47 protein-coding genes and 9 pseudogenes (1 of these 56 running past the window's edge) are annotated in these 57671 nt (G+C 71.9%); 29 read left to right on the forward strand and 27 right to left on the reverse strand.

The genetic code is table 11. The annotated features are described in order from the left end of the window. The 6 genes and pseudogenes from ABT114_RS38245 to ABT114_RS38270 form a co-directional block, all read right to left on the reverse strand. Window positions 1–675: amidohydrolase family protein (locus ABT114_RS38245; protein WP_351148228.1), on the reverse strand; the 675-nt coding region annotated here is incomplete at its 3' end. Beyond that, window positions 672–1559 (reverse strand): NAD(P)-dependent oxidoreductase, encoded by an 888-nt coding sequence (locus ABT114_RS38250; protein WP_351148231.1) that lies wholly within the window; start codon window positions 1557–1559, stop codon window positions 672–674. The genes ABT114_RS38245 and ABT114_RS38250, both read right to left, overlap by 4 nt. Beyond that, window positions 1556–1894: an antibiotic biosynthesis monooxygenase family protein gene (locus ABT114_RS38255; RefSeq protein WP_351148233.1), complete on the reverse strand. Its 339-nt coding sequence runs from the start codon at window positions 1892–1894 to the stop codon at window positions 1556–1558. Before ABT114_RS38255 ends, ABT114_RS38250 begins: the two co-directional genes overlap by 4 nt. 309 nt (window positions 1895–2203) lie before the next feature. Further along, window positions 2204–3076, reverse strand: a pseudogene (locus ABT114_RS38260) (RNA repair domain-containing protein); the annotation flags it as partial. Window positions 3077–3286: 210 nt separating this feature from the next. Continuing rightward, entirely contained in the window at window positions 3287–4759 is a 1473-nt protein-coding gene (locus ABT114_RS38265; RefSeq protein ID WP_351148239.1) for an HEXXH motif domain-containing protein, read from the reverse strand. Next, complete coding sequence (locus tag ABT114_RS38270) at window positions 4756–6312, reverse strand: FxsB family cyclophane-forming radical SAM/SPASM peptide maturase (RefSeq protein WP_351148241.1); 1557 nt, start codon at window positions 6310–6312, stop codon at window positions 4756–4758. The genes ABT114_RS38265 and ABT114_RS38270 overlap by 4 nt, the downstream gene beginning before the upstream one ends. Window positions 6313–6603: 291 nt before the next feature. On the opposite strand from ABT114_RS38270, the gene fxsA reads away from it, so the two are divergent. From fxsA to ABT114_RS38285, 3 genes are all read left to right on the forward strand, one after another. Next, on the forward strand, window positions 6604–6822 hold the full coding sequence (gene fxsA, locus ABT114_RS38275; RefSeq protein WP_351148244.1) for an FxSxx-COOH cyclophane-containing RiPP peptide: 219 nt from the start codon (window positions 6604–6606) through the stop codon (window positions 6820–6822). 109 nt (window positions 6823–6931) lie between these two features. Beyond that, complete coding sequence (fxsT, locus tag ABT114_RS38280) at window positions 6932–10621, forward strand: FxSxx-COOH system tetratricopeptide repeat protein (protein ID WP_351148247.1); 3690 nt, start codon at window positions 6932–6934, stop codon at window positions 10619–10621. A 63-nt stretch (window positions 10622–10684) separates the two neighbouring features. Continuing rightward, window positions 10685–11698, forward strand: coding sequence for a hypothetical protein (locus ABT114_RS38285; RefSeq protein ID WP_351148249.1), 1014 nt, complete (start codon window positions 10685–10687; stop codon window positions 11696–11698). Window positions 11699–11719: 21 nt separating this feature from the next. Here ABT114_RS38285 and ABT114_RS38290 read toward each other — a convergent pair whose 3' ends face one another. The 8 genes and pseudogenes from ABT114_RS38290 to ABT114_RS38325 form a co-directional block, all read right to left on the reverse strand. Further along, window positions 11720–14107 (reverse strand): hypothetical protein, encoded by a 2388-nt coding sequence (locus ABT114_RS38290; protein WP_351148252.1) that lies wholly within the window; start codon window positions 14105–14107, stop codon window positions 11720–11722. A 112-nt stretch (window positions 14108–14219) separates the two neighbouring features. Further along, window positions 14220–15305 carry a P-loop NTPase family protein gene (locus ABT114_RS38295; RefSeq protein ID WP_351148255.1) on the reverse strand — a complete coding sequence of 362 codons (1086 nt, stop codon included), beginning with the start codon at window positions 15303–15305 and terminating at the stop codon, window positions 14220–14222. Further along, complete coding sequence (locus tag ABT114_RS38300; protein ID WP_351148258.1) at window positions 15302–16141, reverse strand: hypothetical protein; 840 nt, start codon at window positions 16139–16141, stop codon at window positions 15302–15304. The genes ABT114_RS38295 and ABT114_RS38300 overlap by 4 nt, the downstream gene beginning before the upstream one ends. A 288-nt stretch (window positions 16142–16429) precedes the next feature. Next, entirely contained in the window at window positions 16430–17641 is a 1212-nt protein-coding gene (locus ABT114_RS38305) for a cation:proton antiporter family protein (protein WP_351148260.1), read from the reverse strand. 355 nt (window positions 17642–17996) lie between these two features. Beyond that, window positions 17997–18134, reverse strand: a pseudogene (locus tag ABT114_RS38310) (GntR family transcriptional regulator); the annotation flags it as partial. After that, window positions 18128–18376, reverse strand: a pseudogene (locus tag ABT114_RS38315) (FAD/NAD(P)-binding oxidoreductase); the annotation flags it as partial. The pseudogenes ABT114_RS38310 and ABT114_RS38315, both read right to left, overlap by 7 nt. Window positions 18377–18457: 81 nt before the next feature. Further along, window positions 18458–19309 carry a hypothetical protein gene (locus ABT114_RS38320; protein WP_351148263.1) on the reverse strand — a complete coding sequence of 284 codons (852 nt, stop codon included), beginning with the start codon at window positions 19307–19309 and terminating at the stop codon, window positions 18458–18460. 270 nt (window positions 19310–19579) lie between these two features. Beyond that, window positions 19580–19858, reverse strand: coding sequence for a hypothetical protein (locus tag ABT114_RS38325; RefSeq protein WP_351148266.1), 279 nt, complete (start codon window positions 19856–19858; stop codon window positions 19580–19582). Window positions 19859–20127: 269 nt separating this feature from the next. On the opposite strand from ABT114_RS38325, the gene ABT114_RS38330 reads away from it, so the two are divergent. Together ABT114_RS38330 and ABT114_RS38335 are read left to right on the forward strand one after the other, a co-directional pair. After that, window positions 20128–20613 carry a potassium channel family protein gene (locus ABT114_RS38330; protein ID WP_351148269.1) on the forward strand — a complete coding sequence of 162 codons (486 nt, stop codon included), beginning with the start codon at window positions 20128–20130 and terminating at the stop codon, window positions 20611–20613. 156 nt (window positions 20614–20769) lie between these two features. Further along, window positions 20770–21462 carry a nucleotidyltransferase domain-containing protein gene (locus tag ABT114_RS38335; RefSeq protein ID WP_351148271.1) on the forward strand — a complete coding sequence of 231 codons (693 nt, stop codon included), beginning with the start codon at window positions 20770–20772 and terminating at the stop codon, window positions 21460–21462. A 4-nt stretch (window positions 21463–21466) separates the two neighbouring features. Here the strand turns inward: ABT114_RS38335 and ABT114_RS38340 are convergent. Then, a pseudogene (locus tag ABT114_RS38340) lies at window positions 21467–21682 on the reverse strand (ATP-binding protein); the annotation flags it as partial. Window positions 21683–22080: 398 nt separating this feature from the next. Here ABT114_RS38340 and ABT114_RS38345 point away from each other — a divergent pair. The 6 genes and pseudogenes from ABT114_RS38345 to ABT114_RS38370 form a co-directional block, all read left to right on the forward strand. Continuing rightward, entirely contained in the window at window positions 22081–23397 is a 1317-nt protein-coding gene (locus tag ABT114_RS38345) for an ABC transporter substrate-binding protein (protein WP_351148274.1), read from the forward strand. A 5-nt stretch (window positions 23398–23402) separates the two neighbouring features. Further along, window positions 23403–24404, forward strand: a complete 1002-nt coding sequence (locus ABT114_RS38350; RefSeq protein WP_351148277.1) for a carbohydrate ABC transporter permease — start codon at window positions 23403–23405, stop codon at window positions 24402–24404. Then, entirely contained in the window at window positions 24397–25251 is an 855-nt protein-coding gene (locus tag ABT114_RS38355; protein WP_351148280.1) for a carbohydrate ABC transporter permease, read from the forward strand. Before ABT114_RS38350 ends, ABT114_RS38355 begins: the two co-directional genes overlap by 8 nt. 38 nt (window positions 25252–25289) lie before the next feature. Continuing rightward, window positions 25290–26654, forward strand: coding sequence for a GH1 family beta-glucosidase (locus tag ABT114_RS38360; protein ID WP_351148283.1), 1365 nt, complete (start codon window positions 25290–25292; stop codon window positions 26652–26654). Window positions 26655–26813: 159 nt separating this feature from the next. After that, window positions 26814–28694 carry a discoidin domain-containing protein gene (locus tag ABT114_RS38365; protein WP_351148286.1) on the forward strand — a complete coding sequence of 627 codons (1881 nt, stop codon included), beginning with the start codon at window positions 26814–26816 and terminating at the stop codon, window positions 28692–28694. Window positions 28695–28779: 85 nt separating this feature from the next. Beyond that, window positions 28780–28944, forward strand: a pseudogene (locus ABT114_RS38370) (transposase); the annotation flags it as partial. Between the two features lie 62 nt (window positions 28945–29006). Here ABT114_RS38370 and ABT114_RS38375 read toward each other — a convergent pair. Next, window positions 29007–29217 (reverse strand): annotated as a pseudogene (locus ABT114_RS38375) (helix-turn-helix domain-containing protein); the annotation flags it as partial. A gap of 139 nt (window positions 29218–29356) precedes the next feature. On the opposite strand from ABT114_RS38375, the gene ABT114_RS38380 reads away from it, so the two are divergent. Beyond that, window positions 29357–29755, forward strand: coding sequence for a hypothetical protein (locus tag ABT114_RS38380; protein ID WP_351148289.1), 399 nt, complete (start codon window positions 29357–29359; stop codon window positions 29753–29755). Between the two features lie 182 nt (window positions 29756–29937). Further along, window positions 29938–31053 (forward strand): ADP-ribosylglycohydrolase family protein, encoded by a 1116-nt coding sequence (locus ABT114_RS38385; RefSeq protein ID WP_351148292.1) that lies wholly within the window; start codon window positions 29938–29940, stop codon window positions 31051–31053. A 303-nt stretch (window positions 31054–31356) separates the two neighbouring features. Here the strand turns inward: ABT114_RS38385 and ABT114_RS38390 are convergent, their stop codons facing one another. Then, complete coding sequence (locus tag ABT114_RS38390) at window positions 31357–31683, reverse strand: SCO5389 family protein (protein ID WP_502988465.1); 327 nt, start codon at window positions 31681–31683, stop codon at window positions 31357–31359. Window positions 31684–31796: 113 nt separating this feature from the next. Here ABT114_RS38390 and ABT114_RS38395 point away from each other — a divergent pair, with 113 nt between their 5' ends. Then, window positions 31797–33689 carry a GmrSD restriction endonuclease domain-containing protein gene (locus tag ABT114_RS38395; protein WP_351148295.1) on the forward strand — a complete coding sequence of 631 codons (1893 nt, stop codon included), beginning with the start codon at window positions 31797–31799 and terminating at the stop codon, window positions 33687–33689. Window positions 33690–33718: 29 nt separating this feature from the next. Here ABT114_RS38395 and ABT114_RS38400 read toward each other — a convergent pair whose 3' ends face one another. Both ABT114_RS38400 and ABT114_RS38405 read right to left on the reverse strand, forming a co-directional pair. Beyond that, the gene (locus ABT114_RS38400; RefSeq protein WP_351148297.1) at window positions 33719–34702 is read right to left on the reverse strand and encodes a hypothetical protein; all 984 of its coding nucleotides are present in this window, start codon (window positions 34700–34702) and stop codon (window positions 33719–33721) included. Between the two features lie 58 nt (window positions 34703–34760). Further along, window positions 34761–34940 (reverse strand): annotated as a pseudogene (locus tag ABT114_RS38405) (hypothetical protein); the annotation flags it as partial. Window positions 34941–34944: 4 nt separating this feature from the next. On the opposite strand from ABT114_RS38405, the pseudogene ABT114_RS38410 reads away from it, so the two are divergent. From ABT114_RS38410 to ABT114_RS38420, 3 genes and pseudogenes are all read left to right on the forward strand, one after another. Continuing rightward, window positions 34945–35226, forward strand: a pseudogene (locus ABT114_RS38410) (MFS transporter); the annotation flags it as partial. A gap of 70 nt (window positions 35227–35296) precedes the next feature. Beyond that, window positions 35297–35878 (forward strand): hypothetical protein, encoded by a 582-nt coding sequence (locus ABT114_RS38415; protein WP_351148299.1) that lies wholly within the window; start codon window positions 35297–35299, stop codon window positions 35876–35878. 38 nt (window positions 35879–35916) lie between these two features. Then, window positions 35917–36633 (forward strand): YcnI family protein, encoded by a 717-nt coding sequence (locus tag ABT114_RS38420; RefSeq protein ID WP_351148301.1) that lies wholly within the window; start codon window positions 35917–35919, stop codon window positions 36631–36633. A 135-nt stretch (window positions 36634–36768) separates the two neighbouring features. Here the strand turns inward: ABT114_RS38420 and ABT114_RS38425 are convergent, their stop codons facing one another. Continuing rightward, on the reverse strand, window positions 36769–37533 hold the full coding sequence (locus ABT114_RS38425; RefSeq protein ID WP_351148303.1) for a CDP-alcohol phosphatidyltransferase family protein: 765 nt from the start codon (window positions 37531–37533) through the stop codon (window positions 36769–36771). Window positions 37534–37640: 107 nt separating this feature from the next. Here ABT114_RS38425 and ABT114_RS38430 point away from each other — a divergent pair, with 107 nt between their 5' ends. The 5 genes and pseudogenes from ABT114_RS38430 to ABT114_RS38450 form a co-directional block, all read left to right on the forward strand. Continuing rightward, entirely contained in the window at window positions 37641–38621 is a 981-nt protein-coding gene (locus tag ABT114_RS38430) for a zinc-dependent alcohol dehydrogenase (RefSeq protein ID WP_351148306.1), read from the forward strand. A gap of 114 nt (window positions 38622–38735) precedes the next feature. Next, a complete protein-coding gene (locus ABT114_RS38435) occupies window positions 38736–39134 on the forward strand; it encodes a 6-pyruvoyl trahydropterin synthase family protein (protein ID WP_351148309.1) in 399 nt (132 codons plus the stop codon). After that, window positions 39131–40312, forward strand: a complete 1182-nt coding sequence (locus ABT114_RS38440; protein ID WP_351148312.1) for a glycosyltransferase family 4 protein — start codon at window positions 39131–39133, stop codon at window positions 40310–40312. Before ABT114_RS38435 ends, ABT114_RS38440 begins: the two co-directional genes overlap by 4 nt. 185 nt (window positions 40313–40497) lie before the next feature. Then, window positions 40498–41418, forward strand: a complete 921-nt coding sequence (locus ABT114_RS38445) for a class I SAM-dependent methyltransferase (RefSeq protein WP_502988461.1) — start codon at window positions 40498–40500, stop codon at window positions 41416–41418. A gap of 173 nt (window positions 41419–41591) precedes the next feature. Beyond that, window positions 41592–42593, forward strand: a pseudogene (locus ABT114_RS38450) (lysylphosphatidylglycerol synthase transmembrane domain-containing protein); the annotation flags it as partial. A 155-nt stretch (window positions 42594–42748) separates the two neighbouring features. Here ABT114_RS38450 and ABT114_RS38455 read toward each other — a convergent pair. Beyond that, window positions 42749–43519 (reverse strand): creatininase family protein, encoded by a 771-nt coding sequence (locus ABT114_RS38455; RefSeq protein WP_351148317.1) that lies wholly within the window; start codon window positions 43517–43519, stop codon window positions 42749–42751. 38 nt (window positions 43520–43557) lie between these two features. Here ABT114_RS38455 and ribA point away from each other — a divergent pair, with 38 nt between their 5' ends. The 4 genes from ribA to ABT114_RS38475 all read left to right on the forward strand — a co-directional run bounded on the left by ribA (window position 43558) and on the right by ABT114_RS38475 (window position 47723). Beyond that, window positions 43558–44217: a GTP cyclohydrolase II gene (gene ribA / locus ABT114_RS38460; protein ID WP_351148320.1), complete on the forward strand. Its 660-nt coding sequence runs from the start codon at window positions 43558–43560 to the stop codon at window positions 44215–44217. A gap of 107 nt (window positions 44218–44324) precedes the next feature. Beyond that, window positions 44325–45470, forward strand: a complete 1146-nt coding sequence (locus tag ABT114_RS38465; RefSeq protein ID WP_351148323.1) for an NAD(P)/FAD-dependent oxidoreductase — start codon at window positions 44325–44327, stop codon at window positions 45468–45470. Further along, a complete protein-coding gene (locus ABT114_RS38470) occupies window positions 45467–46579 on the forward strand; it encodes a saccharopine dehydrogenase (protein WP_351148326.1) in 1113 nt (370 codons plus the stop codon). Before ABT114_RS38465 ends, ABT114_RS38470 begins: the two co-directional genes overlap by 4 nt. After that, complete coding sequence (locus ABT114_RS38475; RefSeq protein WP_351148329.1) at window positions 46572–47723, forward strand: saccharopine dehydrogenase family protein; 1152 nt, start codon at window positions 46572–46574, stop codon at window positions 47721–47723. The genes ABT114_RS38470 and ABT114_RS38475 overlap by 8 nt, the downstream gene beginning before the upstream one ends. Before the next feature lie 21 nt (window positions 47724–47744). On the opposite strand, the gene ABT114_RS38480 is transcribed toward ABT114_RS38475, so the two are convergent. The 3 genes from ABT114_RS38480 to ABT114_RS38490 form a co-directional block, all read right to left on the reverse strand. Next, window positions 47745–48974: a serine hydrolase domain-containing protein gene (locus ABT114_RS38480; protein WP_351148332.1), complete on the reverse strand. Its 1230-nt coding sequence runs from the start codon at window positions 48972–48974 to the stop codon at window positions 47745–47747. Window positions 48975–49041: 67 nt separating this feature from the next. Continuing rightward, window positions 49042–50496 carry an MFS transporter gene (locus ABT114_RS38485; RefSeq protein WP_351148335.1) on the reverse strand — a complete coding sequence of 485 codons (1455 nt, stop codon included), beginning with the start codon at window positions 50494–50496 and terminating at the stop codon, window positions 49042–49044. Window positions 50497–50510: 14 nt separating this feature from the next. Continuing rightward, on the reverse strand, window positions 50511–51101 hold the full coding sequence (locus tag ABT114_RS38490; protein ID WP_351148338.1) for a TetR/AcrR family transcriptional regulator: 591 nt from the start codon (window positions 51099–51101) through the stop codon (window positions 50511–50513). 110 nt (window positions 51102–51211) lie between these two features. On the opposite strand from ABT114_RS38490, the gene ABT114_RS38495 reads away from it, so the two are divergent. Continuing rightward, window positions 51212–51649: a PPOX class F420-dependent oxidoreductase gene (locus ABT114_RS38495; RefSeq protein WP_351148341.1), complete on the forward strand. Its 438-nt coding sequence runs from the start codon at window positions 51212–51214 to the stop codon at window positions 51647–51649. Window positions 51650–51801: 152 nt separating this feature from the next. Here ABT114_RS38495 and ABT114_RS38500 read toward each other — a convergent pair whose 3' ends face one another. The 3 genes from ABT114_RS38500 to ABT114_RS38510 form a co-directional block, all read right to left on the reverse strand. Further along, window positions 51802–53016: an MFS transporter gene (locus ABT114_RS38500; protein WP_351148344.1), complete on the reverse strand. Its 1215-nt coding sequence runs from the start codon at window positions 53014–53016 to the stop codon at window positions 51802–51804. Between the two features lie 256 nt (window positions 53017–53272). After that, window positions 53273–54631 carry an MFS transporter gene (locus tag ABT114_RS38505; protein WP_351148347.1) on the reverse strand — a complete coding sequence of 453 codons (1359 nt, stop codon included), beginning with the start codon at window positions 54629–54631 and terminating at the stop codon, window positions 53273–53275. Between the two features lie 241 nt (window positions 54632–54872). Beyond that, on the reverse strand, window positions 54873–55538 hold the full coding sequence (locus ABT114_RS38510; RefSeq protein WP_351148350.1) for a TetR/AcrR family transcriptional regulator: 666 nt from the start codon (window positions 55536–55538) through the stop codon (window positions 54873–54875). A gap of 175 nt (window positions 55539–55713) precedes the next feature. Between ABT114_RS38510 and ABT114_RS38515 the strand changes: the two genes are divergently transcribed. Next, window positions 55714–56598 carry a shikimate dehydrogenase gene (locus ABT114_RS38515; RefSeq protein WP_351148353.1) on the forward strand — a complete coding sequence of 295 codons (885 nt, stop codon included), beginning with the start codon at window positions 55714–55716 and terminating at the stop codon, window positions 56596–56598. Window positions 56599–56612: 14 nt separating this feature from the next. Continuing rightward, window positions 56613–57671, forward strand: the 5' portion of a protein-coding gene (locus ABT114_RS38520) for a bifunctional sugar phosphate isomerase/epimerase/4-hydroxyphenylpyruvate dioxygenase family protein (RefSeq protein WP_351148356.1). It continues 732 nt past the right edge of the window; 1059 of the gene's 1791 nt are visible here — the first part of the coding sequence; the start codon lies at window positions 56613–56615; its stop codon lies beyond the right edge, outside the window.

The following is a 57671-nucleotide window of genomic DNA, read 5'->3' on the forward strand; positions in this document are numbered from 1 at the left end:
GCCCCCGGCCCAGTGCCGGGGGCGCGCCGCCGTCTGCAGGCGCTCCGGCAGCAGCGCCATGGCGCCGCCGCCGGTCGCGCCGATCAGCCGTAGATCCGGGTACTTGTCCAGCCACCCCGCGAAGGCGATCATGGCCATGCTCATGGTGACGTCGCCGAACCGGCCGATCTGCTCGACGAAGCCGATCTCGTCGACCCGTTCCGTGCCGACCGGTTCGGCCGGGGCGTGTACCAGGACCGGTACCCCCGCCTCCGCGGCCAGTGCGAAGAAGGAGTCGGCGCGCGGGGAGCCGAGCAACTCCCCGTGGACGCTGGACGTGGTGATCAGGCCGACGAAGGCCGGGTCCTCCAGGGTCTCCCGCACCCCTTCGAGGTGATCGTCGTCCCCGAACGGGTTGGCGTACACATAGCCGCGCAACCGGTCGGGGAACCTGGCGATCAGCCCCGACATCCAGGCGTGGAAACTGCGCAGTCGGTCTCGGGGTTGCGCGTAGTTGTCCACGCCCGGTACCCGCGCCATCGCTCCGGCGCCGACGGGGCTGCCGATGATGGTGAGGTCGATGCCGGCCTCGGCGCGAGCGGCGAGCATGCCGTCGACGTCGGTCAGGCTCGGGGGCATGGGGAAGCGTTTGGCCGCCTCCGGCGGGGAGAGATGCCCGTGGATGTCGATGATCACGTGTCGCTACCCGGTTTCGGTGTGAGTGCGCGGGTGACCGCGGCACAGTCCTGGTCGCCCAGTCCCTGCTCGATGGCATGGACGTGGGTCTCTGCCGCGGCGGTCGCCAGCGGCAGACTCAGGCCGACCGCCGCCGCCTGTTTGGTAGCGAGCATGAGGTCTTTCGCCATCAGCCGCAGCCGGAAGTCCGGCTCTTCGAAGCGGCCGGAACCCAGGCGCCTCGACTTGAACGCCATGACCGGAGAGGCGAAACCGCTGCCCGCGATGGTCTTGAGGACCGACTGCCGGTTGAGGCCACAGGCGGTCGCCAGTTCGGTGACCTCGGCCAGGGCCTGCACCTCAATGCCCATCAGGAGGTTGAGGCACAGTTTCATCCGCATGCCGGAACCGAGTGCGCCCAGATGGACGACCTCCTTGCCCAGCGCCTCCAGCAGCGGGCGGCAGGCGTTGAACGCCTGCTTCTCGCCGCCGACGAAGAGCCGAAGCTCGCCGTCACGGGCATGATCGCGGTTGCCGAGCATGCCGACGTCCACGACCGAGGGGATGTCCCCGGCGATCTGGAGGACCTCTTCGGGGGAGACGGTGCTGGCGCAGATGAGGACCCCGGGGTAGGGGCCCTTGGACAGGACGCCGTCGGGTCCGCGCAGCACGGAGCCGAGGGCTTCGCCGTCGGCGACGACGCAGATGGCGGCGCTCGTCCCCTCGACGGCGTCGGCGGGGTGCGGGGCGACGAAGGAGCCTGCCTCGGCAAGCGGTTCGGCCCGCTCCGGGGTGCGGTTCCAGACCCGGACCTGTATTCCCCGGTCGAGGAGGCGGGTGGCCAGGCCGGTGCCCATCGTGCCGAGCCCGAGTACGGCGACGGGGCCGTTGGTGGTGCGCGTCATGACGTCACTCCCTTGGTCTCCTTGACGACTCGGAACCGCAGCGACTGCGTCGAGTCGACCCACTGGCGCAGCGGAGCCACCAGTGCGCGGTGCTCCGCGCTCTGCTGCCAGGCGAAGAAGTGCTCGGCCGTCTGCCACTCGCTGCTGATGACCCACTGCCGGGAGTCGTCCACGGGTGCTCCCAGCCTCTCGACGATGTGGCCGGGGGTCTGGGCGACGGACTTGCGGAGCTGGTCGTACAGATCCAGGAATCCCTGCTCGCCGCCCTCGATCACTCGGACGGTGAAGACGACGCTCAGCTTGTCGGCCGGCTGGCCGTTGTTCCTCGTGCCCATGTCTCCTCCTGAGGGTGAGATCCAGCAGGACACGACTCCCACCGCCTCATGTCCCCCGTGCGGACGCAACTCCGAATGGGGCACGGGCCAATGGGGACAAGGGGATGACGGTCCGTGATTGCTCTCTTCGGGTGAGTGACAAGACGGTGCGTTGTCAGTGGACAGGAAGCGTCCGGCGGTGGGGTTGTAGGGGTGGGCGCCTGAAGAGCACTCCGCCCATGCCGACCTGAATCCCGGGCGGCGCTTTGCCTCACCTGGCTATGTGCCTCACCTGTCGGTGATCACGGAGAGCCAGGCCGTGTCCTCCGAGCCCGGCGCTTCGGGGCCGGGTGCGGGCAGCCTGCGGACCTCGCCCGTGCGCAGGGCGACCGTGGCCCGCGGCCGCATCGGCCCGTTGCCCCTGCGTGAGAGCAGGACGAGTTCCCAGACTGTCGCCGTCATGGCGTCGAGCCGGGTGGCGCAGTCGGCGGTGACTCGCCGCGGATCCCGGGTCCGGCCCAGGGACAGATGTGGGGTGAAGTCCTTGGCGGCCCCACGACAGCGTGGGAACCGTTGCTGCAGTACGCGGTGCAGGTCCGCCCATGGCGCTTCGCCGGCCGCCGTCGGGTCGAGCCACACGGTGAAGTACGCCCTGTGCCGGAAGGTCCGCACCCCGTCCAGCCGGGCGGTGAAGATCGGCGTCTCGGCCGTCGCCGCCGCGAGCAGCGGGGCAGCCCGCTCGAAGTCGGGCTCCGGCACGAAGCCGAAGAGCACGTTGACGTGCGGCGGCCAGCGGTGGATCTGCGGATCGTAGTCCCGGCGGATGTCCTGGATCGGCGGCCACAGCTCCGCAGGCGGGATCCAGGCCACTGCCGTGCGGGCCGTCGGGGACACGTCGAGGACGCCGACGGGCTCGCCCCTGCGGGAGCTCGTTTCGAAGCTCAGGTCCGTTTGCGGTTCCCGTACCCGGCCGGCGCCCGACGCGTCGATGCGGTCCACACCCGTGGCTCGGTCCCAGACCACCTCGCCGTCCGCCTCGATGAACACCACCCGGTGCCACGGGATGTCGCCCCCGGGCACGAAGGAAGGCAGCGGGATGCGTTTGAGGGCATTCCCGCGCTGGCTGATCCCCAGCACGAACCGCGCAGGGTCGAACCGCGGGTCCCAGCGGACCCGGTGATAGATCTCGTCGCTGGTCCGCATCACGCCTCCTCTCCCGCCTTCACACCTTCTCTTCCTCCAGGGTGCCGCCCACCTGATCCTCCACGGTTGGAGGATCAGACATCTGCCTGACTCCGCGGCCCTCTTTCCGGCTCCGCGAGGTGTCCGACGCGGCCGTGTTCCGCGATCAGCGTTGTCGGCGGTGCTCCTGAAGCTACCCGTGCGAGTGTCTGAGGTGGGCGTTCGGCCTGGTCATGGAGGAGGTCTCGCACCTCGATCCCATTCCGTGGTCAGCGGCGTAATCCGTGGGCTCCCGGTGCGACTCCCCCCTCGGACACACAGCTGAGACCCCTGTTCACCAGGGGTCTTTTGCATTTCCACCCGCTCCGCGCTCCCGTTCCGCTCCTGCCACGCGGCGCGATGCGCGCGGGCCGCGGATTCGGCGCGGTGCCGGGCACTCGTGGGGACCGGCAGGCGACACAGGGCGTCGAGTGTATGCAGCATACGGTCGGCGAAGCGGTGGCCCAGTGGGGTGAGCCGGCCTGAGGCCAGCGTCACGAGCGTCGCCTCCCGGGCCGCCAGGCGCCAGCGCGCGAACTGGACGTGCGCCTCCGCCCGCAGCCCGGGGTCCGGCTCCGTCTCGCGGCGGCGAGCCCAGAAGCGAGCCACGCCGAGATGGGCGTACGCCCCGTGGAAGAGACCGAGCAGGGGCCGCGGGTCGGGGCGCCAGGGTGCGTAGAAGCGCTCCGGGCTGCCGGGCTCCAGCAGGTCGAAGAGGTGCAGCACCGCCGCGAACTTGTTGTGCTGCATCTCGTGCGTCACCGTGACCGCGAACCCCGTCGCAGTCGTCGGCCGGGACATCGCCACACATCCGAACGTCTCCGCGCTGCTCCCGCTCACGGTTCCGTGGCCCGGGTTCGTCAGCGGCACCAGGAGCCGGCCTCCCGCCGCCAGTTCCGCGTACAGCTCCGGATGGTCCGCGCGCAGCAGCCCACAGGCCTCCCGCGCCACCGCCGACCAGCGGCGCACCTCGTCGGCGCCCAGGTCGTCGGGGCAGCGCACCGCGTTCGGGAAGCCCGGCTGGTCCAAGACGTCCAGCAGCAGCGGGACGCCGGAGTCGAGGGTGGTGAGCAGGTGCGAGCCGTGCCAGCGGCCCTCGCTGCGGTACGGAGAGGCGGGCACCGGCACGGGAGCGTCGGCGGGGGACTGCCCGTGCAGCGTGATCCGGGCCCGGCCGGCCGCGTCGACACGCACCTCGGCCCGGCCCCCGGAGCCGGCCCCGGGAAAACGGGCCCGGCCGAGCGACGGCAGCGCCACCCAGGGACCGTCCACCGGCCACTCCACCCGTCCCGGCAGCCCCGCGCGTACCGCCGCGGCCGCGGCCAGCGCCGTGTACCAGCCCACGGGCGACCGCTCCGGATCCTCCCGCCGCGTCAGGTGCGCGAGCAGCCCGAAGAGGGCGGGCCCCGCCGCCGGGTGGGTCAGCACGGCTGCCGTCGCCCCGGGAGCCGCGCGCGTGGCGGCGGTGAACAGTTCCCAGGCGCGCCCGGCCTCCTCGGCCACGGAGCCCCCGGCTTCACGGGCGGCGGCCGTCACCGCGTACGCGCAGGCCAGGCGACGGCTGTGCTCGGCGCGGGCCAGCAACCGCAGGGCCCCGGCCCCGCCACCGCCCGCGGCGACCGCGTCGAACAGCGCGCCCGGCATGCGATGAGGCGACGGTGTCATGCCACCTCCGCGCCTGGCGCGCCCGGTCCCTGCCGTCGGCCGGGAGCCGGGCTCCGCCGCTGATCGGGCGACGGAGCGTGTTCCTGTGCGGGATGCGACCCTTGCCGCCGGTCGGCTGACGGCCCCTGCCGCCGCCCCGGAGTCGGGCCCCGCTCCTCGCGGGGAGCCGAAGCCCGCCCCTCCCCGGAAGCCACCCGCCACCCCTCCCGTGGCCCCCCGGCCCCGGGCGCCAGGCCCGTACCCGGCAGATCCGTACCGCCCAGGCCCGTACTCGCCAGATCCGTACCACCCAGGCCCGTACTCGCCAGGCCCGTACCTGCCAGGCCTGTACTCGCCAGGCCCGTACCCGCCAGGTCCGACCTCAGCCGGTGCCGTACCCGGCCGATCAGTTCCGTCAGTTCGGTGCAGTAGACGCTCGGGTTGGCGAACCCTGTGTCGTGGCGGTAGCGGGTCGCGTAGTGGCCGCCGCCGCACACCTGGTGCAGCGGGCAGGCCCGGCACTGGGCGCACAGGCCGTCGGCACCCCACTGGCGGGCCGCGACGCCGGGGTGGTGCAGGAGTTCGTCGAAGGAGTTGCGCCGGATGTCGAGTCCGGTACGGGCGGCGCCGTCGTACGCGGTGCGCAGGGTGTCGTCCTGGGTGAGGGAGCCGTCCGTCTCCACGACCGCGTACCGCACGGGGGCCAGGCCGAGCGACTCCGTCTGCGGGGTGCCGCCGAGCAGCAGCGCGAGCAGGTCGTCGAGGAGCCGTACCCGGGTCTCCCGGACCGGGGCGCCGTACCAGCGCTCGAAGACGGCCCACAGCCAGTCCGCGTACGGGGTGTGCCGCCCGGCGGGGTCCAGTCCCGGCGGCGGGGTGTGCCAGTTGCCCAGGGGGAGGAGGAAGTCGACCGCGGGCGGGCGGTGGACGAGAAGGTCCTCGTAGGTGCGTACCGGGTCGTTGCGCAGGTCGATCGTGCACAGCAGCGCGCCGAACAGGGGGCGGTAGGCGTCCTCGGCGAGGAGGCGCAGCGCCGTCTGTACCCGGGTGTGGCTGCCGCGGCCGTCCGCGCCGCGCCGGTGCCGGTCGTGCGCGGCACGTCCCCCGTCGGTGCTCACGCCGATGCGCAGGCCCAACTCGCCGCACAGGTCGAGGCGTTGTCGGGTCAGTCGTAGACCGTTGGTCTGCAACGAAAGGTGCAGTCGCACGCCGTCGCCGACCGTCGTGCGCAACTCCCGTACCATGCGTGTGAGTTCGGCGTCGCCGACGAGCAGGGGCTCGCCGCCGTGCAGTACCACTCCCGCCTCTGTCGACCCGTGCGCGGACAGGTGCGCGGCGATGCGTTCGGCGGTGCGGGACACGGTCGCCGGGGCCATCGTGCGCGGCTGGGTGCGCCAACTCCGGTCGTGCGAGCGGTACATGTAGCAGTAGTCGCAGGCCAGGTCGCAGCGGCTGTGCACTTTCAGGACGAAGGAGTGGAACGGGTGCGGCACCCAGCCCGCTGCCTGTGATGCCGCCACGTGGGCGGCCCTCGGCCAGGGCGGCTCGGCATGGCGCAGTGGCGGTCGACTCATCCGCTTCCCCCCGAAGGCGTACGCAGCGGACCCGGCCCGGCACGGTCGGCGGCGCACTCTGTCCGACCAGTATTCGTTCGTGGTGCGTGCAGCGTCAACATCACGAATGAGTCAACGGCCGAGCCAACGGACATCGTTCGAGCGGGAGTTGGCGCCACCCGGAGAGCTCCCGCCGCTGCCGCGTGGGCGGGCCGCGGCGCTACGCTGAAGTGACATCCCTGTAGCCTGCCGCACACGCAGGCGCCCGGAGGGCCGCCACGGCGGTCCACGAGACCTCATGGAGTGGACACCATGGCAGCAGCCGAAGGCGTCGCCCCTGGTGAGGCCCGCACGGGCGGGGGCGGCGAGCCGGCGCCCGACGTCGAGTCCGCCGTCCTGGACCTCACCGCACTCGCGCCCGACGACGTCGCCGCCCTGCCGGAGTCCGTCCTCGGCGAGGTACTGCGCCGGGTGTACGCCGGCTGCGCGGAGGGCGATCCGTTCGTCACCGGGCACAAAGAGAGCGCATGAGCGCCCGGTGCGCGGCGCGCCCCTATACTGACACCCCCGTACGTCCGTTTTGTCGGTATTTATCCTTGGTTCCGTCCTTCCCTGTCGCGCCGCGCCGAGCGGAGAGGTCATGCCAGACGTCAACCCCTTTGACCGGCCAGGTCCGTTCGCCGTCTTCCTCGCCACCTCCGAGAACCTCGGCCTGAGCACCACCCTGCGCAACGCCGCCGACGTCCTCGCCGAGGCGAACCGCAGCGTCCTCCTCGTCAACGGCCGCTCCGGCGCCGTCGGCGCGCCCGCACCGCTGCTCCCACCCGAACCCGGCCGGGTCCACACGCTCACCACCGGTGGCCTGTCGCTGACCGCTCTCGCGGAGAACCCCGTCGCCGCCTCCTACGACCATGTCCTGATCGAGGCGCCGGTCCCCGACACACCCGAAGCGGCGGAGGCGACCCGGCCGGCCGCGGACGCCGACGCGCTCGTCGTCTGTTTCGCCATGACGGCCTGGTCCATCGACGGAGCCGCCACCCTCGCCGAGGACCTGACGGAGCGCCGCGCCGGCCGCCCCGTCCGGCTGCTCGCCCTCGGCCTCAAGAGCGACGTCGGCCGCCACGACCGGCTGCGCAACGCTCGCGAGCGGGTGCGCCGGAAGTTCGGCCCGATCGCCCGCACCCTCGGCGAGGGCGACGTCCCCTTCCTGGAAATCCCGTACAACCCGATGTACCAGGACAGCCGCAGCCTCGCAGTCGAGGCCGAGGACGCCGGAACCGTCGTCGGCCTGCGCCCCTATTACGAGCGGCTCGCCGACTGGCTGCGCGACCGCCGCACCACGCGGCTGACCGACGTCACCGTCGTCCACTCCACCCGCGATGCGCCCTGGGCCGCCTGGGTGCGCGACCGGCTCGCCGTTCAGGGAGTGCGTACCGAACTGCGCCGCGCCGACACCTACACGGGCGAACGCCCCGATCCCGGCGGCGCCCTGCTGTTCCTGTCGCCCGACGACGCCGACGAGACGCTCCTCGCCCAGATCGGCGCGCTCTCCCACACCGACGTACGCATCGTGCTGGTCGACGAGCCGTTCCCGCACACCGAGGCCGCGCACCACGAGCGGATCGACCTGCGCGGCACCACCGAGCAGGAGGCGCTGCGACTGCTGTACACGGGCCTCGGCCTCGGCACCGCCGAGCACGCCGCCCCCCGAGCCGCGGCGCGCTTCCCGCGCCTGCCCGAGACCACCAACGTCGCCGCGCGCGGCGGCGGTTTCGTCGACCGGGGCGGCCTGCTCGCCCGGCTCGACGACGAACTGCGCACCGCCGGCCGCGATGGCACCTGCCTGGTGTTGCACGGGCCCAGCGGCTGGGGCAAGAGCGAGGCCGCGCACGAGCTGTGCCACCGCTACGGCGCCGGCTACGACATCGTGTGGTGGGTGCGCTCCTGGGAGCCGCAGCGGGTCGAGCGCGGCCTCGCGCGGCTCGCGGGCCGCCTCGGCAGCCCCGAGGAACGCCTCGGCACCGGCGACGACGCCGGCGTCTCCCGGCTGTTGACCCGCCTGTCCCGCCCCGACGACGACCTGGGCAGCTGGCTTCTCGTCTACGACGGTGTCACCGACCCCGCCTCCCTGCACGGCCTGCTGCCGGTGCCGCACGAGCGCGGCCACGTCCTCATCACCAGCCGCCTCCCTCCGCAGGCGGAGCCCCCCACGGAAACCCCCGGCGTCCCCGAGACCCGCCCCCCGCACCTGACCCCCCTCGCCATCCCCCCGATGACCCCCGAGGAGAGCCGCGCGCTGCTCGCCGACCGGGTGCCGGAGATCACCGCGCAGCAGGCCGGACAGCTCGGCAACGTCGTGGACTTCGTCCCGCACGCCCTGCACCTGGCCGCCCACTGCCTCGCCGAGCGCGCCGCGGTCCACCGCCGCGACGACCACATGAACCCGGACGCCGCCCTGCGTGACGCCGTCGGCGACGTGCTCGCCGAGTACCGGGCCGGCAAGACGGAACTCCTGCGCCACACCGAAGGCGCGTCCCCGGTCGCCGTGATGGTCCGCGTCGCCCGGCGCGTCGTACAGTCCACCCCGGGAGCCGCCGCCTGGCGCGCCGAGAGCCCCGACCGCGACGCCCTCGGCTGGCTGTTGGACGCCGCGTCCCTGCTCACCGGCCGCGGCATGGGCCTGGAACTGCTGCGCTCGCGCCGCATCCTGTCCGAGCTGGCCCGCGACGACGACGCCGACCAGCCGCGCACCCCCGGCACCCGCCACCCCGACGACGTACAACTGCCCGACGAGCACATGGTGAGCGTCGCCCTGTGGGCCCTCGCCCAGGTCGGCCTCCTCGACGTCGACTTCGACCGCGCCGAGCAGCCTCTCGCCCAGCACCACGGCCTGCGCGACCTGATCCGGGCCGGCATGGACGACGGGGAACGCCGCAACATCGAGTCGGTGCTGCGCGGCATCCTCGCCGAGTACGCCCCGCAGGAGCACCAGGACCTGCCCGCCGACTGGGCCCGCGAGGTGTACTCGCTGAGCCTGTGGGAAGACCCCCGGCCCCGGGTGCGCCGCTCGCTGCTGCGCCACCTCAGCGCCCTCGGCCAGCGCGCCGAGTCCGCCGACCTGGACCGGCTCCTGGAGATCGCGGGACGCGCCCGCGACTGCTGGCGCGCCGACGGCGACGAACAGTCGCCCGAGTACCTGCGCCTGCTCAACTTCACCGCCCGCGCCCACCGCCTGCGCGGCGACTACGACACCTCCCGCCGGCTCGCCCAGGAGGCCCTCGGCGGCCACCGCAGGCTCCTCGGCATCACTCACCCGCGCACCCTGCTGTCCGCCGACTCCTACGCCGCGACCCTGCGCACGCTCGGCCGGTTCGACGACGCCCTGCTGCAACTGCGCCCCGCCCTGGAGGGGTTGGAACTGCTGCTCGGCTGGAAACACCCCGCCACCATCCAGGTCGAGCACAACGTCGCCCTCACCGAAGCCCTCACCGGCCGTGTCGCCCGCGCCCTGACCCGGCTCCAGGAGCGCTTCCGCTACCGGCAGGCGGTCGGCGGCACCGACGACGAAGTCGCCTGGGACAGCGCCGACCTGCTCGCCTACCTCTACCGCTCCGCGGGCCGCACCGGCGAGGCCCACGACCTGCTGCGCCAGCGGCTGCGCCGGTACGGCGACACCTGGGACGGCGAGCGGCTGAAGACCGAGGTGGGCCTCGCCGTCAGCGAACGCCGCCTCGCCGACGGCTTCCCGGCCGTCAAGGACCCCCGCTACGGCTACGAGCTCGCCCACGAGCGCGACCAGCGGGCGCTGCGCCTGTACATCGGCCGCTTCGGCGCCGACCGGCTCGACACCCTGCGCTGCCAGTTCAGCTACGCCGCCGACCTGCACGCCCTGGGCAAGGCCGACGAGGCCGAACAGCAGGCCCGGCAATGCGGGGACACCCTCGCCCGGCGGTTCGGCGCGGGCCACCCGTACACCGCGCTGTGCCAGGTCCGTCACGGTGTCTATCTGCGCGCCACGGGCGAGCTGCGGCTGGCCGAGGAGGTGGGCCGCAGCGCCCTGAACCTGCTCGCCCACAAGCTGGGCCAGGCCCACCCCTGGGTGGCCGCAGCGGAGAACTCCCTCGCCGCGACCCTCGCCGCCGACGGCCGCCCCGACGAGGCGGCCGTACTCGCCGGGGCCGCCCTGACCCGGCTGCGCGACCTCGGCGTCGCGCACCGCCCCGACGGACGCCGGGTGAGGCAGCACCTCGACCGGCTCACCGCCACCGACCCCGTCCGCCCGGCACCCCCGTCGGGCTATGACATCGACCTGGAACTGCCCGACGTGTAGCGCACCGCCGGTGCCGACCGGCCGCACGCAGCCCCGCACTCACCCACCGAAAGGCGAGCACCCGTGGCAGCCCCCGCACCCCACCGCACCGACACGCTGAAGGAGTCCCACTGGACCGACAGGCGCCACGGCCGGATCACCGCGCTGTGCGAGGAGGAGGTCGCCGGGACACCTCAGATCCGCTCCCTGTCCCACTACAGCAACGGCATCCTCGACTTCACCGTCTTCCGCTTCCCCCGTGCCCCGCTCAGCAGCCTGGTCACCGAGCTGGGCGACGAGGAGGAGCACGAGGCGCTGCCCGGCAGCCGGCTGCTGCTGTGCGCCCAGGACCTCGGCGCGGTCCTGCGGCCACTGGGCACCGGCGAGCTGATGCGCACCGTCGTCGGCAACGCGCGCGGCGGCCTGTGGGGCGGACGCGCCCGCCCCGGCGAGTTCCTGGCCGCGGTGACGGACCTGCCCGACGGCGTGCCCGCCATGGACGCCGCCATGAACCACCTCGTCACCCGCATCCGCACCGAGGTCCACTCGCTGCCCGACGAGTTGCCCGGCGGCGACCCCCACGCCAAGGCGCACCTGCGCACGGGAGCGGGGCCCGAGGGCCCGCACGTCGACTTCGGTACGGCCGCCGAACCGGACGCCGTCTACGAGGAGCGCCTCAGAAGCCTGTGGCGCACCCACGTGAACACCACCGACCTGCACTACGCGGGCTACTACCGCGACTGGACCCTGGTCTGCGTCGGCGACGTCTTCGACGCCCACGAACTCGGCCCGCGCTTCATCGGCGTCAGCGTCCGCACCCGGCGCACCGCCTACCGGGACCTCTCGCGCAGCCTGCGCGGCCACCTGGTCCGCCTCACCGACGCACTCGCCCTGGTCGCCCCGCCCGTTCCCGGCCGTGCCCCCGTGGACCGGCTCGTCCTCGACGTACAGGAGGGCGCCGTGTACGTCCACTGGACCTCGCCCGGCGCTTTCGTCCTCGGCGTCACCCTCGACCAGCGGCAGGTCGACAACGCCGAACGCCGACTGCAGGGCCTGGCCGGAGCCGTCGGCGGCGTCACGACACCGCCATCGCGTTGAACCGCCGGACGGCCGGACGGCTCACGGCACGCCGGCCGCGCTGAGGGAGCCCCACACCTCCTCCGCGAGCACTTCCACGGTGCGCGCCGGCGTCAGCGGATGCCGGGGCTCGGCGCCGCCCAGCAGATGCACCGGCAGCACCTCGACCGCACACTCGTACTCCCGGCAGATCCGGCGCAGTTCGCTCAGCTGGAACTCGGTCGGCGCACCCGGCACCGCGCTGCGCGCCCAGGCCGCGACCGCACCCCGGAAGTCCTCCGTCAGCTCCCGCACCAGCGTGGCGCAGCCCAGGACACTGAGATCCGCGGGCGTCGCCGCGGCCCGCCGGTTCACCGCCCGGCCGGCCACCCGCCGCGTCACCGTCTCCAGCATCGCCAGCGCGTCACGGAACCTGCGCCGCACCGGAACAGGCAACTCCGCGACACCGCCGTCCGGTTCACCCGCGGACCACGCCGTCGCCGCCGGCGGGACGGCCGCCCCAGGCTGCGCCTCCGCGGTCAGCGCCGCGAGAGCGCGGCGCAGCTCGTCGAGGTGGGCCGTCTGCTGCTGCTCCAGATCGCGGCGCATCCGCTCGCCCAACTCGGCGAGATCGCCCTCCCGCTGCTCCTCCACCAGGCGCCGCTCCAGCTGCAACAGCGCCTCGTGCACGCTCTGCGCGAACCCGTCCTGCCGGTACACCAGCGGCCGTGAGCCGATCGACCGCCCGAGCCGGTCCTGCAACGCCTGCGACACCAGCCCGTTGACCACCAACAGCGCCTCGAACCGCCCCGGGCGCACCGCGCTGCGCAGCCCCTGCACATGGGCTGCGATGCGCTCGGCGTCGCCGGCGAGCAGCACCGACCGGGTGTGGATCACCGCCAGGTACGCGTTCGGGGCGGGCGACAGCCAGTGGACGACCTCGTCCAGGCCGCCCGGCGAACGCGACATCCGCGCCGGCACCGGATCGCGCGAGGCGATCCGCCACTGTCCCAGGTCCAGCGCCTCGTGCACATCGTTGAGGACCTGCCGGTACGACACCTGCTCGTGCAGCTGCCGTACCGCCTTCAGCACCGTCGCCCCGGTCACCTCACGCACCACCAGGGCCCGAGGGATCTCGGAGTCGTCTGGATCCTCGGGGTCGTCGGTCTCCCCGGTCTCCCCGGTCTCCCCGGTGTCCCCGGGATCCTCGGGCTCCTCGCTGAGCTGCCACGCCAGCCGGCACACCTTGAGCACCTCGCGCGGCACGCCCTCGGTCAGCTCGTGCAGCAGCCGCAGCGCCTCCTCCTCGAACGGTCCCGTGGCCGGCGTCCCGGCGGCGGCTCCCTCCCCGCTCGCCGCGAGGTACTTCGCCACCAGCTCCCGGGTGTGCTCGTCGCTCAGGCCCGTCGGCCACAACTGCACCACCCGCTCGTGCATGCTCGGCCGCAGCGCCCGCAGGCCCTCGGGCGAGGCGCAGAACACCAGCAGACCGCCATGGCTCGTGTAGATGTTGACGAGACGTTCGAAGGCGTCCATGAAGGTGCGCCGGCTCTCCTCCGGCCAGTCCAGCACCTTCTCCAGGGAGTCGAGCAGCAGCACGTACGCGGTGCCGACCCGGCCGTGCAGGAAGCCCTGCACCGCCAGTGCGTCGAACACCCGGTCGATTCCGGCCGCGGTGCCCGACCCGCCGCCGGACGGGCCGATCGCCTCCGTGATACCCCGCTCGCGCAGCGGCTCGGCCGGCTCCTCGCCACCGAGCCAGTTCCACACCATCCGCCTGAACGGCGCCTCCAGCAGCAGCGCCAGCGCGGTCGCGAACCTGCGGTGCTCCGTGACCTCACCGAGCGTGCCCCGCAGATCGGCGTGGATCACCTCGGGGTCGTAGCGCAGCGCCGCCACCACCTTGTCCGGATCCAGCGTGCGTTCGCGCAGCCCGGTCGCGATCTCCTGGAGCGTGTCCCGGCGCGGATCGTCGTCCTGCGCACCGACCCAGCCCGCCGTCACATAAGCGTAGTAGTCCCGCACCAACTCCTCGAAGGCCTGACGCCCCTGCGCCGAGTCGCCGGGACCGCGCAGCCGGTCGCGGTACAGCCGCCCCATGTCCTGCGCCGGCTCGTCCACGATCCACATCGCCGCCTCGGGGTGCCGGCCGTGCACCGTCTGGTACGTCCGCCGCAGCGCATGGCTCTTGCCGAGGCCGAACCCGCCCACCAGGGCTATGGCCCGGCCGCGCCGACCGGGCGCGGCGGGCGGCGCGAAGTAGTCGTCGACGAGCGCCTGAAGGTCCTCGATGAGCGGAGTGCTGATGTGGGCGTTGCCCGAGTCGGCCCCCCGTACCGCCGGGTTCCCCAGGTCCGACGCCGGACCGAGGCGCACGACCGGGATCTGCGGGAAGGGGTTCTCGCGAAAGATGTCTCCACTGTCTAGGGCCGCGATGGTGTCTGGGGCCACGATGGCACTCCTCGTGTGTCCGGTTTCGGCGTTCCGAGCGGCGGGCGGATGCGGGGATCGCTGGGGGCGGGATCGCGGGGACCGCGGGAAAGCGCAGGTGTGCGGGGCCAGGTCAGGAGCCCGGTGGGGCATCGTGCCGTCTGGGCGGTGGGACGGCGGCGGACGGATTGCGGGCCATCGCCGTCACATCCAGGGTCGGGGCGCCGAGGTCGGCCGCGGTGACCAGGACCTCGCCACCCGTGCGTCTCTGCTCCTCGGCGATGCTGAAGTACCTCTTGCGCAACTGCCGTACGTCGGAGGTGAGCCACTCCCTGGAGTGGCTCGGTGCGTCGGGGTCGGGGTGCTCCCCGCGGGCCTGGCCGAACTTCACGGTGTCCTCCGAGGTGAGGCTGCCGAGTTTCAGATGGGTGAGTGCCGTGGCGGGCCAGATCTCCTGGACCACTTCGTGTGCCGTGTCGGGATCGTGGTGACGCACCTCGACGAACAGTACGATCCGGCTCCGCGCATGTTTCAGACAGGTCCTCAGGAAATCCGTGCGCACGGATCCCATGTCGTCCCGCCAGTCCATGTGCGGCACCAGGACCAGCAGCAGCGCGTCCTGCTGCGCGAGCAGCGTGCTGAGCGACAGGAACGCCTGGTGGACGTCCTGCTCGCCCCGCACCCGCTGCAACGCCGGTTCGGGGAAGTGCCCGCTCAGCGCGTCCACGATCTTGTTGCGGAGGGCGATGTTGATGTCCTGGGTGGCGGCGAACTGCCCCCGCGCGTCCGTGCTGATGCCGTTCGCACGGTTGTCGTACCCGCCGGTCATCGCCACATACGGGCGGGGCGGCCGGATGACCCCCGGCCGCGCTGAGCCCGGCGGTGCCAGCCGGGCGAAGTGCTCGAGGCGCTGCTGGGCGAGATGCACGCACCGGTGGATCAGGGTGGTCTTGCCCATGCCGACCGGCCCGGTCACCACCACCAGATGCCCCATGTCCACCTTCGGCAGGATCATCTCCGGCAGCCGCTCCAGACACTGCTCGAACTGCTTCACCTGATCCAGGGCGTGATCGACGTCCACCCACTGACCGGCATGGCTCTCCTCCGCCCACGGCACCAGCGGATGGTCGTCCAGCAGCGGCGGCGGCAGCCACGGCAGACTGTCCTTGCTGCCCGGCACGTACACGCCGTACGGGTTGTCCTGAACCGGCCGGGTCATACGGCCGCTCCCGGCTCGGAACGGCGTACCCGCCACTCGCGTACCGTGCGCCAACCCCAGTGCGCGACACCGCGGTCGAGGCCGGACACCGAGCGCAGCACACGGTCCACGGAATCCCCCGCCGCCCGCGCCTCACGGGCTCGGTCCTCCGTACCGAGCACCGAACCGTCACGCGACGAGGGCAGCGGCCCCGCCAGCGGAAGTCCCTCGACGGCCAGCCCCGCGGCCCGCCGCCGCGCCGCCGGTCCCGGCACCTGGAACAGTGTTCCGGCCAACGCCTCACGCGCCGACCGCACGGCCGCGTGATCCGCGTCCGCATCACCTTCGTACGCGGCCAGATACGCCCGCGCCGCCCCCCTGAACGCCGCCTCGTCGGTCCGCAACCGCTGATGCGACTGCCGTCGCTCGGACGAGACCCGCTCGGACAGCTGACCGCCCAGGGTGAGCAGCGCACCCGCCGCCAGCACGGGCAGCCCCTTCAGGAACGTCACGAACCAGCCGTCCTCGCCGCCGGAGCCCTGTGCGGCCGGCTCCCGCGAGTCGGCCGCGGCCGCCATCAACGCCGAACAGGCCCGCGAGAAGTCCTCCTCACGCTGCTCGGCCCACCGCTGGAGCGTCATGTGCCCACCGGACCCCACGGGCCGCACCGAGTCCTGCCCCGCCGCACCGCCCGGCACCAGCAGCCCCAGGGCCACCGCGGCCGCGACGAGATCGTCGCGATGCGGGACGTCCAGGCAGTACACCAACTGCACGTCCCGCTCCCCGGACACGGCCGGAGCGGCGGTCGCCGGAGCGGCCGCGGCGGCCAGCAGCAGCGCCGCCCCGCAGACCGCCACCCCGCCGACCGCCGTGAACCCGTGAGCGCCGCGAGCAGGGGACCGTGACCCGCGCGGCGGTGCGGTGGCACGCTCCGCCGGCCGCACGCCGGGCGGACGGCCACCGTTCGGTGCCCCCCGCCGACCGTGTCCCGTCCGCTGCCTCATACGCCTCTCCCCGTCCGGCCGCCCCGTGGCACCGGTGCTTCGTATGACCCGTCGGCCCCGTCGACATCGCTGACATCGCTGACTTCGTACGACCCTTGTCGCCGGGGACCGCCCACGTCCCCCGGCCGCCGCCCGCCGCGGTTACGCGACCGACTTCTCGTCCGCCTCCCGCCGGTAGCGCTGGGAGTGACGCACATCAGCCGCGCCGAGTTCCCCACGGGCGAGCGGCCACCGCACCCGGGGCGAACGGGCCAGCAGTGCCTGCGAGGTGCCGTGCAGCACGTTCACCGTGATGACGGCAGGGCCCACCGTGGCGGCCGTACCGGGGAAGTCACGCTCCAGGGTCAGCGCGATCAGCACGGCCGTGATGCCGTTCTGCTGCCCCAGGCCCAGCGCGATCCTGTCACCGCGCTCCAGACCACGTACGAACAGCGGCATCACCCCAAGGGCCACCACCGCCTGCGCCCCGAACGCCGCCGCACCCAGAACGAATCCCGGCCACCACGCCACCCCGTGCGCGAGCAGCAGCCCGAGCGCCAGGAACGCGGCGAGGAACGCACCGCCCACCGCACGCTCCAGCGCCCTGCCCAGGACCGTGGAACGCACCACCAGACCCGCCAACGCCACCGCGAGCATCAACTGCTGCGCCGCCGCGAGCACCAGCATCGCCACCACGAGCAGCACCGTCGCGGCGCCCTTCGTCCGCCGGACGGACCCGGTGTCGGGCACCCGGCCCGCCACCCGACGCCCCGCCCACCACAGCAGCGACACCCCGGCCAGCAGCGCGGCGTTGAGACCGAGCCCGGTCAGATATCCGCCCCCACCGCCGCCCGCGACCTCGGGCGCACCCTCGTGCCCCGCGGCCGTGTACGCGTATCCCGCGAGGTACAGCGTCAGCAGCACCGTCATCGGATCGTCGAACGACGCCCACGCCGACAGCAACGACCGCGCACGCGCCGACATCCGCCCACTGCGGCCGAGCGCGGCGACGGACAGCGGATCGATCTGAGCCACCGCGATACCGAGCACCAGCGCCTCGGGCCGGCGGAAGACCAGCAGCATCGTCCCGGCGATCAGCCCCGCCTTCAGGACCACACCCACGGTCACGGCGGCCAGCACACCGGTCAGGTCGGCACGCAGCGCCTCGAGATCGATCGCGTACGTGCTCCCGTACAGGCCGACGGCGAGCAGCAGCCCAGCGCCGAACAGGTAACCACCCGAGTCCACCAGGGCCGAGGTGTCCACCACCAGTCCGAACACCACACCGGCGAGCAGCGTGCCCGCCGCGCCCAGCGCGACGGCGGGAACCGACTCCGGCAGCCACCGCAGACGGGCCCGTCCCGGTGTCGCCATGGCTCGTCCCCCCTCCGTTGCAGGCCCGCACGGTCTCCGGCACAGCCGAGCACACACCGCACGCGCGGCCGCCGCGCGTCCATCGCCGTGGCGCAGGTGAATGGTAGGGGTCCGTGATACCGCGCCGGAAGCACGACACCGGTCTTGCGTACGGCAGTTGACGCCCCCCTGGCCCGGATGGTCGCGCGGGACGGCACCGTTGCCGCACCGCCTTGTATGCACGATGCCCTTCACAGGGCATCACCGAACACGGAGGGGCGGGAAGCGGCTGTATCCGGTCGGTTTCTGCCGGTGTCGAGGTGTCTGCCGGGGTCTCTGCCGCGGTGTCTGTTCGGCCCGGTGAGCGGGTGACGGGCTACTGGTGAGCCGCCCGCAGTCCCCGCACATGTCCCGGATGACGGGTCATCACCGCCTCTACGGCCGGCTCGTCGCTCGCCGGCAGCGCGTCCAGGAGCTCAAGGTGCTCCTTGGCGGAGGCCGGCAGACGGCCCGAGGCACCAGCTTGACCGGTTCGGCAGCCAGCTCCCGCGCACGGCGTGCGAAGCGCCGCGGCCCGGCGGACTCCACCAGCGCCACGACCCGCGCGCCCGCGGCCGCGAGCCCGGTGGCCACCGGCAGCAGCAGCGGCCCGGTCCCGCCGACGACGGTGCTGCGTCCCGGCAGCACGAGCCCGCCCTTGAGCATGGCCTGCGTACCGCCCACGGTCACCACGCCGGGAAGCGTCCAGCCAGGGGCGCACGCTCCGCGCTCCCGCGCCCCCTCAGTCCGCGCTCCCGGAGTCCCCTCGGCCCGGGTGTCATTCGAATGAGAAGGGTGTCATTCGAACTCGCTGGGCGAGGGCGCGGGCGACTTCCCGGCGAGCACGTCCTTCAGCCGCTGGGTGCCGAACAGCACCGCGTTCCCCGTGCTGTCGTGATCGACGCCGTCCACACCGCCGTTGGTGACCGTGATCGCGTTCGGGCCGACCTGCACGGCGGCGACGTCCAGGGCGAGGGTGACGGGCATACCGCCCGTGCTGCCCTGCACCGTCACGGTCACGGCCTGCCGGGCATCGCTCCCCTTCGGCAGGGGTGCCGCCACGACCTGAACGGTCCGGTCGCCTTCGGAGCTGTTCACGGTGAACTGGTCGCACTTGGTCGGCAGGCTCTTCAGCCAGGGCAGCGACTTGTCGAGGTCGTCCTTGCTGTAAGTGGCGACCTGGTAGAGGAGACGGGAGTTGCCCTCGGTGAATCCGGTGAGCGCCGAGGCCCCGGACGGCTTGCCCAGGAGGTCCTCGTCGTAGAGGCCGTCGATCAGGCGCTGGCAGTCGGCGGCGGCCGATTTGTCGGTGGTGAACGCGGCCTCGTCGACCTTGCCGGTGAGCAGTGAGTTGTGCCAGGTGTCGGCGTCCTTGGCCTGGGTCCACCTTTCCTCCAGGAATGCCGCGGTGATCAGCGCGGTCTGCGCCTGGGCCTTGGTGAGGGCCGCCGTGGCTGTCGGGGTCGGGGACTTCTTGGCCTTGTCGGCCTCTCCGGTCTCTCCTGCCTCCTTGGCCACGGGGGACGCGACTACGTCCGAGCCGCCCGCGTCACCGCCGTGACCGTCCGAGCAGGCGGCCGTGGTCAGCAGCGTGCCGACTGCCAGGGCCGAGGCGAGGGCGCGGACGGGGCGGGACGGACGAGGGGTCATCACGGATGCCTCCTGAGGAAGTGGATGTTCCGCCGAGGTGCTTGGTGTTCGCTCCCTTCACCACGGCACCACCGGCTCCGGCGGCCGACCAGTGCACGGCGCCGAAAGGGTGAACGCGCGCCGGACCTGGACCCCGCACTCCGAGCGCCGGGCCTCCACCCCGCGCTCCGGGCCTCCAACCCCGCGCCTCGGGCCCCCCGCGCCCCGGGCCCCACCCCGCGCCCCCGTTCCGCGCTCCCGCGCCCCCTCAGTCCGCGCTCCCGCGCCCCCTCAGTCCGCGCTCCCGGAGCCCCCTCGGCCCGCGCCGCCACCGGGTGACGTCACTCGCACCCTGCGGCCGCCGCAGTCGGGGCAGGCCGCCTTGGACAAGGGCGTTCTGACGGCCCGGCCCTCCTCGTCGACGTATTCCTGGGTGGTGAGCCCCGAGGCGTCGGTCGGGTCGGTGAAGAACATGACGCGGAACACGGTCTCCCAGACGTGCCCGCAGTCGCCGCAGGTGAACGCGAACGTCTCGGACACCGGTCCGGGATCCGCATCGGACATGGACATGTGTACGGTCCTCTCGCCGACGCCGCTCCTCAAGCGCACTCCGCGCGCCGCGCCCCTGCAACTCGAACGACGCGCCCCTGCAACTCGAACGCCACGCCCGGCAGGCCGCCGCCCGGCCCCCGCCCGACACTGACGCAGAGCGGACCGGACCGGAGCGGGCCGGACCGGAGCGGACCGGAGGAGCGGGCCGGACCGGACCGGGCTGGACCGGACCGGAGCGGGCCGGATCGGGGGCGCGGGGCGCGGGCCGAGTGGCCGAAGGAGTGCGGATGCTGCCCGGAATTCTCGCCAGGGTCATGGAGTTGCTGCTGGCCCGCGAGGGCCGGTCACTGCACCTGAGGGCTGCCGGCGGCGCCCTCACTGTGCTCCTCGTGGTGATGCTCCTCGGGTCGTGGGCCGTCGTGGCCGCCGAGGAGGGCGCGCGCCACGCCAACCTGACCACGTACCCGAGGGCGCTGTGGTGGTCGATCGAGACCGCGACAACTGTCGGCTACGGCGACTTCTTCCCCGTGACACCGTGGGGGCGGGTCGTCGGCTCGGTGATGATGATCGTCGGGATCACGACGTACGGAATGGTCACCGCGGCGCTCGCGACCTGGTTCGTCCGTCGTGAGCAGGACCGCCGGGGACGGGCGCACCGCGTGGCGGACGAGGCCGCGCACGCTCTGCACGAGCGTTTCGACCGGCTGGAGCGGTTGCTCGCCGACGCCGACCGGCACGACGAGGGCCGGAAACAGGACCCCCGCGGGCCGTGAGGCGCCCGGCCGCGCCGGAAATTCCGAGGTGACAGGCGGCCGTGGCACGGCATCATGGCTGTCCGGCCGCCCTGGCACCCGGGGCGGGACACGGGACGGCGCCCGTGGCCGCACGCACGGCCTGCGTCGGAGAAACGACCACCACCGGGGGCTCCTGTGACCGTGACGAACATCCTGCTGTCCGGCGTCGTCGGCTCGACCGCGTACGGTCTCGCCCGCGAGGGCTCCGACGTGGACCGGCTAGGCCTGTTCGCGGCCCCCACCGAGGACCTGCACGGCCTGCGCACACCGAAGGAGTCCCACGTCAGCACGGCACCGGACCGAACGTTGCACGAGGCCGCCAAGTGGTGCCGGCTGGCTCTCGGCGGCAACCCGACCGTGCTGGAACTCGTCTGGCTCCCGGACGAGTTGTACGAGGCCCGCACCCCGTTGGGGGACGAACTCATCGCGATCCGCGCGTCGTTCCTGAGCGCCCGACGGGTCCGCGACGCCTACCTCGGCTACGCCACCCAGCAGTTCAGGAAGCTGCAGAGCCGCGGCGACGGATCGTTCTCCTCCGACACCCGCAAACGGACCGCCAAGCACGCCCGCCACCTCAAACGGCTCTGCGCACAGGGCTACGAGCTCTACGCGACCGGCCGGTTGAGCATCCGGGTCGAGGACCCCGAGAGCTACCACCGTTTCGGCGAGCAGGTCGCGGCCGACCCCGTGACCGCCCTGCCCCTGCTGCGCCGGTTCGAGGAGGCCTTCCAGGAGACCCGCAGCGTGCTGCCGGAGCAGCCGGACGAGGCGGCGGCCGACGCGTGGCTGCGACGGGTGCGGGCGCACTTCTACGCGGCTGTTGGTTGACGGTGCCTGGTCGGCGGAGGACCTGCCGCGCGCTCTCCACCACCAGCCCCCGCCACGGCGGGAAGTCCTGGAAGTCCGACTCCGGCCTGCCCGCCACATGCCACAGCATCTCCCTGGCCTTCTCGGGGTCGAAGGGCCGGGAGTCCGGCAGCCGCGTGGTCAACTCCCCGGCGGTGGTGGTCTTTCCCGCCCCGAACGTCCCGCTCAGCCAGATGATCACTCGCCCCACCCTGCGTCGGTACATCACCCCCCGCCCTGCCTCGCGTCAGCGGAGTGGAGCCCGCGCTCGGTCCCGTGGGCGAACCCGGTTCGCGCTGCCGGGCCCGCCCGCCCCCGGCCCATCGCCCCGTCCCCCGTCGAAATACAACCGTTGCACAACGCCCCCGCGGCCCTCCCCTCGCAGGTCACAGACTGTCAGGCCGGTGAGCGCCCCCGCCCGGCCCCCTCGTTGCGCTCTCCCTCCCTCGGACGACCCTGCCGGATGTCTTGACGCGCCTGCCTCCCGAGGTTTAACTCACGTCGTAAATTAAGCCATGAGGGGCTTCGGAAGTCGAACGGAGTGTCGCTTCCGCGGTCTGCCTCGCGGTTCACGACTCCAGGAAAGGGACACCAGGAGCCATGCGCAGCATCCGAGCCGCGGCCGTAGGCGCCGTCACCATGTCACTCGCCCTTGCCGCCTCGGCCTGCGGAGGCGGATCGGCGTCGGGCGGCGGGTCCAACGACTCACCGAAGACGCTCACTTACTGGGCCTCCAACCAGGGTGCCAGCATCGAGGTCGACAAGAAGGTCCTTCAGCCCGAGCTCGACAAGTTCGAGAAGCAGACCGGGATCAAGGTGAAGCTGGAGGTGGTCCCCTGGTCGGACCTGCTGAACCGGATCCTCGCCGCCGCCACCTCGGGCCAGGGTCCCGACGTCCTCAACATCGGCAACACCTGGAGCGCCTCGCTCCAGGCCACCGGGGCGCTGTTGCCGTGGGACGCGAAGAACTTCGAGAAGATCGGCGGCAAGGACCGCTTCGTCGGCTCGGCGCTCGGCTCGACGGGCGCACAGGGCAAGGACCCTGCCGCGGTGCCGCTCTACTCGATGGCGTACGCGCTCTACTACAACAAGAAGATGTTCGCCGACGCCGGCATCGCGAAGCCGCCGGCCACCTGGGACGAGCTGATCGCCGACGGCAAGATGCTGTCCAAGGACGGCAAGTGGGGCCTGGGCGCGGAGGGTTCGAACCCGTCGGAGAACATCCACCACGCCTTCGTCTTCGCCAAGCAGCACGGCGCCGACTTCTTCACCGCCGACGGCAAGCCCGACTTCACCTCCGACGGCGTGGTCACCGCGGTCAAGCAGTACGTCGACCTGATGGCGACCGACAAGATCATCGCGCCGGGCAACGCCGAGTACGCGCAGAACCAGTCCGTCAGCGACTTCGCCAAGGGCAAGAACGCGATGCTGCTGTGGCAGTCCGCGTCCGCCAACCTCAAGTCGCAGGGCATGAGCGAGGACGACTACGGCATCGCCCCGGTGCCCGTGCAGTCCGGGACGCCCGGCGCGGGCACGAACGTCAACTCGATGGTCGCCGGCATCAACCTGGCCGTCTTCAAGAACACCGACAACCTCGACGGCGCCACCGAGTTCGTGAAGTTCATGACGAGCGACGCGGAGCAGAAGGTCCTCAACACCGCGTACAGCTCCATCCCGCCGGTCGCCAAAGCGCAGGCGGACGCCGCCTTCAATACCTCGGCCAACGCCGTCCTGAAGGACACCCTCGCGGGGAGCGCCGCCGCGCTGCCGCAGGTCGCCGACGAGTCCCAGTTCGAGACGGCCGTCGGTACGGCGATCAAGGACCTGTTCGCCGACGCGGCCGCCGGACGCCCGGTCACCGCAGACTCGGTGAAGGCCAAGCTCGAGAAGGCCCAGCAGCAGATGCCGACGAAGTGAGCACGATGACCACCACTGTCTCCACGGAGACCGACGGGCGGACCGTGCGCAAGAACACCCCCGGTGCGGCGGCATGCGGCCCCCGCCGCCGCACCGGGCGCATCCGGCGCGTCGGACTCCCGTACCTCCTGCTCCTGCCGGCACTGATCCTCGAACTCCTGGTCCACCTGGTGCCGATGGTGATCGGCATGGTGATGAGCTTCAAGGAGCTCACCCAGTTCTTCATCCGCGACTGGGGCGCCGCGCCCTGGTCCGGCCTGGACAACTACAAGGTGGCGGTGGATTTCGACGCACCCGTCGGCGAGGCCCTGCTGCACTCCTTCCTCGTCACCGTCGCCTTCACCCTGCTGTCGGTCGGCCTGTGCTGGCTGATCGGCACGGCGGCGGCGATCTGCATGCAGGACACCTTCCGCGGCCGCGGCCTGCTCCGGGCGCTCTTCCTGGTCCCGTACGCCCTTCCGGTCTACGCGGCCGTCATCACCTGGGTGTTCATGTTCCAGCACGACAACGGCCTGGTGAACCACGTCCTGCACGACCAGCTGCACCTCACCGACAAGCGGTCCTTCTGGCTGATCGGCGACAACAGCTTCTACGCGCTGCTCACCGTGTCCGTCTGGAAGGGCTGGCCGTTCGCCTTCCTCATCGTCATGGCCGGTCTGCAGAACATTCCCAGGGAGCTGTACGAGGCGGCCGCCATCGACGGCGCCGGCGTGTGGCAACAGATCCGCCGCATCACCCTGCCGTCGCTGCGCCCGGTCAACCAGGTGCTGGTCCTGGTGCTGTTCCTGTGGACGTTCAACGACTTCAACACGCCGTACGTCCTGTTCGGCAAGGCCGCCCCCGAGGCCGCGGACCTCATCTCGGTCCACATCTACCAGGCCTCCTTCGTCACCTGGAACTTCGGCACCGGATCGGCGATGTCCGTCCTCCTGCTGCTCTTCCTGCTCCTGGTCACCGGCGTGTACCTCGCCGTCACCTCACGCGGACGGAGGGCCTCCCATGCGTAACTCACCGATGGCGCAACCGAGTTCGTTCGTCTGGACCCGGCGGGTCTTCCTCACCCTGCTCGCCGGGTTCGTACTGGTGCCGGTCTACGTCATGGTCTCCAGCTCCCTGAAGCCGCTCGCGGACGTCACCGGCGAGTTCCGCTGGCTGCCGAGCGGCCTGACGATCCGCCCGTACATCGACATCTGGTCGACCGTCCCGCTCGCCAAGTACTTCGTGAACTCGCTGATCGTGGCGGGCGCGGCAACGATGTGCTCGGTGGTGATCGCGGTCTTCTCCGCGTACGCGGTCAGCCGCTACGAGTTCCGCGGCAAGCGCGTGTTCACGGTCACCGTCCTGTCGACGCAGATGTTCCCCGGCATCCTCTTCCTCCTTCCGCTGTTCCTCCTCTACGTCAACATCGGCAACGCCACGGGCATCGCCCTGTTCGGCTCGCGTGGCGGTCTGATCCTCACGTATCTCACCTTCTCCCTCCCGTTCTCGATCTGGATGCTGATCGGGTACTTCGACTCGGTGCCGCGCGAGCTCGACGAGGCGGCACTCGTGGACGGCTGCGGCCCGCTCGGCGCGCTGCTGCGGGTCGTGGTCCCGGCCGCGATCCCGGGCATCGTCGCGGTCGCCGTCTACGCCTTCATGACCGCCTGGGGCGAGGTGCTGTTCGCGTCGGTGATGACCAACGACTCCACTCGCACGCTCGCCGTCGGGCTCCAGGGCTACTCCACGCTCTACGACGTGTACTGGAACCAGATCATGGCCGCCTCGCTCGTCGTCAGCGTCCCCGTGGTCGCCGGTTTCCTGCTGCTCCAGCGCTATCTCGTCGCCGGACTCACCGCCGGAGCGGTGAAGTGACCCACTCGACCAACCCCCCTACCGCTGAAAGGGCTTCAGTGTCCGAACGCATCGACCTCGCCGCACTCCCGCACGACTTCCTGTGGGGCACGGCCACAGCGGCGTACCAGATCGAGGGAGCCGTGGCGGAGGACGGCCGTTCACCGTCGATCTGGGACACCTTCTCGCACACCCCTGGCAAGATCGACAACAACGACCACGGCGACGTCGCCTGCGATCACTACCACCGCTGGCGCGAGGACATCGGCCTGATGCGCCGACTCGGCACCAACGCCTACCGGCTGTCGATCGCCTGGCCGCGCGTCGTGCCCGGCGGCGACGGCCCGGTCAACCCCAAGGGGCTCGCCTTCTACGACGAGTTGATCGACGGCCTGCTGGCGGCGGGCATCACCCCGTCCGTCACCCTCTACCACTGGGACCTGCCGCAGGCGCTCCAGGACTGCGGCGGCTGGCCCGAGCGCGAGACGGCGGAGCACTTCGCCGCGTACGCCGCGGCTGTCGCCGAACGCCTCGGTGACCGCGTCACCCACTGGGCCACCCTCAACGAGCCGTCCTGCTCGGCCTGGATCGGCCACCTCGAGGGCACAATGGCCCCCGGTTTCACCGACCTGACGGCCGCCGTCCGCGCCTGCTACCACCTGCTCCTCGGCCACGGCCTCGCCGTCCAGGCGATCCGCGCCGCCACCCCGGACGCCGAGATCGGCATCGTCAACAACCTCTCCACCGTGTACGCCGCCACCGACCGCCCCGAGGACGCGGCCGCCGCCCGCCGCCACGACGGGCACGTCAACCGCTGGTGGCTGGACCCCGTCCACGGCCGCGGCTTCCCGGCCGACATGCGTGAGGTGTACGGCGTCGAACTCCCCGAGCAGCCAGGGGACTTGGAGACTATCGCGGCCCCGCTGGACTGGCTGGGCCTGAACTACTACTTCCCGGCGTACGTGGCCGATGACCCCGACGGCCCGGCCCCCCGCGTCCGTTCGGTCCGCCGCCCGGACGTCCCGCGCACCGGCATGGACTGGGAGATCGACGCGAGCGGCATCGAGACCCTGCTGCTCCGCCTGACCCATGAGTACGGCGCGCGCAAGCTGTACGTCACCGAGAACGGCTCGGCCTACCCGGACGTCGTACGCCCCGACGGCACCGTCGACGACCCCGAGCGCCAGGACTACCTGGTCGAGCACCTGGCCGCCGTGGCCTCGGCCGCCCGCAAGGGCGCCCCGCTGGCCGGCTACTTCGCCTGGTCGCTCCTGGACAACTTCGAGTGGGCGTACGGCTACGACAAGCGCTTCGGCCTCGTCCACGTCGACTATCGCACCCAGGTCCGCACCATCAAGGGCACCGGCCACCGCTACGCGGAGATCATCCGGAGTCACCGGGAGGGGGCGCGCCGGGCCGCCTGAGGCCCCGAACCCCTGCGGTGGGCGTGGGCACGGGGGCCCGCGCCCACCGCAGGAACCGTGGCACAGCCCGCAGGAACCGGAACACGAACCGGAACACGAACCGGAACACGAACAGAAATGTCAGGTGCATGTCATTACTCGAGCATTGAGGAGAGCCGTATGCCATCCCGTACGCCCCGCACCCTCCTGACGGCCCTCGCCACGCTGGCGCTGCTGTCCGCCGGCCCCGCCTTGGCCGCACCCGCCGCACAGCCCACCGCCGCCGAAGTGGCGGCCTGGGACACCGACCGCGCGGCCACCGCCTATGCCCTGAACCCGGCCGCGGTCACCGCCTCCGGCAGCGAGAACGGCGGCACCACCCCGGGCCTCGCCTTCGACGGCAACGGCGCCACTCGCTGGTCCAGCAACTTCGCCGACGACGCCTGGATCCGTATCGACCTCGGCACGACGATCCGGATCGACCGGGTCGCCCTGGACTGGGAGGCCGCCTACGGAAAGCGATACGTACTGGAGGTGTCGAAGAACGGCACCGACTGGACCCCCTTCTATACAGAGACCACCGGCACAGGCGGCTCGGTCACCGCGCACACGTACCCCCAGGAGGTGACCGGCCGTTACGTCCGCCTCCGGGGCCTGGAGCGCGCCACGCCGTACGGTTACTCCCTCTACTCCTTCAAGGTCTACGGCGGCGAGCCCGCACCGGCGTCGACGACCCGCACCAACCTGGCCCTGAACCACCCGGCGTACACGAACTACTACCAGCACGCGGGCAACTCACCGGCGTTCGTGACGGACGGCGGCTGGCCCGCCGACCTGAAGGCCGATGCCACCCGCTGGTCCAGCGACTGGAACGCGGACCGCTGGGTCTCGGTCGACCTGGGCGCGTCCTCGGTGATCGACACCGTCGACCTGTACTGGGAGGCGGCCTTCGCGGTCGACTACCAACTCCAGGTCTCCGACGACAACCGCACCTGGCGTACGGTTTACCAGCCGTCGGCCGCCGAGATCACCGCCCGCCGCGCGAACGTCAACTCACCGTCCGAGGCGGTGGGCCTGCACGACAGCGTGCGCCTGCCACAACCCACGACCGGCCGCTACGTCCGCATGCTCGGAAAGGAACGCCGCTCCTTCTACAACCCCGCCCCCTATACGGCCCAGTTCGGCTACTCCCTCTACGAGTTCCAGGTCTGGGGCACCGGCGGCAGCGCCTCCGCCGCCTACCCGGCTCTCCCCGGCGACCAGTCGGGCACGTACCGGACGACTTTCTTCGACGACTTCACCGGTACGGCCCTCGACCGCTCCAAGTGGCGTGTCGTACGCACCGGCACGGAGATGGGCCCGGTCAACGGCGAGTCGCAGGCATACGTCGACTCCACGGACAACATCCGCACGGAGAACGGCAGCCTGATCCTCAGCTCGAAGTACTGCAAGGGCTGCACTCAAGCGGGCGGCGGCACCTATGACTTCACCTCCGGCCGCATCGACACCAACACGAAGTTCGACTTCGCTTACGGCCGGGTCAGCGCCCGGATGAAGCTCCCGGTCGGCGACGGCTTCTGGCCGGCCTTCTGGCTGCTGGGCAGCAACGTGGACGACCCGTCCGTCTCGTGGCCGGCCTCCGGCGAGACCGACATCATGGAGAACATCGGCTACGCGGACTGGACGAGCTCCGCCCTGCACGGCCCCGGCTACTCGGCGGACGGCAACATCGGCGCCCGCCAGACCTACCCGAACGGCGGCCGCGCCGACCAGTGGCACACGTACGCGGTGGAATGGACCCCGACGGCGATGCGCTTCTACGTCGACGACGCCTTGGTCCAGGAGACCACCCGCAACAAGCTCGAGTCGACCCGTGGCCAGTGGGTCTACGACCACAACCAGTACGTGATCCTGAACCTGGCGCTGGGCGGGGCGTACCCGGCGGGCTGGAACCAGGTCACCACCCCCTACTGGGGCCTGCCGCAGTCGAGCGTGGACCGGATCGCGGCCGGGGGAGTGCAGGCGGAGGTGGACTGGGTGCGGGTGGAGCAGAAGGGGTGAGCGCGGAGTCGCTGATCCGAGCGTCGACTCCCTCTGCGCCGGCCTGTGCTGGGACGACAGGTCCCGGAGGAAGCAGTTCCAGGTGGTGAGCAAGAAGAGCAATACGAGTAAGCGGTACACGGCCGAGTTCAAGCGGGACGCGGTCGCGCTGGGGCTGTCCTCGGACAAGACGGTGACCGAGGTCGCCCGGGATCTCGGCGTGAGTCCGGAGGGCCTGCGGGGCTGGGTGAGGCAGGCGAAGATCGACCGGGGTGAAGGACCGGCCGGTGCGCTCACGACGGCGGAACGTGAGGAGCACGCGAGGCTGCGAGGTCCGGTAGTTGAGCTGCCCGCTGCGTGTGGCGGCGTTGCGCCGCAGTTCCCGCGAGACGGTCGACGGCGACCTGCCCAGCCGGCGCGCGATCTCGCGCACCCCGATGTCCTGGGCCTTGAGCAGCGCGATCTCCTCACGTTCCGCGTGACTTCGCGAGGAGGACCAGCTGTGGCAGGCGCTGCGCGTGTTCGCGCGACAGGCCTGAGGGATGCTTGTGAGCACCGTCAGAAGTTGACTCGCACTCGCATACTCGAAAATGTGTACGCGCGTGCCCCGGGAGCCTGGCACGATGAGGCGCTGCACCGAGCTGTGTTTTCGCGGGCCGAGTGTCCTGACCGAGGGGAAAGCCGTGGCGGACTGGATCTACATCCTCGATCCCGACAAGGACACGTTGGACGGGGAGCCGTCCGACAAGGAGACGATGCGCCAACTGGCGGTCGAGGAGCCGGAACTGGAGCTGTGGCTCAGCCGCCGCAACCACATGCAGCCGGGCGACCGCCTCTGGTTCTTCTTCACCCGCCCGGAGTCGGCGGTCGCCGCGGTGGCCGAGGTCGACGAGGAGCCCTGGGAGGACCCGGAGGACCCGGACGTCTCGTACCTGGTCGCCGTGACCCTGCTGCCCGAGGCGACGCAGGCGCTGTATCGCGAACCGGTGAGCCGCGACGAACTGGGCCTCAAACAAGTGCGGTCGGTGCAGAAGGTGAAACCGGAGGCCCTGCCGGTGCTGCTGGCGCGGACGGGCCTCTGAAAGCCGCCGTGGCGTCGGGCGGTCGGTGCCTCGGTAAGGTGATCGGCATGGCGTCCGCGCAGCTGCTGATCACCGGAGACCGCGCCGCTCTGTGACCTGGTGCCCCCGGCTGTCGGTCTTTCCAGACCCGGCGACGTGGAGGTGCGCGAGCAGTTGCGTGCCGAAAGAGAGAGGCGGTCGCCTTGCCCCCCGACGAGGACCACCAGAGGGAGTACCTCACAAGGCAGTCCCGGGTGCGCGGGATGCTGCTCGGTCTGGCGCTCGGGGACACCGTGGGAGCGGCTCGGGGCAAGGTGCCGGCCGCCGGTCCGCTGCGGGCCGGCGTGAGCACGCAGCTGGCCTGTTTCACCGTCGAGGGCAGCATCCGCGCGCTGGTGCGCGGAAGTCACAGGGGGATCTGCCATCCGCCCTCGGTGATCCTGCACGCCTACTGCCGGTGGGCGGCACTGCAAGGCATAGAGGTCGACAAGATGCGCCGCCGCTGGTCTGCCGGCACTGCCGACAAGACGTGGCCGGACGGCTGGCTGGCGGGGGTACCCGCGTTGACCGAGCGCCGCGGCAGCGCACCGTCCACGGTCACGGCCCTGTCCCGCATCGACGAAGGTCAGGAGCACATGGTCACCAAGAGCCGGGGCTGCCACGCACTGACCCGATCCCTGCCGCTCGCCGCGATCGGGCCGGCAGCGATCGCGCAGGCGGGCGAGATCGCCGCTCTCACGCACGGCGACGCGGCCGCGCAGTCCGCCACCGTGCATGCGACCGCGCTGCTCCACCACTGCCTGACCAGCACGCCAGTGGAGGGAGACCGCCCCGGCACTGCCCAGCCGTCCGCAAGGGCGGTACTGCAAGCAGGCATTGCCGGGCTTCCGTCCGCCGACCGACCGGACACCGGCCAGGAACACGCCCCTCTGCAGGCGGCACTCCGGCACGCTGTCGAGCAGCCGGCGGACGTGACCCGGCTGGCCCGGCTCGCACCGGATGCCACCGCTCCGTCGGCGTTGCTCGGCGGCCTCTACGCCGCGGTTTCCTTCCCCGCCCGCGCGGACATCGGTGCCGCGTTGAACTTCGCGGCGGCCGCACCGGACGGCGACTCCGTCGCCTGCGTGACCGGCGCGCTGCTCGGCGCCGTACACGGAGCCGAGGCACTGCCCGTCGACCTGGTGAGCCGCCATGAACTGGCGTGGGTGCTCGACACCCTGGCCCGCGACCTGTTGGCCGAGCTGACCGACTCGCCCAGCGGCAGCGAGTACGTCCCCGGCTGGGATCCACACTGGTGGAGTCGCTACCCCGGCTGGTGATCCGCGTTCCGGATCGCACGCAACCAGGTCCAACAGGCCCTTTGCCGCCTCTCAGCGATCCGGTATTAAAGCGGCTCCGCCGATGAGGGGGCTTCGTCGGGCTGCTGCCACCCTGTCCGCACGGGCGGGGTGCGGGTCGGCCGTCGGCGCACCCGAATCCCCCGAAGCCGGCTGCGCCGTGCCGGCCCGATCGATGGCCATGGGGCGTAGAACACCAGGGGGTACATGGCTCAGCAGTGCGGTCTCCGCGAGGAGAGGCTGTCCGCCGGGCGGCGGTCCTCCGCATCGGAAGGCGGACCGTGCTCAGCAGTCCCGCAGCTCCGCCGACTGGCTCAGCGCCTGCGCCCGCACCGAAGTGAACCGCGCATGCCGCTCACCACCCCGCGCCCCCGGCCGGAACGCCGCCACCCGGTGGCAGTTCTGGAAGGCCAGGGTCACGCCGAAGCGGCGGTCCAGGCTGTCGCGGACGGCGTCGCCGGCGAGGGCGCGCAGGAGCTGGCCGCGTTCCTTCTCCGACGGGGGAGGCCTCTGACAGTCGGTGAAGTCGGCAGTGCCGTCGTTGAGTTCGGCGGCCCGTACTGGTTGTACGAGGGGTCTCAGCCGGTCACCGTGGAAGACGAAGCTGACGATGGTGATCACATGAAGTGGGACGACTGTCACCACGGGTGGATATCGTGTCTCGCGTAGAGCACTCGCGGGTTGGGGGCAGCATGGGGCTGGCGAACGAGAAGATCATTTCCCAAGTGGATGACTTGCTGAACGGGAGGGTCGTCATCCCCTCCATTCAAAGGGACTTCGTCTGGATGAGGCCCGACGTACGTGACCTCTTCGACTCTCTCTACCGGGGGTACCCGGTCGGTGCTCTGCTGCTTTGGAAGACCAACCTGACGGTCCCCTTCAAGACCGCTGCCGTGGTCCAGGCCGCCAAGTCGGTGCACCAGCCCGTCTATCTGCTGGACGGCCAGCAGCGTCTGACGTCCCTTGCCTGGGTCTACCGACCGGAGTCCAAGGCGGACGGTCGTCTCATCGACCTGCGTTTCGACGTGCGCACCGAGGAGTTCGTCAATCCGAGTGCGATCCAGCGCAAGGACCCGCTGCTGTTCCCGGTATCGACCCTGTTGCAGGAGAACACGCAGTTCTATCAAGTCCTGCACAAGGCCGGAGTGCCGCTCGACGACCCGCACTTCGACGAGTGGACACAGCGGATGCAAAAGGTGAACAGCATCCGGCATCACCAGATCGCCGTCATCACCTACGAGTCCGACGACTACGAGGAAGTGGCTGAACTCTTCGCCCGGCTCAACAAGGGCGGTCGGCGGCTGTCCAAGGGCGATCTTGTGTACAGCGCCATCGCGGCCCGTTGGTCCGAGGGCCTGGACACCATGGACGCCTTCCACCAGGAGCTCCAGGACAGCAACTTCGATCTGAACAGGGAGGCCGTCCTGCGCCTCATGAGCCTCCTGGCGGGAACTGGCGCCCATCACATCAAGCTCATCGGAGCGGACGTGGACGAAGCGGCGCTGAAGGAGGCGTGGCAGGCCACCGAGCGAGCGCTGCGCTTCGCCGTCGACTTCCTGCGGGGAGAGTGCTCGATCCCCCGTTCCGAGATCCTCTCGTCGCCGAATGTCACCATCGTGCCGGCCCTGCTGCTGCACCACCGGGACGGCAAGCTGCGTCCTGGTGAGGCCCAGTTGTTGCGCCGCTGGGTGTACACGGCGATGGGCTTCAGCCACTACTCGCTGCAGGTCGAGGGCAAGCTGGACGCGGAGGCCAGGCTGATCAGGGCACGTGAAGGAGAGGACCTGTTCGCCGAACTCATCCGACGCGCCTCCGGCACCCGGTCCGTGGACAGTCCCCTCCAGGCGAGGGATCTGGAGCAGAAGTACTCCACACATCCCTTCTTCAGGCTGCTCTACATCGCCGCGTTGCGGGGCAGGGCGCGGGACTGGGCGACCAACATCGCCATCAGTGATCAGCCGATGCACAGTGGCGCCAAGATCGAATTCCACCACGTGTTCCCACGGGCCCGGGTTCAGACGGCGTACGCGAAGGAGGAGTGGAACAGCCTCGCCAATCTGGCCTTCGTCACCGGCCAGACGAACAAGATGATCTCCTCGAAGCTCCCCGTCGAGTACATGGCGAGGATCGCGCCGGAGCGCCTGGCTGAACAGTGGATTCCCGAGGATCCCGAGCTGCGGTCCCTGGAGCGGTTCCCCGACTTCCTGGCCGGGCGCAGGCGCTTGCTGGCTGACGTCCTCAACGAGCTGTTGGGACTTCCCTCGTACGCCGGGCAAGCCGCCCATCGGGACACCGACGAGCTGCCGGCCGACGAGGAGGTGATCGCAGAGGATCCAGCCGCGCCCACGCTTGTCGGAGCGGGAGTTCAAGAACTCCGCACCGAGCAGGGCGTCGAGATCCACGCGATCTACGAAGGCCGGCGCGCCAACGCCTACTACGACCCTTCCTCCCGCACCGTGACGATCCCCTCCGGCCCCGGCCGAGGCGAGTACGAGACTCCCAGCGGGGCGGCAGTCGCCCTGGTACGGGCCCTCAACCCGCACGTCAATCCGAACCGCAACGGATGGTCGTTCTGGACCGTCACTGCCACAGGGAATCTCTTGCAGAGCATTCGATAGCGGACAGCCCGCGTTTGCTGGCTTCCCGACTACTTGCCTCCACGCTTGTGGGGCCTGACGTAAGTGTGGCCCTTCGGAAGCTTGTGAGATCCGGTGAGACCGGCGCTCCGGTGAGCCTCCGTGTACGCGGCTCGGGCCTCGTCACTGGCCTGCTTGCCCAAGTGATCGATCCTCATCAGATGTCCGGCCACTTCGTGCTGAGAAGACGCGCTCGGCAGCTGCACGACTCGCGTCTGCTCCTTCTTGAGTTTGGGAAGCACGAACGGCGTGTAGCAGACGAGGCGGATCGTTCTCTCATCGGGGCGGGCCGGGAAGTTGAGGATGCCGTCGGTGGCGCAGCTTCCTGTTTCCCACGTGAGGCGCTTACGGCTGATGAGTCCGTTCACCGAGGCTCGGACGGTTTCGCTCGCATATCGTTCGGATGCGCTGCGGCTTCGAACGTTGCGGATCAGGTTCTCCAGGGGCAGGAGCGCGTGGCCCTCCTCGTCGAGATAGCCGAGCTTGCGAATCGTCTCCTGTACCAGCAGGTCGAGTGAGGGCGCGGTGTCGCCCCGGCTGTGCGTCAGGTTCGTCGGGAGTTCCCGGGCGATGATCCGGGGGTCGTACTCGTAGAGGAGCCGATTCTCCGCGATGAAGACAGGTCGTTCCAGAGGGGTGAGAAACAGACGCAGCCGACTCCGGTCCAGCTCGGCGGTGACCCGTGTGCCCGGCACGACCTGCGTCTGGGGCCAATGGATCCCCCGAAGGTGCTCCTTTGTGATCTTCTTGCCGAGAGGAGCCAGCAGCACTTTGGGAAAGCCGTGACCGTCGTGCAGATGGACCACTTTCGCCGTCCGGATTCGGCGTACGGCCTGCGCGGGCAACGGACACTGTCCGTGGTCCAGGTGGCGTTGTCGAATCACGAACGTCCACTGCAGTCCTGACTCCGTCGCGACCACGTCGTAGGGCTGCCCGGGGTCCGGCTGCCGGATCACCACCACCTGGCCGGTCTCCGGGGTTTCCGCGCTTTCCACGCTGCCAAGCGTCGGGGCAGTGGCCTGGGTCGTCGCACAGATCAGCGAGCCTGCCGCTTCAGACGCCCGCCTCCACCAGGAACGGACTGGGTTTCCCGGACCAGGAGACGTACAGGCTGTCGCGGGCCCGCATGCAGGCGACGAACAGCAGGCAGCGCTCGGACATCACGTCCTTCTCGTGCTGCATGGCGTCCACGTCGGGTGGGGTGACCGCCTTCGGGAACGGTAGTGCGTCCTCGAAGGGTACGGCGGGACTGCTGCCCGCGGCCGGTCTCGTCGTCCTGCTCACCCTCGGCCAGATGCTCGTCGCGCCCGCCGCCCGAGCCTGGGTGCCCGATCTCGCCGAGAAGGGCCGGATCGGCCTGTACACCGGCGCGCTCTCCTCGGTCTCCGGCCTCATGGTGCCGGCCGGCAGCGCGGCGACCGGCACCCTCCTCGACACCGGACTGCCGCCCGCTGTGCCCTGGCTGGTCCTGGCCGCCGTACCCGTCCTCGCGACCGGGCTCCCGCCGCGCCGCGACTGAACGCGGGAACGGCGTCTGAACGCGGGATCGACGCCACGCGTATGAGTCGTCCGTGGGAGGATCCCTCACCATGAGCGCGTCCCCGGCGGTACGGAGCCTGCGCGCCGCGGTGTTCGCCGCGGTGTGTGTGCTGCTGGCCGCCGCCGGACACGGCCTCGGCACGGGGGACGTTCCGCCGCTGTGGGCGGACGGCGCGGGATTCCTGGCCGTCTTCGCGACCGGATGGCTGCTCGGCGGCCGTGAGCGGTCCCTGCCGGGTATCGGCGCGGCCATGCTCGCCACCCAGGCGGGGCTGCACGTAGCCTTCTCCCGGATCACCACCGCCGGGTCCGCCATGCACATGGCCCACATGCACGGCCACGCCGTCGCCCACACGGACGCCATGACCGCGCACGCGGTCGCCGCCCACGTCCTCGCCGCGCTCGTCGCCTCCTGGTGGCTGCGGCGCGGGGAGGCCGCCCTGTGGTCGCTGCTGCGCCGGGCGGCCGCGTTCCTGCCCGGGCTCGCGGCATGGTGGCGCGACCGGCCCGCCCCGCTCCCCCTGCCCGCCGCCGGCCGCGCGCCGGTGTTCGCGGTACCGCCACGGACGCTGCTGCTCCGGCACGCGGTGAGCCGCCGCGGGCCGCCCACCCGGATCCCGTACGCGATCTGACCCCCCGACATCCTTCCTGTACGGAGATCCACTCACCCATGTCCACGACACGCACCACCCTGCGCCGCGCCGGCCTCGGCACCGTGCTCGCCGCCGCCGGAGTCCTCGCGGCGGCCGGCGTCGCCTCCGCGCACGTCACCGTCCACCCCGAGAGCTACACCAAGGGCGCCACGGACGGTGTGCTGACCTTCCGCGTCCCCAACGAGGAGGACACCGCGAGCACCACCAAGGTGCAGGTGTACCTGCCGACCGACCACCCCGTCCTCGGCGTGCTCGTCAGCCCGCACGACGGCTGGACCCCGAAGGTGACCACCACCAAGCTCAAGACGCCGGTCAAGACCGACGACGGCACCATCACCGAGGCCGTCTCCGAGATCACCTGGACCGGCGGCAAGATCGGCGCGGGCCAGTTCGAGGACTTCGACGTCGCCTTCGGCCAACTGCCCGACGACGCCGACGAACTGACCTTCAAGACGCTCCAGACCTACTCCGACGGCCATGTCGCCCGCTGGATCGAGGAGGCCGAGTCGGGCGGCGAGGAGCCGGAGAATCCGGCGCCGGTGCTCAAGCTGACGGCGAGCGGCGACAGCACTTCGGCACCTGCCGCGAAGAGCTCCGCGAAGAGCTCCACCCAGGCGGCCTCCTCCAGTGACTCCACCGCCCGCGGTCTGGGCATCGCCGGGCTGGTCGTCGGCGTGCTCGGGCTGGCCGCGGCGGCCTTCGCGGTCGTACGCACGCGCAAGGCACGCTCGTAACGGCATAAGCCTCATCGACACAAGCCTTACCGGCACAAGCCTTACCGACGAAAGCCTTACCGACGAAAGCCGAAGGGCCCGGACCACCACCAGTGGTCCGGGCCCTTCGTCCGTCCGTCCGGGCGGGCGGGCGGGTCAGCGTGCGGCCGGCTCCAGCACCTTTTCGGCAGGAGTGGCCTGCTCGGGGCTGCGGGAGGTCAGCCACAGCCACAGCACGTCCCGGCCGAACGACCACACCAGCAGCCCCAGCGCCAGCAGTGCCACCCCGAAGTTGGCCCCGTGCGGCAGCAGCTCGGCGCCGGCCAGCAGCAGGCAGATGCCCTGGAGCGCGGCGACCGTCTTGCGGGCGGTGCTCGGCGGCAGCGCGGCGTTCAGCCACGGCCACACCCGGGCCGCCGCGACGAAGGCGTAGCGCATGCCGCCGATGAGCAGGACCCAGGGGCCGAGCTGCGTGGAGACGTAGACGCTGAGCACCAGGATCAGGAACGCGTCGACCTCCATGTCGAAGCGGGCGCCCAGCGCGGTCGACGTGCCGGTGCGGCGGGCCACCTTGCCGTCGACGCCGTCCAGGATCAGGGCCACGGCCGTCAGGCCGACGAGCAGGGTGACCGGCGGAGAGCTCTCGAAGGAGTCCGCGACCAGCGCGGTCACCCCGCCGACCAGGGTCGCCCGGCCGAGGGTGACCCGGTTGGCCGGGCCGAAGGAACGCAGCCGGGAGCGGTGCAGGGCCCGCGACAGCACCGCCCAGGTGGCGAGGGCGAAGGCGAGGCCGGTCAGCCAGCCGGCCGGCCCCATGCCGATCGCCGTGCCGAGCAGGGCCAGCAACAGGATCTGCACGCCCGCTCCCACAGCGGTCTCCTGCTGGACCAGCCTTGCGTCGTAAGTGTTGTTCAGGGCCACCGCACATCCTCCGGCCGAGTGACAGAGTCGATCAACGCCGCGTACTGTGCGCGGCCTGTGCACATCTCGGTACGTGAACCACGTGTCGATCGTTCAGGAGGATGCCGATGAACCGTTCCGCCCGCGCGTTCTGGCTCCGCTCGCCGGGCCACGGCGAGCTGCGCGACGTCACCCTTCCGGCGCCCGGCGAGGACGAGGTGATGGTGCGTTCGCTGTGGTCCGGGGTCAGCCGTGGCACGGAGACGCTCGTCTTCCGCGGCGGCGTCCCGGTCAGCCAGCACGCGGCCATGCGGGCGCCGTTCCAGGAGGGCGACTTCCCCGGGCCGGTGAAGTACGGATACCTCAACGTCGGTGTGGTGGAGGAGGGACCGGATGCGCTGATCGGCCGTACGGTCTTCTGCCTCTATCCGCATCAGACGCGTTACGTCGTTCCGGTGAACGCGGTGACGCCGGTGCCGGACAACGTGCCCGCCGAGCGGGCCGTGCTCGCCGGCACCGTGGAAACGGCCGTGAACGCGCTGTGGGACGCGGCACCGCTGGTCGGCGACCGCATCGCCGTGGTCGGCGGCGGCATGGTCGGCTGCTCGGTGGCCGCCCTGCTCGCCAGGTTCCCGGGAGTACGCGTCCAGCTCGTCGACGCCGACCCGGCGCGCGCCGAAGTCGCCGAGGCGCTCGGTGTCGGCTTCGCCACGCCCGAGCGGGCACTCGGCGAGTGCGACCTGGTCGTCCACGCCAGCGCCACCGAGCAGGGCCTCGCCCGGTCGCTGGAACTGCTCACCGCCGAGGGCACGGTCGTCGAACTGAGCTGGTACGGCGACCGGAAGGTCACCCTCCCGCTCGGCGAGGCCTTCCACTCCCGACGGCTCGTCATCCGCAGCAGCCAGGTCGGCACCGTCTCCCCGGCCCGCTCGAACCGCACCTACGCCGACCGGCTCGCCCTCGCCCTCGACCTGCTCGCCGACCCTGCGCTGGACGCGCTCGTCACCGGGGAGTCGGCTTTCGAGGACCTCCCGGAGGTGATGCCGAAGCTCGCCTCCGGGGAGATTCCGGCGCTGTGTCACCGGATTCGGTACGACAAGAGCGCTTGACCTGAGAAAAGAGTGAGAGCGGGCTGAACACGGGGAAGCGAAGAGCCGTACTACACGGCATCCCCGGCGAGCATGGGCCGGGGACCAGACGCGCCGCACCTGGAGGGTCGTCCGTTGTTCAGTGTCACCGTCCGCGATCACATCATGATCGCCCACAGCTTCCGCGGTGAGGTCTTCGGACCCGCGCAGCGTCTGCACGGGGCGACGTTCCTGGTGGACGCCACCTTCCGCCGCGAAGAGCTGGACGACGACAACATCGTCGTCGACATCGGGCTGGCCACCCAGGAACTCGGTGCCGTCGTCAGCGAGCTGAACTTCAGAAACCTCGACAACGAGCCCGACTTCGCCGGGGTCAACACCTCGACGGAGTTCCTGGCGAAGGTCATCGCCGACCGGCTCGCCGAGCGGGTCCACAAGGGCGCCCTGGGCGAGGGCGCCCGGGGCCTGACGGGCATCTCGGTCACTCTGCACGAGTCGCACGTCGCCTGGGCGAGTTACGAGCGTGCGCTGTGACCGACACGACCATCGACCGGGCACCCCTCGCCTACGTGCCCGCGCAGTCCGCGGCCCGGAAGAACGGCGAGATCATCCCCATGTCCCTGCGCTCCGTGCACTTCGTGCTGCCGGGCGGCGTCGACGACCCGGCCACGCCGAGCGGCGGCAACGCCTACGACCGGCGGGTCAGCCTGGACCTGCCCGGCTTCGGCTGGCAGGTCCACAAGCACGCCGTGGACGGCAGCTGGCCCCGCCCCGGGACGGTCGCCCGCACGGAACTGGCCCGCACACTCGGCCAGTTGCCCGACGGGTCCGTCGTCCTCCTGGACGGGATCGTCGCCTGCGGCGTCCCCGAGATCGTGGTCCCGGAGGCCGAACGCCTGCGGCTCGCCGTCCTCGTCCACCTCCCGCTCGGCGACGAGACGGGACTCGCGCCCGACGTGGCCGCCGACCTGGACGCCCGCGAACGCACGGTCCTGCGGGCGGTCCCCGCGGTGATCGCCACCAGCGACTGGGCGGTCCGCCGCCTCGTGTCCCACCACGGCCTCGCCCCCGAACGGGTCCACGTCGCCGCCCCCGGCGCCGACATCGCCCCCCTCGCCTCCGGCACCGACGGCGTCTCACGACTGCTGTGCGTCGCCGCGGTCACCCCGCGCAAGGGCCAGCACCGGCTGGTCGAGGCCCTCGCCGCGGCGGCCGACCTGCCCTGGAGCTGCGTGTGCGTCGGCGGGCTCGGCCAGGACCCCGAGTACGTCGCCCATCTGCGGACGCTGATCCGTCAGTACGGCATCGAGGACCGCCTCCACCTCGCCGGACCGCAGGCCGGCGCCGAACTCGACGCCAGCTACGCCGCCGCCGACCTGATGGTCCTCACCTCCTACGCCGAGACGTACGGCATGGCGGTGACGGAGGCGCTCGCGCGCGGTATCCCGGTGCTGGCGACCGATGTCGGCGGCCTCCCGGAGGCGGTGGGCCGGGCCCCCGACGGCGGCGTTCCCGGCATCCTCGTCCCGCCGGAGAACCCCGCCGCCCTCGCAGCCGAACTGCGCGGCTGGTTCGGCGAGGCGGACGTACGGCGCCGCCTCAAGGCCGCCGCCCGCGGCCGACGAGCCGCCCTCGGCGGCTGGGCGACCACCGCCAAGAGCCTCGCCGGCGTACTGGGCCGGCTCCCCAGCGAACCCCGGAGGGCGGCATGAGGAAGACGACGGCGACACCGGCGGACATGGCGCGGCGCAGCCGGGGGACCATCCCCGCGCAACCCGGGCCGCGGGAAGCGGCAGACGCGGCGGACACCGGAGTTGCCGCGGATACGGCGGATACGGCGGACACGGTGGACACGGTGGACACAACCGATACGGGAGATGCGGCAGATGCGGCAGATGTGGCGCAAGTCGTGATCGCCGGCGCCGGGCCCGTCGGTCGGCCGGGGGAGCGGGCCACCGTGCGGCTGCGGGAGGCCGGGCCCGACGAACCGTCCCGTTACGCCCCCGAGTGGCTGGAGTTGCGCGAGAGTGCCGACGCCGACGCGCGGTCGCCGGCCCTGCTGGACCCGCTGCGCATCCGGCTCGCCAACCTGCCCGGACGGGCCGGGTTCGTCATCCACGACCTGGGCTGCGGCACCGGTTCGATGGGCCGCTGGCTCGCCCCTCGCCTCGACGGCGCCCAGCACTGGATCCTGCACGACCGCGACCCCTACCTCCTTCACTTCGCCGCCGTGGCCTCCCCGCGCTCCGCCGCCGACGGCAGCCGGGTCACCGTCGAGACCCGGCGCGGCGACGTCGCCCGGCTGACCCCGGACGCCCTCGCCGGTGCCTCGTTGGTGACGGCCTCGGCGCTGCTGGACGTCCTCACCCGCGAGGAGGTCGACACCCTCGCCGCCGCCTGCGCGGGCGCCGGCTGCCCGGCCCTGCTGACGCTCTCCGTCGCCGGACGCGTCGAACTCACCCCCGGAGACCCGCTGGACGCGGAGATCACCGCGGCCTTCAACGCCCATCAGCGGCGCGGCGGCCTGCTCGGCCCCGACGCCGTCACCGCGGCGTGCGAGGCCTTCGCCGAGCACGGTGCGACGGTGAAGCTGCACCCGAGCGCCTGGCGGCTCGGCCCCGACGAGTCCGCGCTGACGGCCCAGTGGCTGCGCGGCTGGGTCGGCGCCGCAGTCGAGGAGCGCCCCGAACTGGCGGCACGCGCCGAGACGTACCTCGCGGCCCGGCTGGCCGCCTGCGCCGCCGGTGAGCTGCGCGTCGTCGTCCACCACAGCGATCTGCTGGCGCTGGCCCGGCCGGCGGGCGGAGCGTCGTCGTGAGCGCGGAGACGGTGAGTGCGGAGACGTTGGGCGCTGAGACGGTGGGCGCTGAGAAGGTGGGCGCGCAGCTCGCGGCCGCGGCGACGAAGCCGGCGACGCCGGCGATCCGGGCCGGCGCGTGCCGTCCGGCGGCGCGGGCTGCCGTGGCCGCATCCCGGACCCGCACGGGGGCCATGGTGCCCGAGGCGCGGGGCAGGACCGCTTCTTCCGGGGCGGGGGCCGGTACTGGGATCGAGGCCGCTGGATCGGCCGACCCCGCCGACCCCGCCGACCCGGCCGTCCTCGCCGAGCCCACCCCCGCCGCCCCCGAGGCTTCCGCCACCCCGAAGCGCCCCCGCACCGTCCTCTCCCGTCTCAACTCCCGCACGGTCCGCACCCACTTGGGCACCGTCGCCGGAGTCGTCATCCTCGCCGTCCTGCTGTGGCGGCTCGGCACCGGTGTCTTTCTGGACGGGCTGCGACGGATCGACGCGGTGACGCTGCTTGCGGCGGTCGGAATCGGCGCGGTCACCACGGTGTTCAGCGCGTGGCGCTGGGCGCTCGTGGCCAGGGGCCTGCGGATACGGCTGCCGCTCGGCCCGGCGGTGGCCGACTACTACCGCGCGCTGTTCCTCAACGCGGCCCTGCCCGGCGGCGTCCTCGGCGATGTGCACCGGGCCGTACGGCACGGGCAGAGCGCCGGCGACCTCGGCCGCGGTGTACGAGCGGTGGTGCTGGAGCGGGTCGCGGGGCAGATCGCGCTCGCCGTGGCCGGAGTGACGGTCCTGCTCACGTTGCCGTCCCCGGTCATGGCCGAGACCCGGCACCTCGTGCCGCTGGCCGCCCTCGCGACGCTGGGCGCGCTGGCCGTCGTACTCGCCGTGCGCATGAACCGGGCCCCCTCCGCCTCCCGTCGCGGGCGGGCGCTGCGGGCGACGCTGGCCGAGGCGCGCGAGGGGCTGCTGTCCCGTCGGAACGGGCCGGGTGTCGCGGTGTCCTCCGTGGTCGTGCTGGCAGGTCACCTGACGATGTTCGTGCTGGCCGCCCGCGTCGCCGGGGCAGGCGCCTCCGTCCTCGTGCTGCTGCCGCTGGCCGTACTCGCCCTGCTCGCCATGGGCCTGCCGCTGAACGTCGGCGGCTTCGGCCCCCGTGAGGGCGTCACCGTCTGGGCGTTCGGCGCCGCCGGGCTCGGCGCGAGCAACGGGCTGGCCGTCGCCGTCGTGTACGGGGTGCTCAGCTTCGTGGCCGCGCTGCCGGGGGCGCTGGTCCTGGTCGCCCGCTGGTGCCAGGGCGTGCGGGCTGCCGGGACCGTCCTGGCGGAGCCGGCAGCCGCCGGCACACCCGACGGGCACTACCCGCGCCCGTCCCCTTCCCTCTCCCCGAGCAGCGTGAAATACGCGCCGAAGGAATCGGTCAGGCTGGCCAGCAGCGCCTTTCCCTTTTCCGCGGATCCCAGGGAAGGACGGCCGATGACGCCCGAATCGGTATAGGCGGACATTCCCGTGGTGAGTAGATGACGGCGGTCGTCCGCGACGAAATCCGCGGACTCGTAACCAGGACGGATCAATTCGGGATGAGCGTGCAGCAGGATGGAGGTCTCGATTTCCCCCGCGTGCATGTCGGTGAGCGGCGAGGTGCGCACCCCGGCCTGCTCCAGCGCCGCTTCCCAGTCCTCCGCGGCCGGGAACAGCGCCATCCGCTCACCGCGCGCGGAGGACTCCTGAACGACGTTGCCCAGGACGTAGTTCCCGCCGTGTCCGTTGACCACCACCAGGGCGTCCACGCCCGACCGGCGCAGCGACTCGGCGATGTCCCGTACCACCGCGTGAAGGGTCACGGAGGAGATGCTGACGGTCCCCGGCCAGGCCGCGTGCTCGTGCGAGCAGGAGATCGTCACCGGAGGAAGGAGGTGCACCGGGTACGCGTCGGCGATTTCCCCGGCCACGGCACAGGCGACCAGGGTGTCGGTCGCCAGTGGCAGGAACGGACCGTGCTGCTCGAAGCTGCCGACGGGAAGGACGGCGACCTGCGTTGAGACGCCCGCCCCCCGCGTCCGTACGTCTTCCGTAGTGTCCGCCGGCACCAGACCGTATGCCGCCGTACGCGCGCCCGAACCACTCATTTCTTCACGGCCTTTCGTCTCTGCTTAGGAATCAGATCATGACAGAAAAAATCGGCGTACTCGGCAAGAAGTCCCCACAGCGCACAGGCGTGGAACGCGTTGTAAATGCCCCGCTGCCCACCGTGTACGGGAAATTCCAGGCGATCGGTTACCTCGACCACGACCGCGGCGAAGAACAAGTGGCCCTGGTCCACGGCGACATCGGCACCGACGACGTCCTCACCCGGCTGCACTCGGAGTGCCTGACCGGTGACGCCTTCGGCTCCCAGCACTGCGAGTGCGGCGACCAGCTCGCCTCCGCGCTGCGTGCCGTGGCCGCCGAAGGGCGCGGCGTGGTCGTCTACTTGAGGGGCCACGAGGGCCGTGGCATCGGTCTGCTCGCCAAGCTGCGCGCGATGGCGTTGCAGGCGGAGGGCCTGGACACGGTCGAGGCGAACCTCGCGCTGGGCCTGCCGGTGGACGCCCGTGACTACGGCGTGGCCGCCGGGATCCTGCGTGACCTGGGCGTGCGCTCGGTCCGGCTGATGTCCAACAATCCGCGCAAGCGGGAGGACCTGCTGCGGCACGGCATCCAAGTCGCCGAGCAGGTACCGCTGTTGATCCCGCCGTGCGAGAACAACATCACCTATCTCAGGACCAAGCGGGAGCGCCTCGACCACCATCTGCCCCACCTGGACGCGGTGGCGCACTGGTCCTGACCGCGCTCCAGGCGGTGTCCTGACAGGGCAGCGACAGCTACAGGTACAGCGTGGGCAACGGCCCCGGCTTCCCCGGCCGGGGCCGCCCGTCGAGAGGAGCCGCAGCCTTGAACACGCATGCCTCGGTCGTCGTCATCGGCGGCGGAGTGACGGGCACGAGCATCGCCCACCACCTGGCCGCCGCCGGCGTCCGTGACGTCGTCCTCCTCGAACGGGACGAACTCGCCTCCGGCTCGACGTCGAAGGCCGCCGGCGGGGTGCGGGCGCAGTTCTCCGACGAGCTCAACGTGCAGCTCGGGGCGCGCAGCCTGGAGGCGTTCGGCCGGTTCGGCGAGGAGATCGGCTACGACATCGGGCTGCACCGCGTCGGCTACCTCTTCCTGCTGTCCACGCCCGAGGAGGTCGACGCGTTCGAGGCGGGCGTGCGGCTGCAGAACTCCCTCGGCGTGCCCAGCCGCATGATCGATCCGGCGGAGGCCCGGCGGCTCTCCCCGTTGATCAGCACGCAAGGGCTGCTGGCAGCGGCCTACTCGCCCGACGACGGGCACTGCACCCCCGAAGCCGTCGTCCACGGCTACGCGGCCGCCGCCCGCAGCCACGGCGCGCGCATCCTGCGGCACACCGAGGCGACCGGCATCGAGCTGCACGGCGACACCATCACCGCCGTGACGACCACGCTGGGCCGGATCACCACCGACACCGTGATCTGCGCGGCCGGCGCCTGGTCGCGGGCGGTCGGCGCGATGGTCGGCGTGGACCTGCCGGTACGACCCCTGCGCCGCCAGATCGCGGTCACCGAACCGGTCGCCGCACTGCCGCCCGAGCTGCCCATGACGATCGACTTCAGCAGCACCCTCTACTTCCACGCCGAGGGCCCCGGCCTCCTCGTCGGCATGTCCGACCCGGACGAGCGCCCCGGCTTCGCCACCGACACCCACGACCGTTGGATCCCCCGGCTGTACGCGGCGATGGAACGGCGTGCCCCGGCCCTGACCGAGCTGCGCCGCACCGGCGGCTGGGCGGGCCTGTACGAGATCACCCCCGACCACAACGCACTGATCGGCGAGGCGCCCGGGCCCTCCCGCTTCCTGTACGCGACCGGCTTCTCCGGGCACGGCTTCCTGCAGGGACCCGCCGTCGGCGAGGTCATGCGCGACCTGTACCTGGGCCGCGTACCCTTCGTGGACGTCGGTCCCCTGAGCGCCGGTCGTTTCGCGGCCGACGCGCCGCGCCCGGAGGTCAACTGCGTATGACGGAACCCCAGGAACAGGAACTCCAGGAACAGGAACCCCAGGATCTCGAGGAACTCCACCTGTGGCTCCGCCACGAGGTCCGTACCACCGAACGGCGCACCCCGATCGTGCCGTCGGACGCCCGCCGACTGGTGGACAGCGGCGTGGCCCTGACCGTCGAGGAGTCCCCGCAGCGGATCTTCCCGATCGAGCAGTACGAGGCGGCCGGCTGCCGGGTCGCACCCACGGGTTCCTGGGTGTCGCGGGCGCCGCGCGACGCCGTGGTGATCGGACTGAAGGAACTCCCCGACGAGCCAGGTGAGCTGATTCACCGTCACATCTCTTTCGGGCACGCCTACAAGCGGCAGCCGGGGGCCGCCGAGCTGCTCCGGCGGTTCGCCGCCGGGGGAGGGGTGCTGCTCGACCTCGAGTACCTGGTGGACGACGACGGGCGCCGGCTCGCCGCCTTCGGCTTCTGGGCCGGCTATCTGGGCGCGGCCCTGGCGGTGCTGCACCAGCGGGGCCGGCTCGCCGCACCGCTGCGGCCCACGGAGAAGGAGGAGCTGGACGAGACGCTGCGACCGGCCGCCGGGGACGAGAAGTTCACCGCACTGGTCGTCGGCGCCCTGGGCCGCAGCGGCCGGGGCGCCCGCACCGCCTTCGTCACGGCCGGGATCGAGCCCACGAACTGGGACCTCGCCGAGACCCGCGACCTGGACCGCCGGGCCCTGCTGCACCACGACCTGATGGTGAACGCCGTCCTCGCCACCACCCCCGTCCCGCCCTTCCTGCGCGAACAGGACCTGGACGACACCTCCCGGCGGCTGCGCACGGTCTGCGACGTCACCTGCGACGTGGGCTCCCCACTGAACGTCCTGTCCGTCTACGACCGCACCACCGACTGGACGGATCCGGTGCGCCGGCTGCGCAAGGAGCCCCCGTTCGACCTCATCGCCATCGACAACCTGCCGTCCCTGCTGCCGCGCGAGTCCAGCACCGACTTCTCCGCGGCCCTGCTGCCCCAGCTGCTGGAGTTCTCCACCGGCGGGCCGTGGGGGCGCTGTCTGGACCGGTTCCACCAGGCCTGCCGTGAACTCGGCATCACAGAAGGGGATTTCCGTCGTGCCTGAACCGGTTCCCGCGAGCGGTACGGTCCACTGGGTCGGCGCCGGCCTGTCCACCGGCAGCGGACTGGCCGCGCTGTGCGAGGCGGCCGACCGGGTACGCCTGTGGCACCGCACCGAGGACCGCGCGGCCGACGCCCTCGCCCGGCTGGGCCTGACCGGCCGGGCCGAGCCCCGTGCGTACACGCTCCCGGCGCTGACCGCGGAGCTGGCCCCCGGTGACGTCGTGGTGTCGATGCTGCCCGCGCCCGAGCACGCGGCGCTGCTGGCGGAGTGCGTCGGCAGGCAGGCCCACTTCGCCTGCTCCAGTTATGTGTCGGACGCGGTGCTGGAGCAGGTTCCGGCGGCTGAGAAGGCGGGCCTCGTCGTCCTCACCGAGGCCGGGCTCGACCCGGGCATCGACCACCTCTTCGCGCACAGCCTCGTGGCCCGCGCCCGGGAGGCGATCGGCGACGCCACGGCCGCCTCGTACACCCTCACCTCGTACTGCGGAGGCGTCCCGGCGGTGCCGAACGACTTCCGGTACCGCTTCAGCTGGGCGCCCGCCGGAGTCCTCAACGCCCTGCGCTCACCGGCCCGTTACATCGAGGACGGCGCCGAGACCACCGCCGAGCGCCCCTGGGAGGTCACCCGGCGGCACCTCGTCGACGGCGAGGCTTTCGAGGTCTACCCCAACCGGGACAGCGTCCCCTTCGTCGAGCAGTACGGCCTGCCCGCCGCCTGGCAGCCGCGGACCTTCGTACGCGGCACCCTCCGCCTGAGCGGCTGGCTGCACGCCTGGGCCGCCGTGTTCGAGGAGCTCAAGGGCGGCGACGACGCCCGTATCGCCGCTCTGGCACGGGAGTTGGCCGGGACTTACCCCACCACGGACGCCGACCGGGACCGCGTGGTGCTCGCCGTGTCGCTCGACGTGAAGGGCGGCGGGCGGACCTGGTCCGGCCGCTATCTCCTCGACCTCGTCGGAGACGCCGAGGAGAGCGCGATGGCCCGCTGCGTCTCCCGCCCCCTCGCCCTCGGCGTCCGCCACATCCTCGACGGCTCCCTGCCCGCGGGCCTGAACCGGGCCGCCGAGACGGCCGCGCGCTCTGAGGAATGGCTGGGTGAACTCGCGCGGGAGGGAATCGGGTTCACCCTGCGTGCCGACAGCTGAGCCCTCCCCTCCCGGACGGCTTCAGACCGCGACGGCCTCGTGCACCAGCCGCTTCAGGTCCTGGAACAGCGTGTGCGAGGTCCGCGGCCGTACCTGCGTCAGGAACTGCACCGTCAGGTCCCGGCTCGGGTCCACCCAGAACGTCGTCGTCGCCACCCCGCTCCAGCCGTACATGCCGAGGCCGGTCGCGGTCTTGGTGCGGGCCGGGTCGATCACCACCGAGACACCGAGGCCGAAGCCGACGCCCTCGTTGCCGGGCTCGTCGTGCGCCGGGCGGCTGCCGAAGGCACGCATGTCGACACCGCCGGGAAGGTGGTTCCTGGTCATGAGGTCCACGGTGTCGGCGGCGAGCAGGCGGGTGCCGTCGAGTTCACCGCGGCGGCGCAGCAGCTCCATGAAGCGGTGGACGTCGTGCGCGCTCGCCACCATGCCGCCGCTGCCGGACAGGAACCGTGGCCGGCCGTGCAGCGGCAGCCCGGGGATCGGCTCGATACGGCCGTCACCGGTCTCGCCGTACAACTCGGCCAGCCGGCCCGCCTGCTCGTCGGTGACACAGAACCCGGCGTCCGTCATGGCCAGCGGACCGAAGATCCGTTCGGCGAAGAACACGTCGAGCGGCTGCCCCGACACCACCTCGATCACCCGGCCCAGGACGTTGGTGGCGACCGAGTAGTTCCACTCCGTGCCCGGCTCGAACTGCAACGGCAGGCTCGCGTACACGTCGATCGTCTCCGCCAGGTCCGCGCCAGGCGGCACCGACGACTCCAGGCCGGCCGCGCGGTAGAGGGCGTCGACCGGGTGGGAGTGGTAGAAGGCGAAGGTCAGGCCCGCGGTGTGGGTGAGCAGGTGCCGGATCAGGATCGGCCCGGCGGCCGGGCGGGTTCTGATCTCCTCGCCGGAGCCGCCGACGTACACCTGTGGGTCGGCGAAGGCGGGCAGGTGGCGGGCGACCGGGTCGTCGAGCGACAGCCGGCCCTCCTCCACCAGCAGCAGCGCGGCGATCGTGGTGACCGGCTTGGTCATCGAGTAGATCCGGTACAGGGTGTCGGACTCGACGGGCAGACCGGCGGCGACGTCGCGGTGACCGTACGTCGTGAGGTGGGCGACGCGACCGCCGCGGGAGACCGCCACGAGGTAGCCGGGCAGATGCCCTTCGTCGACGTGGTGGGCGAAGTGCCGGTCGAGCCGGTCCAGCACCTTCGGATCCAGTCCGGCCTCACCCGGGTCGACCTCTTGTCGCAGCTGTGCCATGGCTCTCCTCCGGTCGCGCGCGTAACGAGGTGCCGTCGGGCATACCCGGCCTCGACCACCTCACTCATCATGGTCGCGTAGGAATACGAGAACGGGCCCCCTCCGCGCGATGTTCGACGGCCGCGGTGGCGGAACGCACGGGCAGCGCACGTCCCGCCACCGCCCCGGCTGCTGCTGTGACGGCGAGGACGAGGAGCGGCGAACGGCTCCCACCGAGGCTCATGCACGCTGCCGCCACGGCCACGCCCAGCACCGGCCCGACGTTCATCGCGGTCTGCTTCAGGCCGCCCGCCACCCCGGCCGACTCGACGGGAGTCTGCTGTACGACGACATGGGTCCCCGCCATCATCACCGTCCCGAACCCGGCGCCCAGCAGCGCGAACCCGGCGCACAGCACGGGCGTGGCGGAGGCCCGCCACAGCACCAGGATCCCCAGCGCGAGGACGACGGCCGCTGCCACGGTCGTACGACGGGCGCCGCAGCGGCGCAGCAGTACGGCACAGCCGGGCGCGGCGGCCACCATCAGCGCGGCCAGCGGCAGGCTGACCAGGGCGCTGTGGAACGGGTCGAGACCGAGGTCGTTCTGGAGGAAGTAGGCGCAGGTGAACAGCGTGCCGTGCAGTGCCGCCGACGCGGCCACCAGGATCCCGAGCGCCGATCCGATGGCGGGTGCGCCGACGACATCGGCCGGCACCAGGGGGGCCGGGGTACGGCGCTCATGGCGGACGAACGCGGCGGCGGCGACGGCGGACGCGCCCAGGCCGAGCCCACGGGCCGGCGTCCAGCCGGACTGCGGCAGTGCGACCAGGGCGTGGACCAGGCAGGCGAGCGAGACCGCGAGCAGCAGGGCGCCGGGCAGGTCGAGCCGGACCGGTGCGGTCTGTGGATGCTCCGGTGGCCGAGGGGCGGGTGTGGTCTGTGGACGCTTGGGTTGCCCACGGACGGGTGTGGTCTGCGGATGTTCCGGTCGCCCACGGACGGCGAGCGCGAGCGCGCCGAACACCAGCGCGGGTCCGACGTTCACGAAGAACACCGCCCGCCAGCCCAGGGAGGTCACCAGCGCCCCGCCCGCGATCGGTCCGGCCGCGGCCGCCAGTCCGATCGCGGCCGTCCGCACGGCGATGGGCAGCCGCAGCCGGTCGGGCGGGAACGCGGCGCGCAGCATGCCCAGCGTGGCCGGTTGCAGTAGCGCGCCGAACACCCCCTGGACGACGCGCAGTCCGATCACCCAGCCGACTCCGGGCGCCAGAGCGATGCCCGCCGACACGGCCCCGAACCCGAGCATCCCGATGCCGAAGGTGCGCCGGTGCCCGTACCGGTCGCCGAGCCGCCCGGCGAACACCAGCAGACCCGCGACCGCGATGAGATAACCGGTACTGGTCCACTGGACCTGCGCGAAGGACGCGTCCAGATCCCGTTGCAGGGTGGGCTGCGCGACGGTGAGGACGGTGCCGTCCAGGGCGACGACCGAGGCGCCCGCCACACTGCCGGCGAAGGCGAGACGACGGCCGGCGGACGTCATGGGGCGGCCCGGCGTCATACGGCGGCCTCCGGCCCGAGGTGCGCGTCGAGTGCAGCCCGCAGCAAGGGCGTGAAGTCCGCTGCTTCCGTGGCGAGTTGGAGACTGCCCCAGCCCCACAGCTGGGCGATCCCGTGCAGGTTCGCCCACAGCGCGCCCGCGACGGCCCGGGCGTCCGCGTCCGGGCGGACCCGGCCGACGAGCTCCACCAGGACACCGAAGAGCGGAAGACTGGTGTCACGTAGCCCCAAGTGTCCACTGTTCAAAAGATCGTGACGGAACATCAGCTCGTACATCCCGCGGTTGTCGAGGGCGAACTCCAGGTAGAGCCGCCCCAGTTCCCTCAGCTGCGCCCGCGGTCCGGTGCCTGAGCCTGCCTCGATCACCGCCGCCGCCCGGCCGGCCAGGTCGGCGAAGCCGCGGCGCGCGATGGCCGACAGCAGGTCCAGGTGGGTGGGGAAATAGCGGCGCGGCGCCCCGTGCGAGACGCCGGCCCGGCGGGCGATTTCCCGCAGGGTCAGCGCCTGGGCGCCCTCCCTGGCCACCAACTCCACGCCGACGTCGACCAGCCGGTTGCGCAGCCCCGCCTCGGGCTCTGTCGTAGGCATGGGCAGTGTGTACCAGGCAGGCGTAGACACTGTCTACTCGGGTGCGCGGTGCTGCGCGCGGTGCCGCCCGTCCGGGAATACGCCGCTCGGAGAGTCCGGTTGACCGAGGTATGACTCAGGACGCGACGCAGGACGCACTGCTCAAGTTGCTCTCCGAGAGCCACGGCGGGGTGCTGGTCACCCTCAAACGCGACGGCCGCCCCCAGTTGTCGAACGTCACCCACGTCTACTACCCCGACGAGCGCATCGTCCGGGTCTCGATCACCGACGACCGCGCCAAGACCCGCAATCTGCGCCGGGACCCGCGCGCCTCCTACCACGTGACCAGCGCCGACCGGTGGGCCTACACGGTCGCCGAGGGTGCGGCCGACCTGTCGCCCGTCGCGAAGGACCCCCACGACGACACGGTCGAGGAGCTCATCCGCCTCTACCGCGACGTCCAGGGCGAGCACCCCGACTGGGACGACTACCGGGCGGCCATGGTCCGCGACCTCCGGCTCGTACTGCGGCTTCGGGTGGAGCGGGCGTACGGGGTCCCCCGGCGTTAGTGCCGGGGAGCGCCGGGAGCCGGGCGCCCGTGGGCCGCAGGCCCACGCCCCGGCGCCCGATGCCCGGCGCCCGATGCCCGGCGCCCGATGCCCGGCGCCCGATGCCCGGCGCCCGATGCCCGGCGCCCGGCCCGGCGGTCGTCCCCCGCTGGTCATGCACCGACCCGTCGAATTGGGAAGCCGTGCGCGCGGGCGCTCGTCACCACGGCCAGCACGGGTACGAGCAGCACCAGCACCGTCCAGGGGAACGCCCGCGCGCCGAACGTGTCCAGCAGGACTCCGCCCGCCACGCCCCCGCCTGCCATCGCCGCGTTCCACAGGGTGACCAGCATGGCCTGCGCGGCGTCCGCGCGGGCCCCGCCCGCGTCGGCCACGGCGGTCTGGAGCAGCGTGGGCACACCGCCCCAGCCGAGCCCCCACAGTGCCGCCGCCGTGAACACGAGGGCCTGGCTGCCCGCGAAGAGGGCCAGCAGGCCCGCCCCCGCACCCACCAGTAACGTGCTCGCCAGGGTGAGCGCGCGCAGGGCACGGTCGATGCGGGCCCCTACGACCCACACGCCGGCCAGGGAGGCGGCGCCGAACACCAGGAGCACCAGGTCCGCCGAGCCGCCCATGCCGGACCGGTCCAGGAACGTGGCGATGTAGGCGTACAGGACGGTGTGCGCCAGGACGAGGGCCAGGGTCACGAAGAGGACGGGCACGACACCGGGAACGGACAGCGCGCGCACCATCGGGGACCGTTCGCCGCCCGGCTGCCCTGGCCGCTCCGGTACCGCGAGCCCGATCCAGCCGAGCAGCATCACGGCGACCACCGTCATCAGCGCGAACGCCGCCCGCCAGCCCAGCAGTCCGCCCAGGTACGTCCCCGCGGGCACCCCCAGCGACAACGCGACCGGAATCCCGGTCATGACCACCGCCACCGCCCGGCCCTGGAGGGGCACCGGCACCAGCCGCCGGGCGTACCCGGCCAGCAGCGCCCAGGCGAGCCCCGCGGCCACGCCCGCCACGAAGCGGGCCGTCATGGTCAGCGGGTAGCTGTACGAGGCCGTCGTCACCGTGTTGGCGACGGCGAACCCCGTCATCGCCGCCAGCAGCAGCCGCTTGCGTGGCCAGGTGGCGGTGGCCGTGGCCAGGGGGATCGCGGTGAGCGCCGTACCGGCCGCGTAGACGGTCACCGACTGTCCCGCCGCGGACTCGCCGACACCGAGACCGGCGCTCATCGCGGGGAGCAGCCCCGCGGGCAGGGTCTCGGTGAGGCTGGTGACGAACACGGCGGTGGCGAGCGCGAGCAGGGCGGGGAGAGGGAGTCGGGGGTTCTCGGCCGCCGTGACGGGCGACCGGCCAGGGAGGGGAGTTCGGCTTCGCATGCCCGTAGGTTCGATCCTGACACCGGTGTCAGGTTCAAGTCATGGCCCGGGCCGGCCGGTCGGGTGCATGGGACCGTCGGGGCCGGTCCGTCGGGTGCACGGGACCGCCGGGGGCCGGTATGCCGGGGGTGCGGAGCCCAGCGGCATCGGCATGCCGAGCGCGGCGGAGTAGTGGGCCACCGAGCCGTGGTCGCCGAGTACGACCTGCGCGAGGGCGGGGCCGCGGTGTCCGGCGCCCCGCCCTCGCGCGCGATCGTCAGACCGTCACCGTCTCCGGCTGTGACGCCTCCACGTGGGAGCGCTCGCCGAGGAGTTCCGTCGGCACCCGGTGGGTCTCGCGAGCCGTGAGGGCGGCGATCACCGGCGGGACGCACAGGGCGGCGGTGAACAGGCCCACCGAGGACCAGTCGTCGCCGTCCGGGCCGGCGATCTGCGCGGCGAAGGTGACCGCGAACCCGGCCACGGCGAAGCCGATCTGCGTGCCGATGGCCATACCGGACAGGCGGACCCGGGTGGAGAACATCTCGCCGTAGAAGGAGGGCCACACGCCGTTCGCGGCGCTGTAGGCGACACCGAAGGCGACGATGCCCAGCAGCAGGGTCAGCGGGTAGGAGCCGGTGGAGATCGCCCACAGGTACGCGAACATCAGCACGGCGCTGCCGGCCGCGCCGATCAGGTACACCGGGCGGCGGCCGATGCGGTCCGAGAGCGTGGCCCACAGGGGGATGGCCGCCAGCGCGACCAGGTTGGCCAGCGCGCCCACCCACAACATGGAGGAGCGGCTCATCCCGACCGCGTCACTCGTCGCGTACGCCAGCGCCCACACCGTGAAGATCGTGCTGACCGAGGCGACGAGCGCGCCCGCGATCACTCGCAGCACATCCGCCCAGTGCTCGCGCATCAGCACCGCCAGCGGCAGCTTCGCGACGCCCTCGCCGGCGGCCTGCTGGGCGAAGGCGGGGGTCTCCTGGAGCTTGCGGCGGATGACGTAGCCGACGACGGCGACCGCGACGCTCAGCCAGAACGGCAGCCGCCAGCCCCAGGACAGCAGCTGGTCCTCGGGGAGCGCGGCGACGGGGATGAAGACCAGGGTGGCGATCAGCTGGCCGCCCTGGGTGCCGCTGAGGGTGAAGCTGGTGAAGAAGCCGCGTCGGCCCGGCGGCGCGTGCTCCAGCGTCATCGAGCTGGCGCTGGCCTGCTCGCCCGCCGCGGAGATGCCCTGCAGGACCCGGCACAGCACCAGCAGGACCGGCGCGAGTCCGCCGACCTGGGCGCGGGTGGGCAGACAGCCGATGAGGAACGTCGACAGGCCCATCAGGATCAGCGTGAAGACCATGATCTTCTTGCGGCCGAGCCGGTCGCCGAAGTGGCCGAGGAAGAGCGCGCCGACCGGCCGGGCGGCGTAGGCGACACCGAACGTGGCCAGCGACAGCAGGGTCGCGGTCGCCGGGTCGGACTCGTCGAAGAAGATCTTCGGGAAGATCAGCGCGGCCGCGCTGCCGTAGATGAAGAAGTCGTAGTACTCCAGGGCGCTGCCGATCCAGGCGGCGGCGGCAGCCTTCTTCGGCTGGCCGGGCGGTGCGGCGCAGTCGCTGGGCGTGGCGGGGACGGACACGGCTTGCTCCTTCGGGGGGACTCCAACGTAGGCGGAGTGAGCGGAAGGGGAGAAGTGCCGGATCCCTGGGGTGACGGGTCGGCCGGCGCCGGGTGCTACCCGACTTATTAACCCACTGGATAGTTAGTAGTGGCTGGCTACGGATGTTGCGCCCACGTTTCCCGGGTGTCAAGAGGTCATGCCGAAGGATCTCCCGAAGATCTTCCGAAGGACCTGTCTGTGCGGTTCGGGCCGGCCGCCCTCAGTCCGCCGCGCGCTCCGCCGTCAGGTAGGCGATCACCATGTCGCCGAGCATGGCGCGGTAGTGCTCGCGCCGGGCCGGATCCACCAGGTCGCGGCCGAACAGGGCGCCGAAGGTGTGCCGGTTGGAGACCCGGAAGAAGCAGAAGGAGCTGATCATCGCGTGCAGGTCGACGGCGTCGACGTCGGCCGTGAACAGGCCGGACTCCTGGCCCGAGGCCAGGATGCGGCGGATCACGTCCAGTGCGGGTGAGCCGATCTTCCCCAGCCGCTCGGAGGCCGCGATGTGTTTGGCCCCATGGATGTTCTCGATGCTCACCAGGCGGATGAAGTCGGGGTGCTGCTCATGGTGGTCGAAGGTGACCTCCGCCAGTCGCCGGATGGCCGCCACCGGGTCCAGGTGCTCGACGTCCAGTTCCTGCTCGGCCTCGCGGATCACGCTGTACGCCCGCTCCAGGACGGCCGTGAACAGCTGTTCCTTGCCGCCGAAGTAGTAGTAGATCATCCGCTTCGTGGTGCGGGTGCGGGCGGCGATCTCGTCGACGCGGGCCCCGTCGTAGCCGGCCCGGGCGAACTCCTGCGTGGCGACGTCGAGGATCTCGGCCTGGGTCCGGGCGGCGTCACGGATGCGCCCGTTGGGTCGTGCCGGTTCGTCGACGCTGGTCATCGGGTTCCTTCGGGCGTAGGGCCAGTGCCGGTGATTCTAGAAGCAGGGCCGGACGCCGCGGCCTGGGTCTTCCCGGGAAGCCGTCGGGCTGATATAGCTAACGTACTAGTTCGTACATTAGCGTCAGCTTCTCGCATCTGTTTTTCGTCACCATGAGCCGCTCAGGAGGTCCGCCGTGACCAAGGACTCGTATCTCGTCGGACTGATCGGTTCCGGCATCGGCCCCTCGCTCAGCCCGGCCCTGCACGAGCGGGAGGCCGACCGCCAGGGCCTGCGCTACCTGTACCGGCTGATCGACATCGACACCCTCGGCGTACCGCCGGAGGCGGTGGGCGACATGGTGCGGGCCGCGCGCGACCTGGGCTTCGACGGGCTCAACATCACGCACCCGTGCAAGCAGCTCGTCATCCCCCACCTCGACGCGCTCGCCCCGCAGGCCGAGGCTCTCGGCGCGGTCAACACCGTCGTCTTCGAGGACGGCCGCGCGGTCGGGCACAACACCGACGTCACCGGCTTCGCCGCCTCCTTCGCGCGCGGGCTGCCCGACGCCCCACTGGAGCGGGTCGTGCAGCTGGGCGCCGGCGGCGCGGGCGCGGCCGTCGCGCACGCCACGCTCACCCTCGGCGCCGGGCGGGTCACCGTCGTCGACGCCATGCCCGAACGGTCGGCCGCGCTCGCCGACTCCCTCAACCGCCACTTCGGCGACGGCCGGGCCGCCTCCGCCACCCCGGACCGGCTGCCTGACCTGCTCGCGCACGCCGACGGCATCGGCGGCCTTGTCCACGCGACTCCCACCGGCATGGCCGCCCACCCCGGCCTGCCCTTCCCCGCCGAACTTCTGCACGCCGGTCTCTGGGTCGCCGAGGTCGTCTACCGGCCGCTGGAGACCGAACTGCTGCGCACCGGCCGCGCGCTCGGCTGCGCCACCCTCGACGGGGCCGGCATGGCCGCCTTCCAGGCCGTGGACGCGTTCCGCCTGTTCACCGGGCGGGAACCCGACAGCGCACGGATGCTCGCGGACATCGCGGAGTTGGCCGGTGCCGTGGGAACCCTGAAGTAGAGAGAGGTACCGCCGTGCGTACGTCCATCGCCACCGTCTCCCTCAGCGGATCCCTCACCGAAAAGCTCACGGCCGCCGCCCGGGCCGGCTTCGACGGCGTCGAGATCTTCGAGAACGACCTGCTCGCCAGCCCCCTCACCCCCGAGGAGATCCGCACCCGCTGTGCCGACCTCGGCCTCGGAATCGACCTCTACCAGCCGATGCGCGACATCGAGGCCGTGCCCGAGGACGAGTTCGCCCGCAACCTGCGCCGCGCCCGGCACAAGTTCGAGCTGATGAGCCGGCTCGGCACCGACACCGTCCTCGTCTGCTCCAGCGTCTCCCCCCTCGCCGCGGACGACGACGCGCTCGCCGCCGGGCAGCTGAGCCGACTCGCCGACCTCGCCCAGGATTTCGGCATCCGCGTCGCCTACGAGGCGCTCGCCTGGGGCCGGCACGTCAGCACCTACGACCACGCCTGGCGCATCGTCGAGACGGCCGGCCACCCGGCCCTCGGCACCTGTCTGGACAGCTTCCACATCCTCTCCCGGGGCTCCGACCCCAAGGACCTCGAAGGAATCGCGGACATCCCCGGCGAGAAGATCTTCTTCCTCCAGCTGGCCGACGCGCCCCTCCTCGCCATGGACGTCCTCCAATGGAGCCGCCACTACCGTTGCTTCCCCGGCCAGGGCGGCTTCGACGTCGCCGGGCTCGTCCGGCAGGTGCTGCGCACCGGCTACGACGGCCCGCTCTCCCTGGAGGTCTTCAACGACGTCTTCCGGCAGGCCGAGGCGGGGCCGACGGCGGTGGACGCCCAGCGCTCCCTGCGGGTCCTCGAGGAAACGGTCGGCCTGACCACCCCACCCGCCCCGGTCGTCCCCACCGGCGTCGCCTTCGCCGAACTGCTCACCCCCGACGCCGAACCCGTCGCGGCGCTCCTGGGCGCCCTCGGCTTCGCCCGCACCGCCCGCCACCGCAGCAAACCAGTAGACCTGTGGCAGCAGGGTGAGGCCCGTCTCCTGGTCAACACCGGACCGGCCGCACGCCGTGACGGCACCGGGCTCGCCGCGATCGGCCTGGAGTCACCCGACCCG

The sequence above is a fragment of the Streptomyces sp. NPDC002088 genome, from assembly GCF_040296605.1.
Classification (GTDB): Bacteria; Actinomycetota; Actinomycetes; order Streptomycetales; family Streptomycetaceae; genus Streptomyces.

What these genes read in the sequence shown, in the direction of transcription:
- ABT114_RS38250 (WP_351148231.1), bottom strand. Translation starts at nt 1,559, where the DNA reads ATGACGCGCACCACCAACGGCCCCGTCGCCGTACTCGGGCTCGGCACG.
- ribA (WP_351148320.1), top strand. Translation starts at nt 43,558, where the DNA reads ATGACAGAAAAAATCGGCGTACTCGGCAAGAAGTCCCCACAGCGCACA.
- ABT114_RS38480 (WP_351148332.1), bottom strand. Translation starts at nt 48,974, where the DNA reads ATGGCACAGCTGCGACAAGAGGTCGACCCGGGTGAGGCCGGACTGGAT.
- fxsT (WP_351148247.1), top strand. Translation starts at nt 6,932, where the DNA reads ATGCCAGACGTCAACCCCTTTGACCGGCCAGGTCCGTTCGCCGTCTTC.
- ABT114_RS38420 (WP_351148301.1), top strand. Translation starts at nt 35,917, where the DNA reads ATGTCCACGACACGCACCACCCTGCGCCGCGCCGGCCTCGGCACCGTG.
- ABT114_RS38485 (WP_351148335.1), bottom strand. Translation starts at nt 50,496, where the DNA reads ATGACGTCCGCCGGCCGTCGTCTCGCCTTCGCCGGCAGTGTGGCGGGC.
- ABT114_RS38430 (WP_351148306.1), top strand. Translation starts at nt 37,641, where the DNA reads ATGAACCGTTCCGCCCGCGCGTTCTGGCTCCGCTCGCCGGGCCACGGC.
- ABT114_RS38490 (WP_351148338.1), bottom strand. Translation starts at nt 51,101, where the DNA reads ATGCCTACGACAGAGCCCGAGGCGGGGCTGCGCAACCGGCTGGTCGAC.
- ABT114_RS38455 (WP_351148317.1), bottom strand. Translation starts at nt 43,519, where the DNA reads ATGAGTGGTTCGGGCGCGCGTACGGCGGCATACGGTCTGGTGCCGGCG.
- ABT114_RS38510 (WP_351148350.1), bottom strand. Translation starts at nt 55,538, where the DNA reads ATGACCAGCGTCGACGAACCGGCACGACCCAACGGGCGCATCCGTGAC.
- ABT114_RS38295 (WP_351148255.1), bottom strand. Translation starts at nt 15,305, where the DNA reads ATGACCCGGCCGGTTCAGGACAACCCGTACGGCGTGTACGTGCCGGGC.
- ABT114_RS38365 (WP_351148286.1), top strand. Translation starts at nt 26,814, where the DNA reads ATGCCATCCCGTACGCCCCGCACCCTCCTGACGGCCCTCGCCACGCTG.
- ABT114_RS38415 (WP_351148299.1), top strand. Translation starts at nt 35,297, where the DNA reads ATGAGCGCGTCCCCGGCGGTACGGAGCCTGCGCGCCGCGGTGTTCGCC.
- ABT114_RS38500 (WP_351148344.1), bottom strand. Translation starts at nt 53,016, where the DNA reads ATGCGAAGCCGAACTCCCCTCCCTGGCCGGTCGCCCGTCACGGCGGCC.
- ABT114_RS38345 (WP_351148274.1), top strand. Translation starts at nt 22,081, where the DNA reads ATGCGCAGCATCCGAGCCGCGGCCGTAGGCGCCGTCACCATGTCACTC.
- ABT114_RS38320 (WP_351148263.1), bottom strand. Translation starts at nt 19,309, where the DNA reads ATGACCCCTCGTCCGTCCCGCCCCGTCCGCGCCCTCGCCTCGGCCCTG.
- ABT114_RS38305 (WP_351148260.1), bottom strand. Translation starts at nt 17,641, where the DNA reads ATGGCGACACCGGGACGGGCCCGTCTGCGGTGGCTGCCGGAGTCGGTT.
- ABT114_RS38255 (WP_351148233.1), bottom strand. Translation starts at nt 1,894, where the DNA reads ATGGGCACGAGGAACAACGGCCAGCCGGCCGACAAGCTGAGCGTCGTC.
- ABT114_RS38270 (WP_351148241.1), bottom strand. Translation starts at nt 6,312, where the DNA reads ATGAGTCGACCGCCACTGCGCCATGCCGAGCCGCCCTGGCCGAGGGCC.
- ABT114_RS38495 (WP_351148341.1), top strand. Translation starts at nt 51,212, where the DNA reads ATGACTCAGGACGCGACGCAGGACGCACTGCTCAAGTTGCTCTCCGAG.
- ABT114_RS38355 (WP_351148280.1), top strand. Translation starts at nt 24,397, where the DNA reads ATGCGTAACTCACCGATGGCGCAACCGAGTTCGTTCGTCTGGACCCGG.
- ABT114_RS38470 (WP_351148326.1), top strand. Translation starts at nt 45,467, where the DNA reads ATGACGGAACCCCAGGAACAGGAACTCCAGGAACAGGAACCCCAGGAT.
- ABT114_RS38265 (WP_351148239.1), bottom strand. Translation starts at nt 4,759, where the DNA reads ATGACACCGTCGCCTCATCGCATGCCGGGCGCGCTGTTCGACGCGGTC.
- ABT114_RS38350 (WP_351148277.1), top strand. Translation starts at nt 23,403, where the DNA reads ATGACCACCACTGTCTCCACGGAGACCGACGGGCGGACCGTGCGCAAG.
- ABT114_RS38325 (WP_351148266.1), bottom strand. Translation starts at nt 19,858, where the DNA reads ATGTCCATGTCCGATGCGGATCCCGGACCGGTGTCCGAGACGTTCGCG.
- fxsA (WP_351148244.1), top strand. Translation starts at nt 6,604, where the DNA reads ATGGCAGCAGCCGAAGGCGTCGCCCCTGGTGAGGCCCGCACGGGCGGG.
- ABT114_RS38330 (WP_351148269.1), top strand. Translation starts at nt 20,128, where the DNA reads ATGCTGCCCGGAATTCTCGCCAGGGTCATGGAGTTGCTGCTGGCCCGC.